This is a genomic window from Micromonospora sp. NPDC049139, from assembly GCF_055586845.1.
In genome coordinates, this window is sequence record NZ_JBVJHK010000026.1 from 1 (window position 1) to 57,671 (window position 57,671).

The 57,671-nt window shown below is 72.2% G+C and carries 42 protein-coding genes, 2 tRNA genes and 1 pseudogene (1 of these 45 running past the window's edge); 25 read left to right on the plus strand and 20 right to left on the minus strand.

All coding sequences use genetic code 11. From position 1 onward, the window contains the following. Window positions 1-193: hypothetical protein (locus tag ACZ6Q9_RS30260; protein WP_393269058.1), on the minus strand; the 193-nt coding region annotated here is incomplete at its 3' end. A gap of 737 nt (window positions 194-930) precedes the next feature. On the opposite strand from ACZ6Q9_RS30260, the gene abc-f reads away from it, so the two are divergent. The 7 genes from abc-f to ACZ6Q9_RS30295 all read left to right on the plus strand — a co-directional run bounded on the left by abc-f (window position 931) and on the right by ACZ6Q9_RS30295 (window position 9,395). Continuing rightward, window positions 931-2,568: a ribosomal protection-like ABC-F family protein gene (abc-f, locus tag ACZ6Q9_RS30265; RefSeq protein WP_396830490.1), complete on the plus strand. Its 1,638-nt coding sequence runs from the start codon at window positions 931-933 to the stop codon at window positions 2,566-2,568. A 75-nt stretch (window positions 2,569-2,643) separates the two neighbouring features. After that, window positions 2,644-4,257 (plus strand): ABC-F family ATP-binding cassette domain-containing protein, encoded by a 1,614-nt coding sequence (locus ACZ6Q9_RS30270; protein WP_396830492.1) that lies wholly within the window; start codon window positions 2,644-2,646, stop codon window positions 4,255-4,257. A 141-nt stretch (window positions 4,258-4,398) separates the two neighbouring features. Next, entirely contained in the window at window positions 4,399-5,286 is an 888-nt protein-coding gene (locus tag ACZ6Q9_RS30275) for an ABC transporter substrate-binding protein (protein ID WP_393459237.1), read from the plus strand. Next, complete coding sequence (locus ACZ6Q9_RS30280) at window positions 5,283-6,233, plus strand: amino acid ABC transporter permease (RefSeq protein ID WP_396830494.1); 951 nt, start codon at window positions 5,283-5,285, stop codon at window positions 6,231-6,233. Before ACZ6Q9_RS30275 ends, ACZ6Q9_RS30280 begins: the two co-directional genes overlap by 4 nt. After that, a complete protein-coding gene (locus ACZ6Q9_RS30285; protein WP_393459232.1) occupies window positions 6,230-6,994 on the plus strand; it encodes an amino acid ABC transporter ATP-binding protein in 765 nt (254 codons plus the stop codon). The genes ACZ6Q9_RS30280 and ACZ6Q9_RS30285 overlap by 4 nt, the downstream gene beginning before the upstream one ends. Further along, window positions 6,994-8,616 carry an amidohydrolase family protein gene (locus ACZ6Q9_RS30290; RefSeq protein WP_396830496.1) on the plus strand — a complete coding sequence of 541 codons (1,623 nt, stop codon included), beginning with the start codon at window positions 6,994-6,996 and terminating at the stop codon, window positions 8,614-8,616. Before ACZ6Q9_RS30285 ends, ACZ6Q9_RS30290 begins: the two co-directional genes overlap by 1 nt. Continuing rightward, on the plus strand, window positions 8,613-9,395 hold the full coding sequence (locus ACZ6Q9_RS30295; protein ID WP_396830498.1) for a serine hydrolase: 783 nt from the start codon (window positions 8,613-8,615) through the stop codon (window positions 9,393-9,395). The genes ACZ6Q9_RS30290 and ACZ6Q9_RS30295 overlap by 4 nt, the downstream gene beginning before the upstream one ends. Here the strand turns inward: ACZ6Q9_RS30295 and ACZ6Q9_RS30300 are convergent. Next, window positions 9,278-10,291: a LysR family transcriptional regulator gene (locus tag ACZ6Q9_RS30300; protein ID WP_393269078.1), complete on the minus strand. Its 1,014-nt coding sequence runs from the start codon at window positions 10,289-10,291 to the stop codon at window positions 9,278-9,280. The two genes, ACZ6Q9_RS30295 and ACZ6Q9_RS30300, sit on opposite strands and share 118 nt — an antisense overlap. A 450-nt stretch (window positions 10,292-10,741) precedes the next feature. Between ACZ6Q9_RS30300 and ACZ6Q9_RS30305 the strand changes: the two genes are divergently transcribed. From ACZ6Q9_RS30305 to ACZ6Q9_RS30315, 3 genes are all read left to right on the plus strand, one after another. Next, on the plus strand, window positions 10,742-11,386 hold the full coding sequence (locus tag ACZ6Q9_RS30305) for a hypothetical protein (RefSeq protein ID WP_396830500.1): 645 nt from the start codon (window positions 10,742-10,744) through the stop codon (window positions 11,384-11,386). A gap of 405 nt (window positions 11,387-11,791) precedes the next feature. Then, window positions 11,792-13,375 (plus strand): class I adenylate-forming enzyme family protein, encoded by a 1,584-nt coding sequence (locus ACZ6Q9_RS30310; RefSeq protein WP_396830501.1) that lies wholly within the window; start codon window positions 11,792-11,794, stop codon window positions 13,373-13,375. A gap of 103 nt (window positions 13,376-13,478) precedes the next feature. Then, window positions 13,479-15,632, plus strand: a complete 2,154-nt coding sequence (locus ACZ6Q9_RS30315; protein ID WP_393459220.1) for an MMPL family transporter — start codon at window positions 13,479-13,481, stop codon at window positions 15,630-15,632. A 91-nt stretch (window positions 15,633-15,723) separates the two neighbouring features. Here the strand turns inward: ACZ6Q9_RS30315 and ACZ6Q9_RS30320 are convergent, their stop codons facing one another. Together ACZ6Q9_RS30320 and ACZ6Q9_RS30325 are read right to left on the minus strand one after the other, a co-directional pair. Further along, the gene (locus tag ACZ6Q9_RS30320; protein ID WP_396830503.1) at window positions 15,724-18,108 is read right to left on the minus strand and encodes an acyl-CoA dehydrogenase family protein; all 2,385 of its coding nucleotides are present in this window, start codon (window positions 18,106-18,108) and stop codon (window positions 15,724-15,726) included. 23 nt (window positions 18,109-18,131) lie between these two features. Continuing rightward, window positions 18,132-19,775: a fatty acyl-AMP ligase gene (locus ACZ6Q9_RS30325; protein WP_393459214.1), complete on the minus strand. Its 1,644-nt coding sequence runs from the start codon at window positions 19,773-19,775 to the stop codon at window positions 18,132-18,134. 204 nt (window positions 19,776-19,979) lie between these two features. On the opposite strand from ACZ6Q9_RS30325, the pseudogene ACZ6Q9_RS30330 reads away from it, so the two are divergent. Next, window positions 19,980-25,595, plus strand: a pseudogene (locus tag ACZ6Q9_RS30330) (SDR family NAD(P)-dependent oxidoreductase); the annotation flags it as partial. A 75-nt stretch (window positions 25,596-25,670) separates the two neighbouring features. On the opposite strand, the gene ACZ6Q9_RS30335 reads toward ACZ6Q9_RS30330, so the two are convergent. Genes ACZ6Q9_RS30335 through ACZ6Q9_RS30345 form a run of 3 tightly spaced genes read right to left on the minus strand, consistent with a single transcriptional unit; the run spans window position 25,671 to window position 28,439 of the window. Beyond that, a complete protein-coding gene (locus ACZ6Q9_RS30335) occupies window positions 25,671-26,141 on the minus strand; it encodes a type II toxin-antitoxin system RatA family toxin (protein WP_393269103.1) in 471 nt (156 codons plus the stop codon). 31 nt (window positions 26,142-26,172) lie between these two features. After that, complete coding sequence (locus ACZ6Q9_RS30340; protein WP_393459208.1) at window positions 26,173-27,198, minus strand: SDR family oxidoreductase; 1,026 nt, start codon at window positions 27,196-27,198, stop codon at window positions 26,173-26,175. Further along, entirely contained in the window at window positions 27,195-28,439 is a 1,245-nt protein-coding gene (locus ACZ6Q9_RS30345) for an aspartate aminotransferase family protein (protein ID WP_393459205.1), read from the minus strand. Before ACZ6Q9_RS30345 ends, ACZ6Q9_RS30340 begins: the two co-directional genes overlap by 4 nt. A 121-nt stretch (window positions 28,440-28,560) precedes the next feature. Here ACZ6Q9_RS30345 and ACZ6Q9_RS30350 point away from each other — a divergent pair, with 121 nt between their 5' ends. Next, complete coding sequence (locus ACZ6Q9_RS30350; protein ID WP_393269108.1) at window positions 28,561-29,394, plus strand: enoyl-CoA hydratase-related protein; 834 nt, start codon at window positions 28,561-28,563, stop codon at window positions 29,392-29,394. Between the two features lie 16 nt (window positions 29,395-29,410). Further along, entirely contained in the window at window positions 29,411-29,893 is a 483-nt protein-coding gene (locus tag ACZ6Q9_RS30355) for an SRPBCC family protein (RefSeq protein WP_396830507.1), read from the plus strand. Between the two features lie 184 nt (window positions 29,894-30,077). Here the strand turns inward: ACZ6Q9_RS30355 and ACZ6Q9_RS30360 are convergent, their stop codons facing one another. After that, window positions 30,078-32,279, minus strand: coding sequence for an MMPL family transporter (locus ACZ6Q9_RS30360; protein ID WP_393269113.1), 2,202 nt, complete (start codon window positions 32,277-32,279; stop codon window positions 30,078-30,080). A 673-nt stretch (window positions 32,280-32,952) separates the two neighbouring features. Between ACZ6Q9_RS30360 and ACZ6Q9_RS30365 the strand changes: the two genes are divergently transcribed. After that, complete coding sequence (locus tag ACZ6Q9_RS30365; protein WP_393459196.1) at window positions 32,953-33,606, plus strand: hypothetical protein; 654 nt, start codon at window positions 32,953-32,955, stop codon at window positions 33,604-33,606. 91 nt (window positions 33,607-33,697) lie between these two features. After that, window positions 33,698-34,396, plus strand: coding sequence for a class F sortase (locus ACZ6Q9_RS30370; RefSeq protein ID WP_393269116.1), 699 nt, complete (start codon window positions 33,698-33,700; stop codon window positions 34,394-34,396). Window positions 34,397-34,543: 147 nt separating this feature from the next. Here the strand turns inward: ACZ6Q9_RS30370 and ACZ6Q9_RS30375 are convergent, their stop codons facing one another. After that, the gene (locus ACZ6Q9_RS30375) at window positions 34,544-35,398 is read right to left on the minus strand and encodes a phosphotransferase family protein (protein WP_393269122.1); all 855 of its coding nucleotides are present in this window, start codon (window positions 35,396-35,398) and stop codon (window positions 34,544-34,546) included. Window positions 35,399-36,043: 645 nt separating this feature from the next. Between ACZ6Q9_RS30375 and ACZ6Q9_RS30380 the strand changes: the two genes are divergently transcribed. Then, entirely contained in the window at window positions 36,044-36,520 is a 477-nt protein-coding gene (locus tag ACZ6Q9_RS30380) for a MarR family winged helix-turn-helix transcriptional regulator (RefSeq protein WP_393269125.1), read from the plus strand. A 108-nt stretch (window positions 36,521-36,628) separates the two neighbouring features. Here ACZ6Q9_RS30380 and ACZ6Q9_RS30385 read toward each other — a convergent pair whose 3' ends face one another. From ACZ6Q9_RS30385 to ACZ6Q9_RS30410, 6 genes are all read right to left on the minus strand, one after another. After that, window positions 36,629-37,045 (minus strand): nuclear transport factor 2 family protein, encoded by a 417-nt coding sequence (locus ACZ6Q9_RS30385; RefSeq protein ID WP_393269128.1) that lies wholly within the window; start codon window positions 37,043-37,045, stop codon window positions 36,629-36,631. 102 nt (window positions 37,046-37,147) lie between these two features. Then, the gene (locus ACZ6Q9_RS30390; protein WP_393459188.1) at window positions 37,148-38,134 is read right to left on the minus strand and encodes a DUF817 domain-containing protein; all 987 of its coding nucleotides are present in this window, start codon (window positions 38,132-38,134) and stop codon (window positions 37,148-37,150) included. Window positions 38,135-38,237: 103 nt separating this feature from the next. After that, complete coding sequence (locus ACZ6Q9_RS30395; RefSeq protein ID WP_396830511.1) at window positions 38,238-38,729, minus strand: hypothetical protein; 492 nt, start codon at window positions 38,727-38,729, stop codon at window positions 38,238-38,240. Between the two features lie 101 nt (window positions 38,730-38,830). After that, a tRNA-Pro gene (locus ACZ6Q9_RS30400) sits at window positions 38,831-38,902 on the minus strand. A gap of 10 nt (window positions 38,903-38,912) precedes the next feature. Next, window positions 38,913-38,985 (minus strand) — tRNA-Lys (locus ACZ6Q9_RS30405). A gap of 20 nt (window positions 38,986-39,005) precedes the next feature. Then, window positions 39,006-40,415: a hypothetical protein gene (locus ACZ6Q9_RS30410; RefSeq protein WP_396830512.1), complete on the minus strand. Its 1,410-nt coding sequence runs from the start codon at window positions 40,413-40,415 to the stop codon at window positions 39,006-39,008. Window positions 40,416-40,738: 323 nt separating this feature from the next. Here ACZ6Q9_RS30410 and argS point away from each other — a divergent pair, with 323 nt between their 5' ends. From argS to ACZ6Q9_RS30440, 6 genes are all read left to right on the plus strand, one after another. Beyond that, a complete protein-coding gene (argS, locus tag ACZ6Q9_RS30415; protein ID WP_396830514.1) occupies window positions 40,739-42,457 on the plus strand; it encodes an arginine--tRNA ligase in 1,719 nt (572 codons plus the stop codon). 89 nt (window positions 42,458-42,546) lie between these two features. Then, window positions 42,547-43,560, plus strand: a complete 1,014-nt coding sequence (gene mtnA, locus ACZ6Q9_RS30420; RefSeq protein WP_396830515.1) for an S-methyl-5-thioribose-1-phosphate isomerase — start codon at window positions 42,547-42,549, stop codon at window positions 43,558-43,560. 35 nt (window positions 43,561-43,595) lie between these two features. Then, window positions 43,596-45,554 carry a bifunctional aldolase/short-chain dehydrogenase gene (locus tag ACZ6Q9_RS30425; RefSeq protein ID WP_396830517.1) on the plus strand — a complete coding sequence of 653 codons (1,959 nt, stop codon included), beginning with the start codon at window positions 43,596-43,598 and terminating at the stop codon, window positions 45,552-45,554. Window positions 45,555-46,068: 514 nt separating this feature from the next. After that, a complete protein-coding gene (locus tag ACZ6Q9_RS30430) occupies window positions 46,069-46,968 on the plus strand; it encodes a hypothetical protein (protein ID WP_396830519.1) in 900 nt (299 codons plus the stop codon). A gap of 456 nt (window positions 46,969-47,424) precedes the next feature. Beyond that, complete coding sequence (locus ACZ6Q9_RS30435; RefSeq protein WP_393269148.1) at window positions 47,425-48,060, plus strand: hypothetical protein; 636 nt, start codon at window positions 47,425-47,427, stop codon at window positions 48,058-48,060. A 176-nt stretch (window positions 48,061-48,236) separates the two neighbouring features. Next, the gene (locus ACZ6Q9_RS30440; protein ID WP_396830521.1) at window positions 48,237-48,761 is read left to right on the plus strand and encodes a hypothetical protein; all 525 of its coding nucleotides are present in this window, start codon (window positions 48,237-48,239) and stop codon (window positions 48,759-48,761) included. Window positions 48,762-49,063: 302 nt separating this feature from the next. Here ACZ6Q9_RS30440 and ACZ6Q9_RS30445 read toward each other — a convergent pair whose 3' ends face one another. From ACZ6Q9_RS30445 to ACZ6Q9_RS30465, 5 genes are all read right to left on the minus strand, one after another. Then, the gene (locus ACZ6Q9_RS30445; protein WP_396830522.1) at window positions 49,064-50,554 is read right to left on the minus strand and encodes a mannitol dehydrogenase family protein; all 1,491 of its coding nucleotides are present in this window, start codon (window positions 50,552-50,554) and stop codon (window positions 49,064-49,066) included. Beyond that, the gene (locus ACZ6Q9_RS30450) at window positions 50,551-51,612 is read right to left on the minus strand and encodes a dihydrodipicolinate synthase family protein (RefSeq protein WP_393459158.1); all 1,062 of its coding nucleotides are present in this window, start codon (window positions 51,610-51,612) and stop codon (window positions 50,551-50,553) included. Before ACZ6Q9_RS30450 ends, ACZ6Q9_RS30445 begins: the two co-directional genes overlap by 4 nt. 72 nt (window positions 51,613-51,684) lie before the next feature. Continuing rightward, on the minus strand, window positions 51,685-52,341 hold the full coding sequence (locus ACZ6Q9_RS30455) for an SGNH/GDSL hydrolase family protein (RefSeq protein WP_393269160.1): 657 nt from the start codon (window positions 52,339-52,341) through the stop codon (window positions 51,685-51,687). Between the two features lie 15 nt (window positions 52,342-52,356). Further along, a complete protein-coding gene (locus ACZ6Q9_RS30460; RefSeq protein WP_396830524.1) occupies window positions 52,357-53,364 on the minus strand; it encodes a Gfo/Idh/MocA family protein in 1,008 nt (335 codons plus the stop codon). 14 nt (window positions 53,365-53,378) lie between these two features. Continuing rightward, window positions 53,379-54,242: a Gfo/Idh/MocA family protein gene (locus ACZ6Q9_RS30465; RefSeq protein WP_393269165.1), complete on the minus strand. Its 864-nt coding sequence runs from the start codon at window positions 54,240-54,242 to the stop codon at window positions 53,379-53,381. 217 nt (window positions 54,243-54,459) lie between these two features. Here ACZ6Q9_RS30465 and ACZ6Q9_RS30470 point away from each other — a divergent pair, with 217 nt between their 5' ends. From ACZ6Q9_RS30470 to ACZ6Q9_RS30480, 3 genes are all read left to right on the plus strand, one after another. Continuing rightward, window positions 54,460-55,419: an alpha/beta hydrolase family protein gene (locus tag ACZ6Q9_RS30470; RefSeq protein ID WP_396830526.1), complete on the plus strand. Its 960-nt coding sequence runs from the start codon at window positions 54,460-54,462 to the stop codon at window positions 55,417-55,419. Then, the gene (locus ACZ6Q9_RS30475; protein ID WP_396830528.1) at window positions 55,416-56,420 is read left to right on the plus strand and encodes a hydroxyacid dehydrogenase; all 1,005 of its coding nucleotides are present in this window, start codon (window positions 55,416-55,418) and stop codon (window positions 56,418-56,420) included. Before ACZ6Q9_RS30470 ends, ACZ6Q9_RS30475 begins: the two co-directional genes overlap by 4 nt. A 261-nt stretch (window positions 56,421-56,681) precedes the next feature. Beyond that, window positions 56,682-57,671: the 5' portion of an ABC transporter substrate-binding protein gene (locus tag ACZ6Q9_RS30480; protein ID WP_396830529.1), read on the plus strand. Its footprint extends 237 nt past the window's final position; only the first 990 of its 1,227 coding nucleotides appear in the window; it begins with the start codon at window positions 56,682-56,684; its stop codon lies off the right edge, out of view.

Consider the following 57,671-nt stretch of genomic DNA (forward strand, 5'->3'; position numbering starts at 1 on the left):
CCACAAGTTGCCGCTCACAATTCCCCGCCGTCACCTCAGCCGCCACCACCCCTTCCACCAGGTACGGCACGTTGGCCGCACGCTTCCAGGGCCAGCATCGCCCCCGAGACCCTCGACTGGCCAACCGGTCACCCAGCCGCCCGAAGGCGTCTTCGATCGCGGCGCGCTCCAACAGAGGATGGTCAAAGCTCATGCGACGTTCAACTCCTGCGCCGACACGTATACGCCACGCCGCCGGAACGCCGCCGGAGCATGCATCACGGCGTCTACCCGAGCAGCAAGCGTGGTGAAGGGGAACCAGAACCGCCGCAGCGACCGCGTCTCAGTGCACCACGCCCATCCTTGGCCGCCAGGTGCTCCGCCAACGCCGCGAGGAACTCATTCCAATGCTCGCCCCCAGTAAGAGCCGGCTCCTCCTCCAGCAGACCAGCGCGCTCTGGCCTGCTGGGCGGCGATGATGGTCAGGATGGCCAGGCAGCCTGAGTATCGGGCTCACGACCCAGCCGAGCAGCCCGGTCACTTCTGAAACAGGCCTAGAAGGGCGGGATGGTTGCCCATCCCGCCCTTCGCTCCAGCAAGCACGTCGGGTACGAGCACCACCGCATCTGAGGCACCGCTACCACTCCGTCGTCTCCTAGACGCGCTCAAGCGGGTGGCTTCGCGGATCATCGGCCCAAACCCAGGCGTTTCTCCGGCGAGGCGGTTGCCGTGCCGGTGCCACTCTGGAAGTTGTTAAGCTGGTGCTGCGCGGCGGAGACCGCGATGAGAGTGCGAGGGAGCGGACTGTGGTGACGGGGGACGACGACATCTCGGGGTGAGCGGCCCCGGCCGCCTGCCGGCCTGCGCCGGTGCGGCGTGTCTCGTCGTAGACCTGTCTGCCCGACCGGGGTGTCTGTCGCGTCCCCGGCTCTCTTCCGAGGGTGTCTCCCGATGTCTGACGTCTGCATTGTTTGTACGAACCTGTCCTTTTCCTGGCCGGACGACACTCCGGTCTTCCAGGACCTGTCCTTCACCGTGCCGCCCGGCCGTACGGGCCTGGTCGCTCCGAACGGCGCCGGCAAGACGACCCTGCTCCGGCTGATCGCGGGCGACCTCACCCCGACCGGTGGCGGCGTGACGGTCGAGGGTGTGCTCGGCTACCTGCCGCAGGACCTGCCCCTGGCCGGTGACCTGACCGTCGCGGAGGTGCTCGGGGTCGACGCGACCCTCGCGGCACTGCGCGCCATCGAGGCGGGTGACGCGGCGGAGGAGCACTTCACGGCCGTCGGGGACGACTGGGACGTGGAGGAGCGCAGCCGCACCGAACTCGACCGGCTGGGCCTCGGTGACGTGGGGTTGGACCGACGTCTGCGCACGCTCAGCGGCGGGCAGGTGGTGTCGCTCGGCCTGGCGGCGCAACTGCTCAGGCGCCCGGACGTGCTGCTGCTGGACGAGCCGACCAACAACCTCGACATCGACGCGCGGCACCGGCTGTACGAGGTGCTGGAGGGCTGGTCCGGGTGTCTGCTGGTGGTCAGCCACGACCGGGTCCTGTTGGACCGGATGGACCGCATCGCCGAGCTCGACCGTGGTGAGGTGCGCCTGTTCGGCGGGAACTTCACCGCGTACGAGGAGGCGTCGCGCGTGGCCCGCGAGGCGGCGGAGCGGACCGTGCGCAGCGCCGAGCAGGACGTGAAGCGGGAGAAGCGGGAGATGCAGCAGGCCCGGGAGCGGGCCGACCGCCGGGCCAGCAACGCCGCCCGCAACCTCGGCAACGCCGGCCTGGCCCGCATCGTCGCCGGTGGGCTCAAGCGCAGCGCCCAGGAGTCGGCCGGCCGGGCACAGCAGGCGCACGCCAACCGGGTCAGCGAGGCCCAGACCCGGCTCGACGAGGCCAGCCGGACGCTGCGCGACGACCAGGCCCTGACCCTGGACCTGCCCGACACCACCGTTCCCGCCGGCCGCACCGTGTTCGCCGGCGAGCGTATGCAGGTCCACCACGGCGACCGGGCCGTCTTCGCCGGCGACGGCGCCGACCTGACCATCCGGGGACCGGAGCGGATCGCGCTGACCGGCCCCAACGGCGCGGGGAAGTCCACCCTGCTGCGTCTGTTGCAGGGTGACCTCCACCCGGACGCCGGGCAGGTGCACCGCGCCGCCGGCCGCGTCGCGTACCTGTCGCAACGCCTGGACCTGCTGGATCTCGACCGGACGGTCGCGGAGAACTTCGCCGCGTACGCCCCCGACCGGCCGCAGGCCGAACGGATGAACCTGCTCGCCCGGTTCCTGTTCCGCGGCGCCCGAGCCCACCTCCCCGCCGCCGTGCTCTCCGGCGGCGAACGGCTGCGCGCCACCCTCGCCTGCGTCCTCTACGCCCAGCCGGCACCCCACCTGCTGCTGCTCGACGAACCCACCAACAACCTCGACCTGGTCAGCGTGGGCCAACTGGGCAGCGCCCTCACCGCCTACCGGGGTGCGTTCGTGGTGGTCAGCCACGACGAACGGTTCCTCACCGACATCGGTGTGCAGCGGTGGCTCCGCCTCGATGACGGTCACCTGCGCGAGATTCCCGCACCCGACCGCGCCTGACCGCCGACTCCGCCCTGCTCCGGGCCACGGGCCGTGCCGGCCCGTGGCCCGGGGGCACCCCGAAGGTGACCCTCCATGCCCGAAGCACTGCTCGCTCACGACCTCGTCCATACCCGCGGCAGCCGTCGCGTGCTGGACGGGGTCTCCCTCACCGCGGCCCCCGGCCGCCGGATCGGCCTGATCGGCGAGAACGGCACCGGCAAGTCCACCCTGCTCCGCGTGCTCGCCGGTGCGGACGAACCGGACGCCGGCACCGTCGTTCGCCCACCGGACCTCGGCTACCTGCCGCAGGAAGCCCCCTACGACCCGACCGCGACCGTGGCGGACGTGCGCGACGACGCCCTGCGCGAGGCCCGTGCCGTCCTCACCGACCTCGATCGGCTCGCCGACCGGCTCGCCGGCACCGCCGACGACACACCCGACCACGAACGGCTGCTCGCCGATTACGGCGATCTGCTCGACCGCGCCCAGGACATCGACGCCTGGGGCGCCGAGCGACGTGCCGGCATGGTCCTCGCGGCACTCGGTCTCGGCGATGTGGCACCGGAGCGGGCGCTCGCCGCGCTCTCCGGCGGCCAGCGTGGCCGGCTGGCGCTCGCCGCCCTGCTCATCCGCCGGCCCTCGGCGTTGCTGCTCGACGAACCCACCAACCACCTCGACGACGCCGCGGCGGCCTTTCTCGAGCAGCAGTTGCGCGACCTGCCCGGAGCCGTCGTCGTAGCCAGCCACGACCGGGCCTTCCTCGACGCGGTCTGCACCGACCTGATCGACCTCGACCCCGCTGTCGCCGGCCCGGTCCGCTTCGGCGGCACCTACCGCGACTATCTGGCTCACCAGCGCAACGAGCGGGAGCGCTGGCAGCGACGTTACGCCGAGCAGCAGGAGGAACTGGCCGAGCTACGCCGGCAGGTCGCGGTGACCGCGCACGAGGTCGCGCCGGGCCGGGACCGGCGCGACAACGAGAAGATGGGATACGGCCACACCGCCGGCAGGGTGCAGAACCAGATTGCCCGACGGGTACGGGCCGCCGGCCGTCGGCTCGACGACCTCGAACGTACCGCCGTCGCGTCACCACCCGAACCGCTGCGGTTCCGCGCCACCGCGCTCGCCACCGCCACCGCCGACGGGACCATCGTCAGCCTGCGTCACGTGCGGATACCCGGCCGACTCACCCTCGACCGTCTCGACCTCGCCGCCACCGACCGGCTGCTGGTCACCGGCGCCAACGGTGCGGGCAAGTCCACGCTCCTCGCCGTCCTCGCCGGCCGACTGGACTCGGCCGGTGACGTCCGGCGCCGCCCCGACCTGCGCATCGGCGTACTGACCCAGGACACGGTGTTCGACCGGCCCGAGCGCACCGCCGAGGAGATCTACGCCGACGTCCTGGGCCAGGTACGCGCCGACGACGTACCGCTGGACGACCTCGGTCTACTCACCGCCCACGACGCGCGCCGGCCGGTCGGCGAGCTGTCGGTCGGCCAGCGACGCCGGCTCGCCCTGGCCCTGTTGGTGGCCGACCCACCCGACCTGCTGCTGCTCGACGAGCCCACCAACCACCTCTCGCCCCGACTCTGTGACGAGCTGGAGGACGCCCTCGGCGGCAGCCCCGGCGCCGTCGTGGTCGCCAGCCACGACCGGTGGTTGCGCTCCAGGTGGCACGGCCGCGAGATCCAACTCCGCGGCACCTGAACGGGTGCCTGCCACGGCCTGCACGGCGAACGCGGGGTGAGCATCGAGTAATTCGATGCTCACCCCGCAAAGCATTCGGGCTGTTCATGCTGGCTGATCCCCGATAGGGTCCCCGCCATCGTCTCAGGCAGGAGGTTTCCGGTGGTCAGGAAGCGTGCGCTTCGCGTTGTCGTCGGTCTCGCCGCACTCTCACTCGCCGTCGCCGGCTGCGGACGGTCGACCAGCGGCCAGACGCCGCAGGCCGGTGGTTCCGCCTCGGTCGCCGCCGACGCCAAGGCTGCCGACCTGGTCCCGGCCACCCTCAAGGAGAAGGGTGTGCTCCGGGTCGCCACCGCCGAGGGCTACCCGCCGATGGAGATGTACAAGGAGGGGACCCAGGAGCTGACCGGCGTCGACCCGGACCTGGCGGCGGCGATCGCCGGGCGGCTCGGCCTGAAGCTGGAGATGACCAACGCCAGCTTTCCCGGCCTGATCCCGGGCCTGCAGGCCGACCGCTGGGACCTGGCAATGTCCTCGATGAGCGACACCGAGGAGCGCCGTAAGGCCGTCGACTTCGTCGACTACTTCCAGGCCGGCGGCGCGATCATGGTGGCGAAGGGCAACCCGGCCGGGGTGAAGGATCTGGCGGACCTGTGCGGCCGGGCCGTGGTGCTCGCCAAGGGCAGCTCCAACCTCGCCATCGGGGAGAAGCAGAACGCCTCGTGCGCCAAGAAGATGACCATCTCGCAGAGCGAGGACGCCCCGACCGGCCTGCTGCAGATCGACGCCGGGCGCGCGGTGGCCACCATCGTCGACTACCCGGTGGCCAAGATGCTCGCCGGACAGAGCGGCAAGTACGAGGTCCTGGAGGCCCAGTACGAGGCCGGCCCGTGGGGCATCGCGATCGACAAGAAGGACAGCCAGCTGCGGGACGCCGTCCAGCGGGCCCTCCAGGAGCTGATCGAGACGGGCGACTACGCCAAGATCCTCGAGAAGTGGGGCGTGCAGGGCAGCGGTGTGCAGACCGCGACGGTCAACGACCAGAAATGAGCACACCGGTGGATGCGACCGTCAAGGGCCCGGCTCCGGCCGGGCCCGCCGGCCCGGAGGTGAACCGGATCAGCCACCCGCTGCGACCGGGGCGCTGGCTGGCCGCCGGGGCGACCGTCCTGATCCTGGCCTGGCTGGCCTGGACCATCGCGATCAACCCGAACCTGCACTGGGACATCGTCGTCGAGTACCAGTTCGACTCGGTCATCCTGGAAGGGCTCTGGGTCACCGTCCAGCTCACGGCCGCCTCCATGGCGATCGGCGTGGTGCTCGGCGTCATCGTGGCGCTGATGCAGGTCTCCGACAGCCGTACCCTGCGCGCCGGCGCCATGGCATACGTCTGGTTCTTCCGCGGCACGCCGCTGCTGGTGCAGCTGATCTTCTGGTTCAACATCGCGCTGATCTTCCCCGAGATCGGGCTGGGCGTGCCGTTCGGCGGCCCGAAGTTGGTGACCTGGGAGACGAACACCCTGGTCACCGGATTCGTCGCGGCGCTGCTCGGGCTGAGCATCAACGAGGGCGCCTACATGAGCGAGATCGTCCGGGCCGGCCTGCGCTCGGTCGACCCCGGCCAGCAGGAGGCCGCGGCGGCGTTGGGCATGTCGCGCATGAAGATCATGAAGCGGGTGGTGCTGCCCCAGGCGATGCGGATCATCGTCCCGCCGACCGGCAACCAGTTCATCTCCATGCTGAAGACCACCTCGCTCGTCTCGGTGATCGCCGGCGCCGACCTGCTCACCGTCGCCCAGCGGCTCTACCTGACCAACTTCGAGGTGATCGCCCTGCTGATCGTCGCGTCCATCTGGTACCTGGTCCTGACCACCGTCGCCAGCATCGGCCAGTACTACCTGGAGCGCCGGTTCAGCCGCGGCTTCGGCGCGACCGCTGCGGGCACCTTGCGCGGGCGGATCACCCGCAACCTGCGCTTCACGGGGAGCGCGCGATGACCCCGCCGATGGTGCAGTGCCGATCCCTGCGCAAGAGCTTCGGCCGCCTGGAGGTGCTGCGCGGCATCGACCTGACCATCGAACGCGGCCGGGTGGTCTGCGTGGTCGGCCCCTCCGGATCCGGCAAATCCACCCTGCTGCGCTGCCTCAACCACCTCGAGGAGCCGCAGGCGGGTCGGGTCTACGTCGACGGCGAGCTGATCGGGTACGAGGAGCACGGTGGCCGGCTGCGACCGCTGCCGGACGCGCGACTGCGCCGGCAGCGCGAGTCGATCGGCATGGTCTTCCAGCGCTTCCACCTGTTCCCGCACCGCACGGCCCTCGAGAACGTGATGGAGGGCCTGGTCGCGGTGAAGGGCGTCCGGGCGGCCGACGCGCGACGGCGCGCCGCCGACCTGCTCGACCGGGTCGGCCTGGCCGACCGCGCCCACCACTACCCGGCACAGCTCTCCGGCGGCCAGCAGCAGCGGGTGGCCATCGCGCGGTCCCTGGCCATGTCGCCGAAGCTGATGCTCTTCGACGAGCCCACCTCGGCGCTCGACCCGGAACTGGTCGGCGAGGTGCTGGAGGTGATGAAGGACCTCGCGGCGAGCGGGATGACCATGATCGTGGTGACCCACGAGATGGGCTTCGCCCGGGAGGTCGGCGACCACCTCGTCTTCATGGACGAGGGCCTGATCGTCGAGCAGGGGCCACCCCGCGAGGTGCTCGCCGCGGCGCGGCACGACCGTACCCGCGCCTTCCTGTCCAAGGTGCTGTGATGACGCGGTTGGACCTGCTGGTCACCGGTGGGGACGTGATCGACGGCAGCGGCTCGCCGGCCCGCCCCGCCGACGTGGGCGTCCGGGACGGACGAATCGTGCTGCTGCCGCCGGGCGGTCGCGCGCCCGCCAGCGAGGTCATCGACGCGACCGGGCTGGCCGTCACCCCGGGCTTCATCGACGTGCACACCCACTCCGACCTGCTCGCCGGCGACGACGCGCAGCGGGAGGTGCTGCGCCGGGCGCCACTGCTCCAGGGCGTCACCACGGAGATCTGCGGCAACTGCGGGATCAGCCCCTTCCCGGTCCCACCCGAACGCGCTGGCCCGGTGCGGGAGCTGCTCGCCGCGACCTTCGGTCCGCCCGCGTCGGCGTACGCGTCGTTCGCCGAGTTCGCCGACGCGCAGGGCGTGGCCCGGCGCAACCACCTCGCTGCCCTCGTCGGACACGGAACGTTACGCGCCGCGGTGGTCGGCTTCGCCCAACGGCGGGCCACGCCCGAGGAGACCCGGCGGATGTGCCGGCTGCTCGACGAGGCGCTCGCCGCGGGCGCGGCCGGGTTGTCGACCGGCCTGATCTACTCCCCGGGCGTCAACGCCGGCACCGACGAGGTCATCGCGCTGGCCCGGGTCGCGGCCGCGCACGGCAAGCCGTACGTGACGCATCTCCGTGACGAGATGTCCCAGGTCGAGTCGGCCCTCGAGGAGGCCGTCGAGATCGCCACCGCGGCCGGGGCAGCGCTGCAGGTCTCGCACCACAAGACGGCCGGGCGGCGCGCCTGGGGCGCCACCGTCCGCACCCTCGCCCGACTCGAACGGGCGCGCGCCGAGGGACTCGACGTCACCTGCGACGTCTACCCGTACACCGCGGGCAGCACAGCCCTGCACGCGATGCTGCCGCCGTGGCTGATCGCCGACGGGGTGCCCGCGATGCTCACCGCCGTCGCCGATCCGACGGTCCGCGACCGGATCCGGACCGACCTGGTCGCCGGGGTGCCGGGCTGGGAGAACACCGTGGGAAACGGCGGCTGGGACCTGATCCGGGTCGCGTCCGCCGCGCGCAACACCGACGCCCAGGGGCACACGATCGCCGAGCTGGCCGCCGCGCGTGGCGTCGACCCGGTCGACTACGCCTGCGACCTGCTGGCCGCCGAACGCGGCGACGTCACCATCCTCAGCCACTCGATGCACGAGGACGACGTACGCCGGGTGCTGGCCAGCCGGCTGACGATGCTCTGCTCGGACGGCGTACCGAAGGGGGGCCGCCCGCACCCCCGGTGGGCGGGCAGCTTCGCCCGGGTCCTCGGCCACTACGTTCGTGACGTGGGACTGCTGGAGCTGGCGGAGGCGGTGCACAAGATGACGGCGATGCCCGCCCGCCGCTTCGGCCTACCAGACCGCGGGCTGCTCGCCGACGGGTACGCCGCGGACCTGGTGGTCCTCGACCCGCAGCGGGTCGCCGACGGCGCCACGTACGACGATCCGCTGGCGCCTCCGCACGGCGTGCGGTGCGTGGTGGTCGGTGGCCGGATCGTGGTGGACGGCGGCGAGGTCACCGACGCGCGGCCGGGCCGGGTGCTGGCCGTGCCGGGCCGGCGGCCCGCCCGGCCGGGGCCGCGATGAGGCCGGCGGTGCGGGTCGGGGCGATGGTGCGCCGGCTGGACGACGGCCGCACGGTCTCGGCCGACCCCGACCTTGCCCTGCCGCTGGCCAGCGTCGGCAAGGTGCTGCTCCTCGCCGAGGTGGCCCGGCGGCTCGCCGACGCCACGCTCGCGCCGGACCAGCCGGTGGAGCTGCTCGACGCCGACCGGGAGGTCGGCGGCACCGGACTGCTCGGCCGGCTGTCCCCTCGGCGATGGACGGTCGCCGACCTGGCCACGGCGGTCGCCGCGGTCAGCGACAACGCCGCCACCAACGCCCTGCTGCGGCTGGTGACCCTCGATACCGTGCAGGAGCTGGCCCGCCGTGCCGGGCTGCGGGACACCACCGTGCACGACCGGATCCGGGCCGAGCGCGGCCCCGACGTGCCGCGGACCTTCGCCACCGGCACCGCCCACGAGCTCTGCGCCTTTCTCGCGGACGTGGCGACGGGGACCTGGCAGAGCCCGCAGGCGTGTCGGCTGCTGCGCGGCTGGCTCGCCGGCAACACCGACCGCACGATGGTCGCCGACTCCGTCGACCACGACCCGTGGTCGAGTGACGGCGCCCGGGTGGAGAACAAGACCGGCACCGACACCGGGGTACGCGCCGACACCGGGATCGTGTCCGGCCGGCACACCGTCGTCTACGCCGTGATCGCCGCGTTCGAGCCCGGGGCCGAGCGAGAGGCCCTGGCCGAGCTGCGGCGCTGGGGCGCGGCGGTCGACCGGCTCGCCGGGGCCCACCGCTCGGACAGCTCCTGACTGAGCGTCGCCGCCGCGCCGGCCAGTCGCTCGACGAAGCTGCCGACCACCGGATTGGGGTTGCCGGGGCGCAGCGCCACGCCGATCTCCCGATGCAGATTCGCGTGGGCGAGCTGCCGCACCGCCACCCCGCCGGGATCGCCCAGGCCGAGCGACGGCACGAGCGCCACCCCGACACCGGCCCGCACCAGGCCCAGCACCACCTCGTAGTGGTCGCTGCGGCAGCGGACCCGCGGCGGGAAGCCCTCGGCCCGCGCCGCCAGCTCCAGCACCGAGACCTCACCCTGCACGCCGAGGGTGGTGATCCACGGTTCGGCGGCAAGGTCTGCGAGCCGCAGCCGCCGCCGTCCGGCGAGCGGGTGGTCGGCGGGGAGCACCACCAGTTGCGGGTCCACCATCAGCGGCTGGACCTTCGTGTGCGGCGACTTCTGCGCCGGGCTCAGCGGATGGTCGAAGACCACCACCAGGTCCAGCTCACCCTGGTGCAGCCGGGGCAGCAGTTCGTGCGGCTGCCCCAGGATCAGCGCCAGCTCCACCTGCGGATGGTCGCGGGTGTAGCTCGACAGGGCGCGCGGCAGCAGCTCGGTGCCGGCGGTGGCGAAGAATCCGATCCGCAGCAGTCCCTGGCGGCCCTTGCCGTGGGTGGCCAGTTCGTCCCGGGCGGCCGACATCAGATCGGCGATCTGCTGCGCGTAGTCCGCCAGGCGCTGGCCCGCGGCGGTCAGCCGCAGGCTGCGCGGCCCCCGCTCCACCAGCGCCACCCCGGCCTCCTGCTCGAGGGTGGCGAGCTGGTGGGAGACCGCGGACGGGCTCAGCCGAAGCTGCTCCGCGGCGGCGACGATGGTGCCGTGGCGGGCGATCTCGAGGACGACCTGCAGGCGTGCGGTGTTGAACATCGGCGGGCTGCCTTCCCCTGCTCTAGGGCGCTCGGTCAGCCGTCGACCGCCGCCCGGCCCACACTCTCGCACGCCGCCCAAGCCTGCTCCACGCCGACCGACGGCACCGCCGACCCGCCGAGACTACAGATCAGTCAAGTGCGGCTGTCGTTGATGTGGACGAGGGACAATGGTTGGTACAACTGGGCGGATCGTGGTGGCAGCATCAATGGTCATCCGTCGGCGAGCACCCAGGGGCGGTAACAGGTGGTGCCGACCTGATCCAGAAGACGTGGGTGTCGGGCAGTGACTGGTACGCGTGGAGCGGCCGGGGACCCGTCGGCGCACCAGCCTGCTGAGAACCGACGGTGACCGGCCCGGCTGCCGCGGTACGGCCGCGGCAGTCGGGCCGAACTGCGAACAGCCGTGTGCCGGCAGCCCAGCCCGAGCCGCCCCTGGGAGGATGGACCGGTGGACGGCGATCTGTCTGTGGCGGTGGCGGGCCTTCAGGAGGCGTTCGCCCGGTACCCGCGCAGGGCGATGCTCGAGGGCTGCCCGCATTGCCGAGGACCGGTGCCGGTCGACGATCACGACCTGTTCTCCTTGACCATCAGCCTCGGCAACACGGTCGGCAGCGGTGACGACCTGAAGAGTCTGCTGCCCCTGCTGCTGGAGCGCATGGTCAGTTCCACCGAACTCGACCCGGGGATCGTGTTGGGCAAGCTGCCTCGCGAGCAGTGGCGCACCTGGCCCGAAGCCGAGCAGGGCGCCATCGACGGCTACCTGGATGCGGTGTGGCGGTCGTTGCTTGCGGCGTACCCGTCGCAGGTCGGTTCGTTTCTCGACCCGGCCACCTTCCTGGACGCGGTCGTGGCCGGCGGGGAGAGCGCCGAGCGGTTCCTCGATGTCTGGGACGTCACGCTCAGTTCGGCGGCGGATCGCCACCTGGCCGCCACGGTGAACGGACTCGACTTCGCGGACCGGAGGTCGGCGGCGCTTGCCGCCTGGCTGCGCCGCGAGTCGGTCCGCGACCGGCTGTTTCGGGCGTTCGAGCGTGACCACGCCACGTCCTGGGGGGACGACCTGGCGCGGGCCCACGACCTCGTCCGTATGTAACGACACCCCATTTCAGATCCAGGTCCAGCGCGGGTGCCGGTGCTCGCGTCCCGCCAGGTCGCCGACGGGGCATTATGGCCGGTCGTCGGTCTGTCCACACTGGTCGGACGGCTCGGGGGCCGGATGCGTTCGGGGTCGGATTTCCGTCCACCCAGATCTGGTCTACGGCGGACAATGTCGATATCGTTACCGGCCAATTGGACGGCCGATGATCATTCGTCGTCAGCTGACCTCCCCAAGCCCCGAGAACAGGAGGACGCGCTCGTGGCCTCACCCGCCGATTCAACGGTCGCCGGCGACGACATCGAGCCGCAGCGGCCCATTCCGCGGTTCCTCACCGAGTTCACGCCCACCCGGTGGCGCCGTCGGCTGAGCCCCTTTTCGCGCGTACCGAAGCACTCCAAGATGGGCGAGACCTGGCACGTGGCGGCGAAGACCGCCCCGGACGAGCTGGTCATCGTCGACCGCCCGCCGGACATCGACCCCGACGGAGCCGAGACCCGCACCTACACCCAGTGGGCGGAACTCGTCGATCGCGCCGCGGCCTGGCTACACAAGGCGGGCGTGCGCCCGTGGGACCGGGTGGCGATCCTCAAGCAGAACCACCTGGACATCGTCATCCTCGGCTGCGCCATCGCCCGGATCGGCGCCATTCCCTGCATGTTCTCCGGCTCCTACGGGCCCGAGGCGATGATCCCGATGCTGGAGCGGCTGGAACGGCCGTTCCTGTTGACCGACCAGAAGCACCTCGACAAGTGCGGCATCACCCCGGAGGTGGTGGCGGAGCTCACCGTACGGACGATCAGCGTCGACGCGGTCGCGGACCGGCCGGACGTGCTGCACCTGGACGACTTCAAGGACGCGCCGCCGGTCCAGCCGAACATGCGCGAGTTCAAGGAGCCGGTGGTCATCACCCACACCTCCGGCACCACCGGCATACCCAAGCTGGTCATGCACTCCGCCGAGTCCATCTACGCGATGGCCATCGTGGAGACCGAGCGGTGGCCCAGGTTCGGGCTCCGGCGCAGCGACACGGTGGCGTTCTGCGATCCCTACACGCACGAGCGGCTCACCACCATGCAGCTGGCGATGGCCGCGGTCGGCCCGCGGGTGCTCTACCTGTCCGACCCGCTCTCGCCGAGGATCCGGGAGTTGCTGGCCGAGCACAAGCCGACGCTGGTGGAGGCGCTGCCGAACATCTACCTCGCCTGGGAGCCGCTGGCCCGCGACCCCGCCGGCCTGTTCAGCAACGTGCGCGAGTACGTCAACTCGTTCGACGCCATCCACACCCGTACGATCCGCACCTTCATGGCCGCCACCAAGCGCCGGTTCCCGATCTGGGTCCAGTCGTGGAGCCAGAGCGAGAACGGCGCGCTGTGCATCCGGCCGTTCTTCCGCTTCGTCGTACGCCGCAAGGGGCACCGCCCGCCGCCGACGCAGCTGATCGGCTGGCCCATCCCGTTCCACGCCAAGATGCGGGCGGTGGACCCGGAGACCGGCAAGGAGGTCCCGCGCGGCCAGGTCGGCCTGATCGAGATCGACCAGCCGGGACGGTGCCTCGCCTACGTCGGCGAGCAGGACCGGCACGACCTGAAGTGCAACGGCAGGTGGTGGAACACCGGCGACCTCGCGGTCATCAACAAGTGGGGCGCCGTGCGGATCGTGGACCGGGAGATCGACCGGATCCCCGGCGGCAGCGCGATCGAGTTCGAGGACCTCATCCTCGACCGGATCGACTACACCACCGAGGTCATCGTCCTCCCGGTCGCCGGTGACCTGCCGGTGCCCGTGGTCAGCACCGCGGACGACGTTCCGCTGGACAAGGGCGACTGGGAGCGGGCGGTCGCGGACCTGAGCCCGATGGCCCCGCCGATCCAGATAAAGTGGGACGAGTTCCCGCGAACCGGCACGTGGAAGATCCGCCGGGTCGCGCTCCGGGAGAAGCTGCTCTCCGATGCCCAGGCGATCGGCATCGGGCGCTGGACCTGATCATCACCATCCTGTGATCACATCGACGCGGCGCCGGTCCTGACTGTGCCGGCGCCGCGTCGTCGTTCTCCTGAGCACCGCGGTCGAGCGAAGGGTTGCTGCCATGTTGGATCTCCTCGGCCGGCTCGCGCACCGGGCGCGCTGGTGGGTGATCGCCGGCGCCGCGGTGTTCCTGGTCGCCGCGGGCACCTGGGGCGCCGGCGCGTTCGGCGACCTGGCCGTCGGCGGATTCACCTACGCGGCGAGCGAGAGCTCCCGCGCCGACGAGGTCGAACGCAAGGCGCTCGGACGCAACGACGCGGACGTCGTCGTGCTGTTCGGCAGCGACCGCTGGACGGTGGAGGACCCCGCGTACGCCGACGCCGCCCGGCGCGTGCTGGACAGGCTGCCGGCCGACCGGGTCGAGGGCGTGACCGACTACTGGCGGGCCAAGGTTCCCGCGCTGGTCAGCACCGACCGGCACGAGACGTTCGCGGCGGTGCAGATCGCCGGCGCCACCGAGAACGACCGCCTCACCAACTACCTCGCCATCAAGGACGGCCTGACCAGCCCGGATCTCGACGTCACCGTCGGGGGGCCGCTGGCGCTGATCGACGACGTCAACAGCCAGAGCAAGGCGGACCTGACCCGCGCCGAGGCGCTGGCGTTGCCGATCCTGTTCCTGCTGCTGGTGCTCATCTTCCGTAACCTGCTGGCGGCGCTGCTGCCGGTCGCCGTCGGGGTGCTGGCGATCGTTGGCTCGTTGGCCGGCCTGCGGCTGCTGGCGCAGTTCACCGACATCTCGATCTTCGCGGTCAACGTGGTCACGCTGCTCGGCCTCGGGCTGGCCGTGGACTACAGCCTGTTCATGGTCAGCCGGTTCCGGGAGGAACTCGGCGCGGGCCACCCCGTCCCGGCGGCGTTGCGGCGGACCATGGTCACCGCGGGCCGGACTATCGTCGTCTCCGCGGTGACCGTCGCGCTCGCGCTCGCCAGCCTGGCCGTCTTCCCGCAGGTGTTCCTCCGGTCCATCGCCGTCGGTGGGGTCGCCGCAGTGCTGCTCGCGGGGTTCTTCGCGATGACCGTGATGGCGGCGATGCTGGCCCTGTTCGGGCCGCGGCTGCGGGAGCGTCGCCGCAGGCCGGTCGACACCGACCCGAACTCCGGCGCGTGGGCGCGGATCGCGCGGACGGTGATGCGCCGACCCGTACTGGTCGGTGGCGCGGTCATCGCCGTGCTGGTGGTCCTCGGTCTGCCGTTCCTGCGCATCTCCTACGGCTGGCTGGACACCCGGGTGCTGCCCGCCTCGGCGGAGAGCCGGCAGGTCCAGGACGCCATCGAGCGGTCGTTCCCGGACAGCGTCACCCGGCCGGTCGAGGCCATCGTCACCCTGGACGGCCCGGTCACCGGTCCTCCCGCCCGGGAGGAGATCGCCGCGTACGTGGAGCGGGTGGCCGCACTGCCGGGCGTACGGCAGGCGGACGTCAGCGGGCTGGCCGGCGACACCGCGCGGGTCACCGTCCGGTTCGACGCGGAACCGATCTCCGAGCAGGGACGGGAGCTGGTCGACGCGGTGCGCGGCGTCGAACCGCCGCCCTCCGGCACGGTACTGGTCGGCGGCGACGCCGCCGGGTTCGCCGACCTGATGGACATGCTCGCGCAGCGGCTGCCGTGGATGGCGCTGCTCGTCGTGGCCACCACGTTCGTGCTGTTGTTCCTGTCCTTCGGCTCGCTGGTGCTGCCGGTCAAGGCGATCCTGATGAACGTGCTGAGCCTGACCGCGGCGTTCGGCGCGGTGGTGTGGGTCTTCCAGGACGGCCACCTCGCCGGGCTGCTGCGGTTCACCTCCACCGGCAACATCGACGTGGTGCAACCCATCCTGATCTTCGCCGTCGCGTTCGGGCTGTCGATGGACTACGAGGTGTTCCTGCTCTCGCGCATCCGCGAGCACTACGACCTCAGCGGTGACAACACCGAGGCGGTCGCGGTCGGGTTGCAGCGGTCCGGCCGGATCATCACCAGCGCGGCCCTGCTGCTGGTGGTGGTGATCGTGTCGTTCGCGACCGCGAGCGTGCTGGTCGTGAAGATCATCGGTATCGGGCTCGCCCTCGCCGTCGTCGTTGACGCCACCATCGTCCGGGCGCTGTTGATGCCGGCCACGATGCGGCTGCTCGGCCGGCTCAACTGGTGGGTGCCCGGGCCGCTGCGACCCCTCTACAGCCGGTGGGGGATCCGCGGGGAGAGCAGCCACCTGGACGCGGAGCGTACAGCCGCGTAGAGCGCGCGCCGCGGTGCCTGCGCCCAGGGAAGTCCCCGCCGTGAGGCGCGCCCGTGGCCTGGGAGCCGCCCCCAGGCCACGGGACGGAGGATCAGTAAATCAGCGCCCGGCCGAGGCCCATGTCGGTGAGGCGGGTGGAGTGCACGATGCTCGTGACCTCGACAGCCTTCTGGATGCGTTCCTCCGGCGTGGTGTCGACCAGCCGTCGCCCGTCCCACACCTCGTAGTCACCGATGGTGGCCAGGTGCGGGGCGATGCCCTCCTGGAACCAGTTCTCCCAGCGGGTGAGCTGGTCGGACACCGGCAACTGCTCCCACAGCCGCATGCCGTCGCGGATGAGCTCGACGAGGCGTTCCTTCTCGTCGGGGTGCCGCTGCACGTGCTCGCGGATGATCGACGTGCCGACGGCCAGGTGGCGCACCTCGTCGATGGCGGCGCCCTTCTCCATGTCCGCCATCCGCGGGTCGATCGGTCGCCACTTGCGCTCGCTGAGTTCGAACGACGGGGCGAGGAACCCTTCGACCAGGATCGTCAGCAGCACCACGCCGCCGACGAAGTCCTGCTGCTCGCGCACGATCGGCATGCCGTACTCCTCCAACGGGTCGAGGATGGTCGCCTTGTCGTGCGCGGTCTGCTCGGCGATGACGGCGGCGACGTCGCGCTCGTCGATGCCGAGGTTCCGCAGGTGGTTCCGGAAGATCATCGCGTGCCGGGTCTCGTCCACCAGCTGGGTGGCGTAGAACTCGGCGGTCGTGGAGTCGGGCGCGCACGCCACGATGTGACCGATCGCGCGGGCCGCCCGCTCCTCGGCCAGCGCGCGGAACGCGACCTCCTGGATCAGTGCGTCCCGCAGCGGGCCTGGCTCGTGCAGGAATTCCGGGGTCACCAGCTCCGGCGAGTAGCCCACGATGTTTCCGCGCAGTGTGCGCTGCGGGACGTTGGCGAACCAGTACCGCAGGTCGCAGTCGCGTGCGGTCAGCCGGATGCCCTCCGCGCCGTCGAACAGGGAGGACGCCTGGTCCCAGTCGGCGGCGTCGTCCGCCGTCATCCCCGACCGCTCGTCGGTGCGGGGGGCTGCGGGCTGCGGGCTGTACGTGACCACCGGCTGCGGGCGCGGGCCGGGCACGGTGACCGGTGCCGCGTCGGCGGATCGAACACGGGCCGGGCCTGGCTCGATCGTGGGGCCGGGCGCGGGTGCGGCGGCCGGCGGGACCACGGACGACTGCGCCGCCGGTGCCCGCACCGCCTGCGGGCCCGGTGGCTGCGCGGCCGGCACCGCCGGTGCCTGCACGGACGGCTGCGCCGCTGATGGCTGCGCGGCCGGTGCCGGGGCGCTGTCGTTCATGATGAACGGGCGGGTGCCGTCGAGGTAGTCGACCAGCGGCGCCGCGACGCTGGCCCGCGACGGCGGGTGGAACGCGACGCACTGGCAGGCCGCGACCAGGTAGGCCACCTCGGGGGAGCGGATGAACGACATGCCCCCGAGCATCTCGACCGCCTGGCGGGCGGCGTCGGTGATGGCGTCCTGCGTGCCGTAGCGGGCCATCAGGACGCGGGCCAGCGCGTCGTTGTCCGTCTCGCCGGCCTGCATGGCGCGGGCCGCGCCCTCCAACAGCTGCGTCGCCGTCTCCAGCCGGGTGCCCAGCGCGGCGCGGTCGGTGACCGCGCCGCGCCCGGCGGCCAACGCGCGTTCGACGAGCGCGCTGGCCATGCCCAGGTACGACGCGGTGATGAGCAGCTCGAACCAGATGAACCCGACGGTCTGCAGGTCGTCGAGCATCCCGTCCGGGCCGTTCTCGGTCGGGATGACCAGTTCCTCCTCGATGAACACGTCGGTCAGCCGGACCTCGTCGCTCTCCGCGCCGGCGAGCACGCTGCTGCCCCAGAACGGGTGCCGGGTGATGCCGCGCAGCGTGGCCGGCATGAGCAGGAAGGCCGTCTGCTGGCCGCCGCCCGGTGCGGGCACCGCCACGCTGGCCGTCAGCAGGTCCATCGAGTGGCTCAGGCTGCACGGCTTCTTCGACCCGTTGATCCGGTAGCCGCCGTCCACCGGCGTCGCCGTCATCGTGGGGGAGAGGATCCCCTGGGCCGGGCGGCCCTCGGCGAAGCCCGAGGAGACCAGCAGGTTGCGGCTGGTGATCGCCTCCAGCAGGGCCCACTCCATGCCCGAGTTCTTGATGCTCTCGGCGAAGGTGAACAGCGTCGCCACGGAGAAGTGGTGCATCGTGGTCGCGACCGCCAGCGACGGCGCGTGGGCGCCGATCGCGCGGGTGACCCGTACCGCGTCCAACGGGGACGCGCCGAGCCCGCCGTAGTCCTTCGGGATCACCAGGCTCGGGCCGCCGCTGGCCCGGAACACCGGCAGCGTGCCGCCGCCGGAGGCTTCCCGCTGCTCGAACGGGATCTTCGACATCCCGTCGAGCAGCCCCGGCAGGTACGACTCGCAGAGGGCACGGGCCTGGTCAAGGGATCGCACAGAATTCCTCCGGAGGCGGACGGTCAACGAGGGATGAGCGAGCGGGCCGCCGCGCGGCGCAGCTTGCCCGACGGGGTCTTCGGAAGGCTGCCCGGCGGCAGCACCACGACCTCCGCCGGACGGGCGTCGACGTCGGCGAGGACCCGGTTGGCGATCGCGTCGGAGAGCGCCTTCTCGGCGGCCGGGTCACCGACCAGGCGTGACTCGACCAGCACCGCGAACGACTCCCGCGCCACCCCGTCGCCGGCCATCAGCCGTACCGCCGCGACGTTGCCGTCGCGGACGCCGTCGACGCCGGCGGCCGCGCGCTCGATGTCGGTGGGATAGATGTTGCGGCCGCCCATGATGACGACGTCCTTGCGGCGGCCGCAGACCACGATCTGACCGTCGACCAGGTAGCCCTCGTCGCCGATGTCCAACCAGCCGTCGTCGTCCAGGGCCGGGGCCGGACCGTCCTCGGTGAGGTAGCTCCGGGTCACCGAGTCACCGCGCAGCTGCAACCGGCCGACCTCACGGTCGCCCAGCTCGGCGCCGGAGTCGTCGACGACCCGCACGCTCACGCTAGGGTGGGCGGCGCCGAGCATGGGCAGCCGGCGCACGGCGGTCGGGTGGTCGTCGCCCGCCGGTACCGCCCGCCGGTTCTTCTCCAGCTCCAAGGCGTCGACGGTGTCGAGGAGCATCGGATCCGACAGCGCCGACAGCGAGATGACCAGGGCGCTCTCCGCCGCGCCGTAGCAGCAGTTCACCGCCTCCGGCCGCAGGCCGAACCGGGCGCCGGCCGCGACGAACGCCTCCACCGTCGACGGGTCGATCGGCTCCGCGCCGTTGCACAGGGCCTTCAACCGGGACAGGTCGAGCGAACCGGCGTCGGCGCGGGCGAGCTGCCGGGTCAGGATCGCGTACGCGAAGTTCGGCGCGGCGGTGATCGTGCCGCCGTACCGGCTCATCAGCTCCGCCCACACCATCGGGCGACCGAGGAACTCCGCGGGCGTGACCATGACCAGGTCGATGCCGGTGAACATGGGCAGCAGCAGGCAGCCGACCATGCCCATGTCGTGGAAGAGCGGCAGCCAGCTCACCAGCACGTCGTCGTCGCCGCACTCGAGGTGGGCCGCGGTGTCGACGAGGTTGGCGTGGATGTTGCGGTGGGTGATCCGCACCGCCTTCGGCTCGGCGGTCGAGCCGCTGGTCAACTGGAGCAGCGCGGTGTCGTCCTCGGCGGCGGGCACGACGGTGAACTCCCGGTCGCTGTCCAGGTCGCCGATCATCCGGTGGGGGACGCCCTGCTCGCGCAGCACGCCGGCCATCGCCTCGAACGGGGCGCCCACCAGCACCAGACGGGCGTCGATCATGCGCAGGACACGCAGCGTGTCGTCGCGCCAGACGGCCAGGTCGGTCCGCGGGGTCGGCTGGTGCAGCATGGTCACGCTGCCGCCGGCCAGCCACGTGCCCTGGGCGACCCGCGCGACCTCCCCCGGGTCACCGGCCAGGACCGCGACGGCCTGGCGGGGGGCCAGCCCGCCCGCGACCAGTGCCGCCGCCGTACGCCGGGCCGCCTCGTGCAACTGCCCCCAGCCGCGCCGCACCGGGTTCGCGGGGGCGCCGGTGACCATGCCGCCCGACGACCGCCCGGCGGTGCCGACGACGGCATCGACGAAACGGCTCACCTCGATCTCGCCTGAATCATGCGGGACAGCGTAGACAGAGCGATCGACAAAGACCATAGATCCTTTGTGGAGTCCGTACGGGCGATTGTGTTGGGCGCCGTGACCGATAGAGGATGACCGCTGCCCGGTGGGTGACCGCGGCACCGACGTTGATGATCGCGGAAGGCGGCCGCCTGAATGGGTGACTCCAGGACGCAGTGGTGGTTGGATGTCGTACGTACCGAGGCGGCCGAGGTGCTCGGTCGGCCGCGTGGTGACGTCACTGCCGACGGTGCCTTCGCCGACCTCGGCTTCGACTCACTGACCGCGCTCGAACTGGCCGACCGGCTGTCCGAGGCGAGTGGGCTCCAACTCTCCGGCACCCTCGCCTTCGACTACCCCAACCCGTCGGCCCTGGCCGGGTACCTGGCCGAACAGGTCGGCGGCCCGGACGCGGACCCGCAGCCGGGGCACCGCGTCGCCACGCCGGCGGCCGGCGAGCCGGACGGCGCGCCGTCGGGTGCGCCCGAGCCGATCGCCATCGTGGCGATGGCCTGCCGTTTCCCCGGTGGAGCGGCCACCCCCGAGGACTTCTGGACCTTCCTGGCCGACGGCCGCGACGGCATCGGGCCGTTCCCGACCGACCGGGGCTGGGACCCGCAGGTGTTCCATCCCGACCCCGACCGTCCCGGCTCCACCTACGCCCGCCACGGGGGGTTCCTCTACGACGCCGGCGACTTCGACGCCGGGTTCTTCGGCCTGTCGCCCCGCGAGGCGTTGGCCACCGACCCGCAGCAGCGGCTGATGCTGGAGATCTCCTGGGAGGCGCTGGAACGCGCCGGCATCGACCCGCGCACGCTGCGCGGAAGCCGCACCGGCGTGTACACCGGCGTCATCGCCGGCGACTACGCCCCGCGCCTCGGCGCCATCCCGCCGGAGGTCGCCGGCTTCCTGATGGCCGGCAACGCGTCCAGCATCGTCTCCGGCCGCGTGTCGTACACGTTGGGCCTGGAGGGACCCTCGCTGTCGGTCGACACCGCCTGCTCGTCGTCGCTGGTCGCGCTGCACCTGGCGGCCCGCTCGCTGCGTACCGGCGAGTGTGACCTCGCACTGGCCGGCGGGGTCACCGTGATCGGGACGCCGTTGGTGTTCACCGAGTTCAGCCGCCAGGGCGGGCTCTCCCCGGACGGGCGGTGCCGGTCGTTCGCCGCGGCCGCCGACGGCACCGGCTGGGCCGAGGGCGCCGGTGTGCTGGTCCTCGAACGGCTCGCCGACGCACGCCGGCACGGCCGGCGCGTCCTGGCGGTCCTGCGCGGCAGCGCGGTCAACTCCGACGGGGCGTCCAACGGCCTCACCGCGCCCAACGGTCCGTCCCAGCAACGCCTGATCGCCGACGCGCTCGCCGATGCGGGCCTCGACGCACCCGACGTGGACGTGGTGGAGGCACACGGCACCGGCACCCGGCTGGGCGACCCGATCGAGGCCCAGGCGCTGACCGCCGCGTACGGCTCCGGCCGGCAGCGTCCGCTGTGGCTCGGGTCGGTCAAGTCGAACATCGGACACACCCAGGCGGCGGCCGGCGTGGCCGGGGTCATCAAGATGGTGCTGGCGCTGCGGCACGGCCGGCTGCCCCGCACGCTGCACGTCGACGAACCCACGCCGTACGTGGACTGGTCCGCCGGCCCGCTGCGGCTGCTGACCGACGAGCAGCCCTGGCCGGCCGGCACCCGGCCGCGTCGCGCGGCGGTGTCGTCGTTCGGGATCAGCGGCACCAACGCGCACGTCATCGTCGAGGAGGCGCCGCAGGACGAGCCCGTCGCCCCGACCGACAGCGCGGCCGTGCCGGTGCCGCTGGTGCTCTCCGCGCGGACCGTCCCCGCGCTGCGCGAACATGCCCGCCGCCTCGACGCCTTCCTCGACGCCCACCCCGACCTGCCGGTCCGCGCGGCGGCGGTCGCGGCAGCCCGGCGTACGGCGTTCGAACAGCGCGCCGTCGTCCTCGACCGCGACGCCCTCGCGGCGCTCGCCGCCGGGCAGGACGCCCCGGCCGTGGTCACCGGCACGGCGAGCGAGGGCGGGCTCGCCCTGGTCTTCCCCGGACAGGGATCGCAGCGCCCCGGGATGGGGCGGGAACTCGCCGCGGCCGAACCGCGGTTCGCCGCCGCCCTGGACGAGGTCTGCGCCGCACTGGACCGGCACCTGGACCGTCCCGTCCGCGCGGTCATCGACGGCGACCCGGACCTGCTGGACCAGACCGAGTACACCCAGCCGGCGCTGTTCGCCGTGGAGGTGGCGCTGTACCGGCTGCTGCGACACTGGGGCCTCCGGCCGGACTTCGTCCTCGGCCACTCGATCGGGGAGATCACCGCCGCCCACGTGGCCGGCGCGCTGTCGCTGGACGACGCCGCCCGCCTCGTCGTCGCCCGCGGACGGCTGATGCAGGCGTTGCCCGCCGGCGGCGCGATGGCCGCGATCCAGGCCACCCCGCAGGAGGTCGAGCCGCTGATCGCCGACCCCGCGGCGCAGGTCGGGCTCGCCGCCGTCAACGGCCCGACGTCGGTCGTCGTCGCCGGCCCGCAGGACGCGGTGCAGACCGTCGCCGACGCGTTCGCCGCCCGAGGCCGCAGGACCACCCGGCTACGCGTCAGCCACGCGTTCCACTCCCCGTTGATGGAGCCGATGCTCGCGGACCTCGCCAAGCTGGAGGCGGACCTCACCCACCGGGCGCCGGAGATCCCGCTGGTCTCCAACGAGACGGGCCTGCCGGTGGACATGATCACACCGGGGCACTGGAGTCGGCACGCGCGGCAACCGGTGCGGTTCGCGCAGAGCGTACGCCGGCTACGCGAGCAGGGGGTGAGCCGGTTCCTGGAGGTCGGGCCCGGCGGCGTGCTGTCGGCCATGGTCCTCGACTCCGTCGGCGACCTGGACGCCGACACGGGTGACCCGACGATCGCCGTGCCGCTGCTGCGCGGCGGGCGCGACGAACGGGACTCCGCCTGGGGCGCGGTGGCCCGCCTGTTCGCCCACGGCGTGGACGTCGACTGGCCCGCGCTGGTCGGCGGGGACGTCTCGCCCGCGGAGCTGCCCACCTATCCGTTCCAGCGCCGGCGGTACTGGTTGACCCCACCGGCCCGGCCGCTGCTCGGGGAGCCGGTCGAGACGCTGGACGCCGGAGTGCTGCTGACCGGCGAACTGTCGATCGCCGCCCAGCCGTGGCTCGCCCAGCACCGCGTGGGCGGGACGGTCGTCGTACCGGGCGCGCTGCTGGCGGAGCTGGCGGCGCGCGCGGGCGCGCACGCCGGCTGCCCCGAGGTGGTGGAGCTCCTCCTGCAGACGCCGCTGGTGCTCCCCGAGGCCGGCGCCGTCCAGACCCGGGTGGTCGTCGCCGGGACGGACGGCGACCCGACCCGCCCGCTGACCATCCACGCGCGCCCACCCGGCGGAACGTGGACGCCGCACGCGACGGGAACCGTCGCCCCGGTGCGGACCAGCGACGCCACCCGGTTGAGGCTGTGGCCGCCGCCGGGCGCGGCGCCGTTGGACACGGACCGCTTCTACGACCGCCTGCGCGCCCGTGGCTACGACTACGGCCCGGTGTTCCAGGGCGTCGGCCGGGCGTGGCAGCGGGGCGACGAGATCTTCGCCGACGTGACGCTGCCCGCCGACGCCGCCGGCGCGACCGAGGGTTTCCTGCTGCACCCGGCGCTGCTCGACGCTTCGCTGCACGCCCTCGGCCTGCTCGGCGACGCCGGCGCGGACGACGGGATCGCGCTGCCGTTCTCCTGGACGGGCCTGCAGGTGCACGCCCGAGGCGCCACGGCGCTGCGGGTCCGGCTGACCCGCGTCGGCGACGGTGTCGACGTCGTCCTCGCCGACCCGTCCGGTGCGCCGGTCGCCTCGGTCCGGCACGTCGCGCTACGGCCGATCACCCCCGACCGGCTCACCCTCGGGCCGTCCGGGGCGGGCGGCGGGTACGAGCTGCGCTGGGTGCCGGCCGCGCCGGTCCGGTCCGACCAGCCGGTGGTCTGGCTCGACGAGTTGGCGGCCGGCGACCAGGTTCCCGACCTCGTCTTCACCGAACTGCCGCCGGGCGGTGACGACCCGCACCCCACCGTCGCCGCCGCGCTCGACCTGGCGCACCGCTGGCTGGCCGACCCGCGGTACGGCGCCGCCCGGTTGGCGGTGGTGACCCGGCGGGCCGTCGGCGACCAGTCCCGGGACCTCGCGCAGGCGGCGGCGTGGGGGCTGCTGCGGTCGGCGCAGTCCGAGCACCCCGGCCGGTTCGCGCTGATCGACCTGGACGACGACCCGGCGTCGCGGCAGGCGCTCGCCGCGGCCGGCGCCGCCGGAGAACCGCAGGTCGCCGTCCGCGCCGGTGGACTGCTGGTGCCTCGGCTGCACCCGTCGGCCACCGACAGCCTCGTCCCGCAGACCGGGGCCCCCACTGATCCCGGGGCCGTCACCCACGTCGGACCACGGCCGTGGGCCCCGCAGGGCACCGTCCTCGTCACTGGCGCGACCGGCGCCATCGGCCGTCTCGTGGCACGGCACCTGGTGGAGCGGCGCGGGGTGCGGCACCTGGTGCTCACGTCCCGGCGTGGAGCCGACGCCCCCGGCGCCGCCGACCTGGTCGGCGAGCTGACCGCGCTCGGCGCGGAGTCGGTGCGCGTCGTTGCCTGCGACGTCGCCGACCCGGCGGCCCTGACCGCCCTGCTGAGGTCCGTCCCCGCCGAGCATCCGCTCACCGCCGTGCTGCACCTGGCCGGTGTGCTGGACGACGGGGTCGTCGAGTCGCAGACCCCGCAGCGGGTGGCCGGAGTGCTGCGGCCGAAGGCGGACGGCGCACGGCAGCTGCACGAGCAGACCCGCGAGTGCGACCTGGCCGCGTTCGTGCTCTTCTCCTCCGCCGCCGGCCTGCTCGGCTCGCCCGGGCAGTCGGGTTACGCCGCCGCCAACGCCTACCTCGACGCCCTCGCCGAGCAGCGGCGCGCGCAGGGGCTGCCGGGGCAGTCGCTGGCGTGGGGCCTGTGGGAGCTGCCGGACGGGATGGCCGAGCAGGTCAGTGACACGGGCCTGCGTCGCATGCGCGGGATCGGGCTGACGCCGTTGCCGCCGGGGCGCGGACTGGCCCTGCTGGAACGGGCGCTCGACTCGGACGCGGCGACGCCGGTCCTCGTCGACGTGGACAGCGCCCTGCTCGACGGGCACGACCGGCGGTCGGTGCCGCCGGTGCTGCACGACCTGATGGCCACGGACCGCCCGGCCGGCGCGGACGTCGCCGGCCTGGGGGCGCCGGCCACCGCGTCGGTCGACCCGGTAACCGGCGGCGCGCCCGGCCCGACCGGCGGCACCCGGGCGGGAGGCACGGACCTCGCCAGGACCCTGCCCGGGCTCGCTCCCGCCGACCAGGACCGGGTGCTGCGGGAGATGGTGCTCGCCGAGGCCGCCAGGGTTCTCGGCCACACCTCCGCCGCCGACCTGGACGGCACCCGGAGCCTGCCCGAGCTCGGATTCGACTCGCTGACGGCGGTCGAGCTGCGCAACCGGCTCGCCACCGCGACCGGGCTGACTCTGCCGGCGACCCTGGTGTTGGACCACCCGAACGTGCGGGAACTGGTCGGCTACCTACGCGGTGAGCTGTTGCCCGAGCAGGCGTCCACCGCGCTCGGGGTGCTGGAGGAGTTGACCCGGCTGGAGTCCAGCCTGGCCAACCTGACGATGGACGGTGTGGCGCGCAGGCGGCTCGCCGACGCCCTGAACCAGTTGCTGTCGCTGGTCGACACCGAGTCGGACAAGGTCGACGCGGCGAAGGACGACTTCTTCGACCTGCTCGACTAGGAGCCCGCCCCGGCCCGTCGGGAAAGCGGGCCGTCCTCCAGCCGATCGGGCGGCTGGAGGACGGCCCGCGGCCGCTCAGCCGAGCGGGGCGGCCTCCACCACGGTGACCTCGATGTCGGAGCCGAACAGCCCGCGCAGGATGTCCCGGATCGAGTCGCGCATCGCCGCGCACGCCACCGGGTCGATCAGGCTCGCCAGGGAGGCGATGCCCAGGTCGAATCGGCTGTCGAACTCGACCCGCACCCCCTCGTCGGCCTCGACGACCAGCCACGAGCCGGTGAACGTCGCGAAGTCGCCCTTGGTCTGTTCGAAGTCGATGCGGCGGTTGACCGGGTCGATCTGGTCGCGTTCGGTCCAGACGAGGATGCCCCGGCGGAAGTTCACCTCCCACGTCGACTCCACCTCGGTCGGGCTGACCTCGGTCACCCCGACCGTCCGTACGGTGTCGGTGAACTCCGGATACGCGGCGAAGTCGGCCAACCGGTCGAACGACTCCTTGGCGTCTGCCCTGGGCAGCAGAGCGTGCACGATGACGGAGCACTCCATCGCGGGTGGCCTCCTCAGCTCGGGTTGACGATCACTGCTGCAACCCCCGGATCAGGTGACGCAGGCTGACCCGCCACGCGTCCTCGGCCTGCGCCGGGGTCATCGCGTCCGGTCCGCCGGGAATCGTGCCGAACGATGTCGGCAGCAGTTCGGGGATGATGACCAGCCCGCAGACGGCCACCACGCCGTCCAGCCGAGCCAGGTCCTCGGGAGGAAGGACGTCCGCGAACGCCGGCCGGACCAGCCGATCCACGATGGACGGATCCGCGATCCGGCCGTCGGGTATGTCCATGCCGCACTCGCGGGCGGTTTCCGTCACCAGTTCGAGGTAACGCTCCACCGGGATGCCGGCGGGTCCGGCGGTCAGCCAGTAGTCGCCCTTGCGCAGGTCGGCGTCGAGCACCGCGCGGATTCCCTGCGCGACCATGTCCTGGGGGACGAGGTCGAAGAACGTGCCGGGATGCGCCGGGATGAACGGCAGCTTGCCGGTCACCAGGTACTCGGCGAGCTGGTGCACTCCCTGGGGCTGGCGGATGACGCCGGTACGGGAGTCGCCGATGACGATCGCCGGCCGGACGATCACCGCGTCGATGCCGCTGTCGCGGACCATCTGCTCGCCGAGGTACTTCGACGTGACGTACTCGTCGGTCCGGGCGGCCACCTTCTCGGTGCCCAGCCTGCCGCCGCCACCGGCGCGGCCGTACCGGGACACGTAGGCGGTGCTGACGTGGACCAGGGTCGCGTCCGCATCGGCGGCGAACTCGACGACCCGGCCGAGGCCCTCGATGTTGAGCCGGTCCACCTCCGCCTGGTCGGCGGAGAAGTTGACGATGGCGGCGGAGTGGACCACCGCGTCGACCTCGGCGCACAGCTCGCGGTAGGCGCGGCGGTCGAGCCCGAGCGAGGGGGCGTGCAGGTCCAGCCGGACCACCCGGTTCGAGCCGCCCGGCAGGCGTCGGTAGGCGGCGGCGATCACGTCGTACCCGGAGAGTTCCGCCAGTACGGCGGTGCCCACGACGCCGCTGGCCCCGGTGACCAGGACGGTACGTCGCGTCATGCGGGGGAGTCGCTTCCGGTGGCGGGGAAACGCGCGGCCAGGGCGGCGCAGGCCCGCTCGAATGAGGCGACCAGCCGCTCCTCCTCGTCGGGGGTCATCGTGGCGGGTGGGGTGAGCCGCAGCACCGGGTGCGCGTTCATCGAGTGGTTGACGACCACGTCGTTGTCGAGCAGGTCCATCAGGAACTCCGCGGCGTGCATTCCGGAGCGGAACTCCACTCCGATGAGCAGCCCGGCGCCGCGTACGTCGGCCACGAGGTGCCCGATCGACCGCACCGTCTCGGTGATCGCCGCAAGTAGCCGCTCGCCCAGGTCGGCCGCCCGCTCCACCAGCTTCTCCTCCCTGATCACCTCGACCGTCGCGCGGACGGCGGCCATGGCGAGGGGGTTCGCGGAGAACGTGGACGTGTGCAGGTAGGGGTCCTTGTCGAACGGGGCGAACGCCTCCTCGGTCGCCAGGGTCGCCGCGACCGGCACCAGCCCGCCGCTGAGCGCCTTGCCGACCAGCAGGACGTCCGGCCGTACGCCGTCGCGGTCCGCCGCCCACCAGGTCCCGAGCCGCCCCAGCCCGGTCATCACCTCGTCCAGGACGAGCATCGCCCCCCGATCGCGGCACAGCGCCTCGACGGCCTTGAGATAGCCGGGCTGGGGGATGATCACCCCGCCCTCGCTCTGCACCGGTTCGACGACCACGCAGACGTCACGGTCGACGACGGCGGCCAGTTCGTCCAGGTCGCCGAACCTGACGTGGGTGACCTCGGGCAGCAGCGGGCGGAACGGGTCCTGATAGAGCGACCGCGCGGTGAGCGACAGCGCGCCGACCGTCTTGCCGTGGTATCCGCTGTGCATGGAGACCAGCCGGTGCCGCCCGTTCGCCCGGGCGATCTTGATCGCGGTCTCCACCGCCTCCGCGCCCGAGTTGGAGAAGTGCACCTTGACCAGGCCCTCCGGCGCCACCGAGGTCAACGCCTCGGCGGCCCGGGCGGCGGGCTCGTTCAGCAGCACCCGGGTGGACAACGCCTGCCGTTCGAGCTGGTCGCGCACCGCCGCGAGTACGACCGGATTGCCGGCACCGACGAAGAACACGCCGTAGCCGGCGCAGTTCAGCAGTTGGCGACCGTCCGCGGTGTGCACCACGGTGCCCGTGGCGCCGACCTCCAGTGGTGTGTGGAGCATGGCGGCGACCCGCCCCAGCCCCTCGCCGAGATGGCGGCGGTAGATATCGAAGACACTGGAGGACACGGCGGAAGTCTGCCCGAACGGCAGCAACCGATCAATGGTCTACTCAGGACTGTCGTCGGTGGCCGAACAGCCGACCCGTCGAGCATTGCCGCGAGCGTTGACCTTGCTCTAGGGTGCCGGCGTGGACACGTACAGCGAGATCATCTACTCCGTTTCGGACCGGATCGCCACGGTCTCGCTCAACCGTCCCGAGGAGCGCAACGGCTACACCCTGCGGATGGCCGACGAACTCGCGCACGCGTTCGACCGCGCCGACCGCGACGACGACGTCCGGGTCGTCGTCCTCACCGGTACGGGTGAGCACTTCTGCGCCGGGTTGGACATGTCCGTGACGGAGTTCGACACCCCCGACGACCCCGAGGCCGAGTGGGCGGAACCGGCGGGGCGGTGCTCGATGCGGATCTTCGCGATGAACAAGCCGGTCATCGCCGCGATCCGGGGCGCGGCCGTCGGCGCGGGAGCCACCATCATCCTGCCGGCCGACTACCGGCTCGCCGCCACCGACGCGCGATTCGGGTACGTCTTCAGCCGGCGGGGCATCTACGCCGAAGGCGCGTCCACCTGGTTCCTCCCGCGGCTGGTCGGGATGGGCTGCGCGCTCGACTGGATGATCAGCGGGCGGGCGTTCGACGCCGCCGAGGCGCTCTCGGCCGGCCTGGTGCACAGCGTCCACGAGCCGGAGCACCTGCTCGACAAGGCGTACCAGCTCGCGCGGACCATCATCGCCAGCACCGCGCCGGTGTCCGTGGCGGTCATCCGGCAGATGCTGTACCGGACCAGCGCGCTGGACTCGCCGTACCCGGCGCACCGGCTGGACTCCCGACTCTCCGCAGAGGCTCTGACGAGCGCGGACGCGAGGGAGGGCTTCGACTCCTTCCGGCAGCGACGCGCTCCGGCCTTCCCGGGGCGGGTCAGCAGCGACCTGCCCGACCACCTCCCGTGGAGGAACGAATGACGTCTATGGTTGCGGCATGACCGCGCAGGCAGCCGGGCACGGTCCAGAAGTCGCCGAACAGATCACCGTCACGGCACCGGCGGGGACGGTCTACGCGGCCGTCGCCGACGTACGGCGGATGGCCAGGTGGAGCCCGGAGTGCGTCGCGGTCTGGGTCACCCGGCGCGACAGCGGGCAGCCGCGACGGTTCGTCGGCTGGAACCGTCGCGGCCCGTTGCTGTGGTTCACCACCTGCCGGGTTGTCACCGCGACGCCGGGCAGCGAGTTCGCCTTCGACGTCACCACCTTCGGCCAGCCGGTGGCCCGCTGGGGCTACCGGTTCAGCGAGACCGACGGCGGCACCGAGGTGACCGAGTACTGGCAGGACCGGCGCAACGGGACGGCCCGCGTTCTCGGCCGGATCTTCACCGGCAGGGCGTCGGGCGACCGCCCGACCGTGAACCGGAACGGCATGCGGGAGACCCTGCGCCGGTTGAAGCGGGAGCTGGAAGCGGCCTGACCCCGCGGCGGCCGACCGCGTCACGCCGCCCAGGCAACCGGCCGCGCCGGCGACCCCGGATCCGACCTCGGGCCCGCCGCCCGGCGTGCCGGCCCTCGGGACCGGAGGTTCGGTCACGCGCCTGACCCGACGGCGAACCCGGCCTTGACCCGAGGACGGGTAGGGCCGGGTTCGGCGGGCGGGGTCATGCCCCCGTCGTCGCCAGCGTGCGCTCCTGCTGCGGGGCCGCGGGCAGGTCGTGCGACACGCGCGGGAGCCATTCCAGCCACCGGGGCAGCCACCAGTTCTTCTCGCCGAGCAGGGCCATGACCGCCGGCAGCAGTACCGCGCGGACGATCGTCGCGTCGAGCAGCACGGCTGCGGCGAGCCCGACGCCGAGCTGCTTGGGAGCGGCCATCGGCAGCGTGGCGAATAGCGCGAACACGGCCACCATCACCGTCGCCGCGCTGGTGATGACCCCGGCCGTGCGGGTGATCCCCTCGGTGACCGCCAGCCGGGTCGGTAGTCCTCGGTCGTGGCCCTCACGGATCCGGCTGACGACGAAGACGTGGTAGTCCATCGACAGCCCGAACAGGATGACGAACAGGAACAGCGGCATCCAGTTGGTGATGCCGTCGGCGGCGCGGAAGTCGAGCAGCGACTCGAAGTGACCGTACTGGAAGACGTAGACCAGCATGCCGTAGGCCGCGGCGACGGACAGCAGGTTGAGCAGCACGCCGGTGACGGCCACGACGACGGACCGGAACGACACCAGCAGGAGCAGGAAGGCCAGGCCGAGAACGAACCCGAAGACCAGCGGCAGGGACTTCGCGAGCTGGTCGTTGAAATCCTGGGAGGTGGCGGTGGCGCCGGTGACGCCGACCCAGGCGTCGGGCAGCCGGCCGAGCGTCGCCGGCAGCACGGTTCCGCGCAGGGTCGCCAGGGCCTCCTCGGAGGTGCGGTCCCCGCCGGAGCCGGACAGCCCGACGCTGACGACGGCGACCGTGCCGGCGGGGTTGACCTCGACCGTGATCGGCTCGTGCAACCGGCCGGTCGCCAACGCCTGCTCCTTGAACGCCGCCATCGCACCGTTCCAGGCGGGCCCCGTGACCTGCGGGGCCTTGACCACGATCTCGGCCGGGGCGGCGCCGCCTGGGAACGCCGTCTGGATCGCCACGAACGCCTGCGCGATCGGCGCGCTCGGAGACAGGTCCTCGACACCCTCCCCCTTCGTACGCAGGTCCAGTGCGGGTGCGGCGAGCGCGCCGAGAGCCACGGCGGCGAGCACCGCCGAGACCAGCGGGCGGCGCAGGACGAGCCGCAGAACCGTGCCCCACACCCGGCCGTCGGAACGGGTGCGGTACAGGACGGGGATCCGGCCCGAATCGACGCGGTCGCCGAGCGCGGACAGCAGCGCCGGCAGGACCGTCAGCGAGCCGAGCACCGCGGTCGCGATGACGAGGATGGTGCCGACGGCAAAGCTGACGAAGGTGGTGTCACGGGTGAGGAACATGCCGGCCATGGCGACGATGACGGTCAGCCCGGAGATCCAGACCGACCGGCCGGAGGTCTGCGCGGCGATGACCAGCGCGCGCTGCGGATCCGCGCCGTTGCGGCGTTCGTCGCGCTCCCGGCGGATGTAGAACAGGCAGTAGTCGACGCCGACGGCCAGCCCGACGAGCAGCATGACGTGCATGGTGGTGTCGACGGTCGGCGCCAGGTGGCTGGTGAAGCCGAGCAGGCCGATCGCGGCGACGACGGCGGTGATGGCGAGCCCGACCGGCAGCAACGCGGCGGCGACCGCGCCGAAGGCGACGAACAGGATGCCGAGGGTGACCGGGATGGAGAGCATCGACAGCCTGGTCAGGCCGGCGTCGAGGTCGTCGCCGACGAGTTTGTCGCTGCTGGCGTCGCCGGCCTGCGCGATGTACAGCTGCGGGTGCGCCCGCTGGACGGCGGCGACGGCGTCGAGGACCGGCCCGACCCGGTCCTTGGCAGTCCGCGGGTCGCCGTGCATGGCGAAGGTGAGCAGCGCCGACTTCCCGTCCCCGGAGATCACCGGCGGCTCCATCGCGTCGGTGGCGCCGGTGGCCTGCACGGCGGCGGTGACCTCGGCGATGGCGGCCCGCCCCTCCGGACCGTCCACCGTCGATGTGCGCGAGCTGACGATCACCATCTCGCCGGCCTGCTCTGTGGGGAAGCCGGCCTGTTCGACGATACGGTCGGCGTGGCCGGACTCGCCGAGGCCGAAGTCGCTGTCGGTCGCCTTGACGATGCCGACCTGCCCACTCAGGACGGTGACGCCGATGACGAAGACCAGCCAGCCGAGTATGGCGAGCGTACGGTGACGGGCACTCCACACCGCGACGTGCGCCGCGACGCCGGTGACGTCTTCCCTGGATCTCATGGCTCGAACGGTATGGAGCGCGACGGGGCGGGTCGATCCCGTGAGCCTCCTGGTGGGGGTGGGGACAGCCCTACCTTGACGACCGGGGCGGGGCGGATGGACGTACCGGCCGGCTGGCACCTGCGAGTTCGCGCGCCCAAGGCAAGATCGCATTGCGTCGCCCTCGCCCTACGACGTGGGCAAGAAGATCAACGGTTCGTCATCACCGACACTTCGGGCCTGCTGGGGGTACGTCGCCGTCGCTCCGGCTGACGCTTGATCCAGCCCGCCCACTCGGGCTGCGCCGCGTGTTCGGAGGCCCGCCAGGCCGCATGTGCCAGGTGGTCCTCGACGAGCACCAACGCGTCACCGGGCAGCGGCCGGGGCGCGGAAGCGGTTCCTCAGTCGTCGCGATCAGCAGGCCGGCGGCTCCCCCGCCAGCGGTGCGTAGGTGCCACCGCGAGCCGCGCAGGTGGCAGCGCCACCGGGCAGCATCTAGCCGCTACCGGACCCAGGCGGACAGACCGGTCCTTACGCCCCAGAGAATGTGAATCAACTACTTATAGCACCTCAAGTGCTACATGTTGCGAAACCCGGAAAAGACCTCTTGTTTCACATGAATCGGCCTAACGTTCGTCATGGCTCGTCCTCCTGAGCCGACCAGAAGGGAGTGAGGAACATGTCGATGAGGTTTTTGACCAAGCTCGCCGGCGGGGTGGTGCTGGGCAGCGCCGCCCTGCTGCTCGCTGCGCCCGCCACCGCGCTCGCCGCGACCGACGAAGGTCCCAAGGAGCCCACGGCCTCGAACCAGGGGCAGGCGAAGAAGAAGTCAGACGACAAGCCGAAGACCTTCAGCCTGCACGACAAGAAGGGTAACGGGGTCACTTGCGCCACCAACAAGCAGATCAACGAGCAGAACATCACCCAGATCATCAAGGACAACACCATCACGAACAGCATCGTCACCTTCAACCTGTCCGCAGCGCAGTCAGCGTCGAACGACAACAGAACCCAGCCAAACAACATCGTCGTCTGCATCCGCGACCTCGACGTGGAGGTGGATGTCGAGACCGATCTGCTCGCCGACCTCCTCGGGATGGTCGAGGCCGGTATCGGCAAGGCTGGTTCGTCGGTGGGCCAGCCTGCCGGCGCCAGCGGCGCGTACGCGGGTCCGGACGGAGCCTGGGTGTTGCCGAAGACGGCCGGCGTCGCGGCCGGTGACGGTGGCGCGCTCTCCGGCACCAACACCGGTGCTCTGACGGCGGCCGGTGCCAGCATGATGGGCGTTGGCGTGCTCGGTGGCATCGCACTGCTGCGTCGGCGGTCCGCCAATGGCACTGTCGCCTAGGGCGGCCAGGAGCGCCAGCGGCCGCCACGGATTCCCGTGGCGGGCCGCTGGCCTCGTCCTGGTCGTCCTCATCACGCTTGCCGGAGCAGGGTTGATCACGCTCGCGGCCACGGCTCCTGATCCGGTCGGGCCGCCGCAGCCCGACCCCGCCGCCGCACCGCAGTCCCTGCTTTCACCGTTGGCGGACGAACCCACCACACCAGAGCCGACGCCGAGCGAAGCCAACGCGTCGCCGGCGACCCACGGCGAGGCGCACAGTGCTCGCGGCCGCCTCAAAGCCGATCCCGGGTCCACGGCGACCCGCCCGTCTCCCGCGCCGAAGATGGCCGGGATGCCGCGATCGCAGCCCACCCGCATCAGGATCCCGCGGATCGGCGTCGACGCGCCGACGGTTCCGCTCGGGCTGGACCGGAACCAGCAGATCGCGGTCCCACCGCTGGATCAGCCCAAGACGGCCGGATGGTACAAGCTGGGACCAAGCCCCGGCGAGGTCGGGACCGCGGTGGTGGTGGGCCACGTCGACTCACGCGCCACGGGTCGGGCGGTCTTCTTCCGCCTGGGCGCGCTGAAACCCGGAGACACCATCGAGGTGCCCCGCCAGGACGGCAAGAAGGCCCGCTTTGTCGTCGACGGGGTGGCCCGCTACCCGAAGAAAAAGCTCCCGCTGAGCCTGGTCTACGGTCACACCGGCAAGGCGCAGCTCCGCGTGATTACCTGCGGTGGCGCCTACGACAAGGCAGCGAAGTCGTACAAGGACAACATCGTGGTGTTCGCGACGCTGGCGCCCTGACCACCACCGTTCGCTGTGTTGGTGGCACGCCGGCCTCAGTGGCGGCCCGGGCGACTGCCGGGGTCGTGCGGATCCGGACGCTGCCCCGTGTCGGTCGTCAGCCATCAGTGTCCCGGTCGCGGTCCCTTCCCTCGCGGCCCTCTCACGCTACTGACGGAACAGCCATGTCATAGCCTCCAGGCTCTTGCTCACGTATGCGTTCTGCCCGGTGTCGACTCCGTACATCATGTCCTCGAACAGGGTGCATCGGGCGTAGAAGACCGCCCGGTCGTGCAGGCCCGTGCGGTCGGGCCCAGGTGCGTCGTACCTGGCTAGGGCGAGGTCGAGTGCGTGTGGGCCAAGGTCGCGACAGATCAGGCCGAAGTCGTAGGCAGGGTCGGCGATGGCGGCGTCACTCCAGTCGATGATGCCGGTGACCTCACCGTTGTCGGGGTCGACGAGGACATGTTCGATGCCGAGATCATTGTGGGTGAACACCGAAGTGTGTGGTTCTGGCGGCGGGGTGGACTGGAAGAAGGCGTCGACGGCTGGCCGATGTCGAGGTGGGATGTGCCCGGCAACAACTGAGTAGAACTCCTCGGCCTCGCGGTGCCACTCGGTCAGCGGCGTGTCGTCGATGTCGACCAACCCGGCCACGCGGTCGGCGGGGATGGCGTGAAGGGCGCGGAGAAGTTCACCCAGGGCGGTCGCGACCGACGGGATCAGCGCCGCGCGCGATGCCTCACGAATCGACAGGAGTGGGCGGCCGCGCAGTTTGGGGTACGCCAGAACACCGGTTTCGGCCGCCGCGAGCAGTGGTTGGGGCACCGGCAGAGGTGATGCGGGTGCGACCACCTGTAGTAGCTGACATTCACGGATCGCGCGGGCGGTGCGCTCGTCAGAGTCGGGGTCTTTGGAGATCCGGACCACGAGGTTGTCGTTCACCTCGTACGAAATGTTGTCCAGGCCTGCCCCGAGCGGGACCACCGACGTGACATGAATGTCGGGCAGGTGGGCGGACACCGTTCGCAGTGCGGTTTGTTGATCGTCCCACTCGGATACGGCTGGGCCGGCTTGCCCGGGCATGGAGCCTCCAGGGTGTGATGCGATGACTGACGTCGGGGATGAAAGGCTGAGGTGGTCTTGGATGTCTCCGCGTGTGCAACGGTGGCCGGTGGACGATCTATGCGCGACACCGTTGGCGTCGGCGTGGCAGGAAACCCACCACAGCGAGGCCGACAATCACGGTGACCACGCCGGCGGCCAACCAGCCGGGTGACCCACCCGTGACGGGTTGACAGTCGGCGACGCACAGGATCGGCCTTATCCGGATCAGGTCGGTCCCCTGCAGCATCCATAACAGGCCAAGCAGGACGAGGGTCATTCCGGCGACCACCCTCGCGGTCCTACGCCATCTCACAGCCACGCCCCTTCCGGTTGGGTGAGGGATGGGATGCGCCAGGGGCGTCCCGCAGTCGGTGTCGCTGTCGCAAGGCCGGCAACCGGCGCGAGTTGCCGGCCCGGTGCCACCGGTCGGGATGGGGGATGGCAGTGGTGAAGCGCTGGGTGGGCACCGCCTCGGAGGTGCCGACGAGGTGGGGCTGAGGCATGCTGCTCCGTTCGGCTAGGCTCAAGTAATCAAGCAACCTTAGAAGGCGAGATTATAAGGTGCCCGAAGGATCCACAAGTGACAAGCCGTTCCTCCCGCAGCTCATCGGTCAGGCGTTCAACCTGATCCTCGACCAACTTCACCACCACCTCGTCGAGACCGGACACGGCGACCTGCGACCCACCCACTACCTCAACGTGTTCCGGTTCATCGACTGTGACGGCACCCGGCCCACCATCCTGGCCAGGCGAGCCGGGATGACCCCTCAGGCGATGAGCGAACTCGTGGGTTACCTGGAACAACGCGACTACGTGCGGCGTGTCCCTGACCCCACCGACGGCCGCGGTCGCGTCGTCGTCTACGCCGACCGCGGCACCCGGGCCGCCGAGGTCGCCACGAGATTCTTCGCGGACCTGGAGGCCCGCTGGGGCGCCGTGGTCGGACACGACCGCCTCCAGGACGTGACGTCCGCACTCGCTCAGATCCTCGACGCCTCTCCTCGCGGAGCCGACACGTCGAGAGCCTCCGCACCATGACACCGTCGCCCCGACACTCGCCGACCAGCGGGAAGCCCCAGCTTCCACCACGACACGAGGACGGCTGGCGCCAGCGACGTGCAGCCCAGCCGTTACGGCTCGGCGCGGTCAGCCGGCCGGCGGGATCTTCCAGACCTCGTTGAAGGCGATGCTGTCGAAGAACGCCGTCCCGTCGGCCACCTTGCCGTCGCGGAAGGTCAGGAACCAGGCGACGGTGCTGTCGTGGGTGGTACCGGCGACGGTGACGCCGGTGCCGTCGAACACGGCGATGACGGTGTTCGCGTCCGGGTCCTCGTAGAGCGCCCGCACGCGCACCGGCCGGTACGGGCTCTCCGGCCTGAATCGCGCGTCGAACGGCCGCAGCGCCTGGGTGACGAAGTCGTCGACGCCGTGGTACGTGCGCGACACCGCCGAGTTGCCCACGATCTCCCACCGCACGTCGGGAGCGAGGATGTCGGAGATGGCGCCGGTGCCGGCGGACCAGTTCGCGAGGGCGCGGGAGACGATGTCCCGGTTCGTCGCCATGAGGCGGACCGCCCTTCTCCTGTCGCGCGGGCGCCGCAGCCGGGCCCGCTCGGCGGCTCGATCGTTCGTGCCGTCAGGTGTTCGGGCTCACTGTATCGACGGTCAGGTCGACCGAGGCCAGGTCGGCGGATCGCGGAAGTCGTACGGCTGCGGCCCGCTATGGTTGCGGCCGCGACGACTGCTGCGAGCACGCACCCCCGCCGGGAGGGGCCGCCGGCGCCGGTCGTCGGGCGGCTGCGGCGGCGAGATCCAGGTGACCATCACCACCGAGATGATCATGAGGAGGAACCACGACGCGAGCTTCTCCGGCGAGACCGGGTGCCAACCGCTCATCTGGCTCGGGTAGAGCCAGGCCTGCGACCAGGTGGCGATGTTCTCCGCGAGCCAGATGAAGAGGGCGACGAGGAGGAAGGCCAGCAGGAGCGGCATGCGCAAGCGGAACCGGAACACGCGGAACTGCATGACACAGCGCCCGAACACCAGCGCGACGACGGCGATGAGCACCCATCGCACGTCCAGGACGTAGTGGTTGCTGAAGAAGTTGGCATAGATCGCGGCGGCCACGACAGCCGTCACCCAGCGTTTCGGGTAACGCGCGAAACGCAGGTCGAACAGCCGGTTGACCCGGACCATGTAGGAGCCGACGGCGGCGTACATGAAGCCGCTGAAGAGGGGCACCCCGGCGAGTCGCAGGACCCCGTCGGGCGCGTAGGACCACGAGCCGATGTGGGTCTTGAACAGCTCCATGGCCGTGCCGACGAGGTGGAACAGGACCACCACTCGCAGTTCGCGCAGGGTTTCCAGGCGTCCGGCCACCATCCCGATCTGGACGGCGACCGCGGTGAGAGTCAGGAAGTCGTTGCGGGCGAGTGCCGCGTCTGCCGGGTACCAGAGGTGCGCCGCGAGGATGACCGCCAGCATCGCCGCACCGAACACGCACGCCCAGGCCTGTTTGAGCCCGAAGACCGCGAACTCGGCCAGCCAGCAGATCGGCCCACGCTCAGGCAGCCGTGCCAGGACCGCGCGGAAGCGGGCATCGATCGCGCGTTCGGCCGTGGTCAGGCCGGCTGGTCCGGACGGGGTACGCATCACCGCGACGCTATCGGCCGGCCCAGCCCGAGCCGGCGCCGGTGGGCGGTGCGCGCCTGCTCGTCATGCGGCAAGCGGGACGCGAAGCGACGAACCCCGTGTCTCAGTCCTCGTCCGCGGCCAGCACCGCGACCAGGACGCCACCGCCAGCGGCGATGACGAGGGCGTCCATGACGTGCCGGCTCACCGGGTTCCATGCTTCCAGATCGGTGTTGGTCCACCAGCGGGTGCCGTGACCCAGCAGACTGATCGTCTTCTGGAACACGTCTCGAGCCTGCCCGATCGGGTAGCGGCCCCGTGTGCGGTAGGCGAGCGTGCGTGCGGTCATCCCCACCAGCACGGCCGACGCGGCGTCCTGGTCCACCTCGCCCATGCGTGCCGACAACTCCGCGGCATCCTGTGGCGCCTGCGACGCCGTGCCGTACGGGCTGCCGGAGCCGATGACGGCAGCCTCGGTCAGGAACGCGAACGCCGCCGGGAACGGATCTTCGGCGTCGCTGGACCGGACGAGGGTCCAGAGGCGTCCGTTGCCGTACGGCCCCGGCAGCCCGGCCAGCAACCGCCGGAGCCGTACCAGTCGCTCAGCGGAGTCCACCGCAGGTCACCCCGTCTGCTCAGCCGGCCGGAACTCGTGCACCACCTTCGGGACCGACGAGGTGCCGGATTGGCTGCCCTCGGCCGGTCGGCGGGGCGGAGATCCGTTGACCGGGCTCGAACCGGCGTCCTGCCGGACCCTAGCCGGCTGCTCTACCGCTGAGCTACAGCGGATCTCCGCACGTCCCGATCGGCTGGGCTCGAACCAGCGTCCACCCGGTTAAGAGCCGGGCGCTCTACCACTGAGCTACGACGGGCCGCCGACGATGTTCTCCGATCACTGCGGGCCCTGTCCACCGCGTTCCGGCAACGCGCTGGTCACGACGCCGGCGGGTACCTGGTGCTGTGCCCGGCCGGCCTTGGCCGGCTTGCCGGAGAACACGCCGTCGGAGCGCAGCACGGATGCCCAGACCGGGTCGGCGATCGACACGCCGTGCACCAGTTCCGGCGTCGGCCGGAACACGCCGGTGTCGCCCACCGACCGCGGCCCCACCCAGCCTGATCTGGCGGGGTCGACACCGGCGTCCGCGCACGCCGCTTCCACGTCCCGGCGGGTGCAGGCTGCCGCCCCGTCGAGGACGTCCCAGGGCAGCGGCAGCCGCGTCCACACGCCCACGTCGGGGTGCAGTCCGCCGCCGGTGGAGCGGTGCCACGCGGCGAGGTCAGCGGCGATCAGCATCATCGCCTTGCCAGGGCAGGACACGTCCAGCAAGCCGGTGCTGCCCGACGCGTCCAGCGTGTTGATCCAGGCCGCTCGGGCGGTGTTGTAGGCGCCGCACAGCAGATTCCACGTGGACGAGTCGTTGCCCCGACGGACGATCATGGTGGCGCGGTCGAACTCGCTGGCCGCCCACACCCGCTTGAGTAGACCCGCGACCTGCCGCATCGTCGCCCACCACCGGCCCAGCAGCTCACCCCGCCGCGCCTCGGACAGTCGCGCGAGCACCTCCGGGCTCGGCCAGACCTGCGCGACCATCCACCAGTCGGTGCCCGGACTGTCGACGCAGCGGCGGAACAGCAGGTCGGCGATCTCGTCGTAGGGGTTCTCCCGGCCGGACAGGGTGAACTCCCGCCGTAGCTTGCGCTTTGCCGTGAGGTAGGCGACGAAGCATCCCGCCCAGGGGTCGGCGACGAACGCGCCCCGGTCGATGTCCGCCGCGAACCCGGCCCGCGCGATCATCGTCAGCTGCCGCTTACTCCACTCCGTCTCCAGTCGCCCCGCTTTCGCCGCCACCCGCTGGGTCACCCGGAAACGCCGGTTGTACTGCCGCTTCGAGATCTCGATCCCCGCCGCGGCCCGCGCCTCCCGGTTCAGCCGGTCCCGCAGGAAGTCCAACCGCCGCGCGTCGACGGCGCCGAGGGACTCGCTGAGCTGGACGCTGAAGTCCAGCAGCGAGGCCGGATCGTCCGCGTCGACATCGACACCAGGCAGCTCGAACAGCCGCAGCGCCGCGTCGACCTGTCGTCCGCCGCCAACGGGACGGGCGAAGTCGGTCGACATCGAACTCCAGCCGTTCCACCGGGACGCGGCCCGGGCCACCCGGCCCAACACCGTCCGCTCGCGTAGTCCCAGCTGGCCGCCGACAGCTTGCCACACCAGAAGCGCGACCTCCTCCGGCCGGCGCCGCTCGTCGAGCGACGCGTGCAGCGCGGTCAGCGCTTCGTCAGCGGACACCTCAACAGACATGACCGCGATCCTGACAGCGGCCGACACGTGCGGCAATCGCATTCGTACGACCGCCGAGCGCGGCGGAATCGGGGTGTCCCCGACCCGGCCGGTCCACTACGCTGCCGTGCATGACCAGCGCGACCGCTCAGTGCACCGGAACGTCGTATGACGTCCAGGTCGGTGCGCAGCGACGCCGGCGATCCGTCGCCCGCCCGCGCTGACCTGTTCCCGGCGACCGGCGGATCGAGCCGCCGGCCATCGCCGATCGTCCTCGGTCTGCCCGCATCTCCCCGTCCAACGGCCCGCATGACAGCGCGGGTCCGAGCGAGATCGGCGTACCCATGGATCTTGAAAGGCTGCTCTCCGACCGGCTGGCACCGGCGTTCGCGACCGTGGCCGGCACCCCGGTCGACCCGACGGTGCGGCGTTCGCCGCGCGCGGACTTCCAGTCCGACGCGGCGCTGGCGCTGGCCCGGCGGCTCGGCCGCTCGCCGCGCGACCTCGCCGCCGAGGTGCTGGAGCACGCGGCGCTCGACGACGTCTGCGCGTCGGCGGAGGTCTCCGGGCCGGGCTTCCTCAACCTGACCGTGGCCGACCGGACGCTGGCCGACCTGGTTTCCCGGCTGGCCGGCGACGACCGGCTCGGCGTGCCGCCGGCGGCGGTGCCGGAGACCGTGGTGGTCGACTACTCGGCGCCGAACGTGGCCAAGGAGATGCACGTCGGACACCTGCGCTCCACCGTCATCGGCGACGCGGCGGTACGGCTGCTGGACTGGCTCGGGCACCGCGTGGTGCGGGTCAACCACCTGGGCGACTGGGGCACGCCGTTCGGGATGCTGATCGAGCACCTGACCGACCTCGGCGAGGTCGAGGCGGCGCACGGGTTGTCGGTGGGTGACCTGGACTCGTTCTACAAGGCGGCCCGGGCGAAGTTCGACGCCGACGAGGCGTTCCGCGAACGGTCCCGGCGGCGGGTGGTCGCGTTGCAGGGCGGTGACGAGTCGACCCGACGTCTGTGGCGGCTGCTGGTGGAGCAGTCGGAGCGGTACTTCCTGTCCGTGTACGACCTGCTCGACGTGACGCTGACGGGGAGCGACTTCCGGGGCGAGAGCGCGTACAACGAGCTGCTCGCCGACGTCGTCGACGACCTGGACCGGCTGGGGCTGCTGGTGCCCAGTGGCGGGGCGGACTGCGCCTTCCCGCCCGGGTTCACCGGCCGAAGCGGTGAGCCACTGCCACTGATCGTGTGCAAGAGCGACGGCGGCTACGGCTACCCGGCCACCGACCTGGCCGCGCTGCGGCAGCGCACCGGGGAGCTGGCCGCGACCCGGTTGCTGTACGTGGTCGGGCTGCCCCAGCAGCAGCACTTCGCGATGGTCTTCGCCGTCGCCGGGGCGGCCGGTTGGCTGCGCCCGCCCGCCCGGGCCGAGCATCTCGGCTTCGGCTCGATCCTCGGCGCCGACGGGCGGATGCTGCGCAGCCGGACGGGCGAGTCGGTGAAGTTGGTCGGCCTGCTCGAAGAGGCGGTGGCCCGCGCCACCGACCTGGCCCGGGCCAAGAACCCCGACCTGGACGCCGCGGCCGCCGCCGAGATCGGCCGGGCCGTCGGCATCGGCGCGATCAAGTACGCCGACCTCTCCACCGACCGCGCGCGGGACTACGTCCTGGACTGGGAGCGGATGCTGTCGCTCGACGGCAACACCGCGCCCTACCTTCAGTACGCGTACTCCCGCATCCGGTCGGTGTTCCGGCGGGCCGGGACGGCCCCGCGGCCCGGCGCGCCCGTCGTGCTCGCCGAGCCGTCGGAGCGGGCGTTGGCGATCGAGCTGCTCGGCTTCGCCGGGGTCGTCGGCAAGGTGGAGCGGAGCCTGGAGTTCCACCACCTCGCCGGCCACCTGCACCGGCTCGCGACCACGTTCAGCGCGTTCTACGAACGCTGCCCGGTGTTGCGCGCCCCCGACGAACTGCGGCAGAGCCGGCTGCTGTTGGCCGACCTGACCGCCCGGACCCTGCGGCAGGGGCTGCACCTGCTCGGCATCCGAACCCTCGAACGGATGTGATCCCACGGCGTGGTCACCGACCAGCAGGCAGGTAGCGGGGGAGCGGGCGGCCACCGTAGGTTATGGGCTCCGGACAGTGAGGGGTGTGGATGCGGACCATCGACTGGCGGGACGGTCTGATCATCGCGATCGACCAGACCCGGCTGCCGCACGAGGTCAAGTTCCTGGAGATCGGGACCGTCGAGGAGTTGATCGCGGCGATCCGGTCGCTGGCGATCCGGGGCGCACCCGCGATCGGTGTCGCCGGGGCGCTCGGCGTGGCCCTCGCCGCCCGGCTGTATCCGGACGACCCGGCGGAGTTGCGGCGGGCCGTCGACGCGATCCGGGCCGCCCGCCCCACCGCCGTGAACCTCGCCTGGGGCGTCGACCGGGTACACGTCCGGCTCGAGGCCGAGGGCGCGGAGGCCGCCCTCGCCGAGGCCCTGACGGTGCTGGAGGAGGACGTCCGCTGCTGCCGTGCGCTCAGCGAGCGGGGTGCCCGCTGGCTCGTCGAGACGGTGGGGCCGCAGGTGGCGGTGCAAACCCACTGCAACGCCGGGGCCCTGGCCACCGTCGAGTGGGGCACCGCGCTGGGCGTGGTCCGTTCCCTCCAGGAGCACGGGGCGCTGGCCCACGTGTACGCCTCGGAGACCCGCCCGTTGCTGCAGGGCGCGCGGCTGACCGTGTGGGAGTTGGCCCAGATCGGCGCGCCGCACACCCTGGTGGTGGACTCGGCCGCCGCGTCGGTGCTGGCCCAGGGCCTGGTCGACGCGGTCGTGGTCGGCGCGGACCGGATCACCGCCAACGGCGACGTGATCAACAAGGTGGGCACCTACCCGCTGGCCCTGGCGGCGGCCCGCGCCGGGGTGCCGATGGTGGTCGCCGCCCCGGAGTCGACCGTCGACCTGGCCACCCCGACCGGCCGGGACGTCCACATCGAGGTACGCGCCCCCGAGGAGATCACCGCTCTCGGTGCGGCGGACCTGGCCCCGAAGGGCACCGGTACCCTCAACTACGCCTTCGACGTGACCCCGGCGGACCTGGTCACCGCCATCGTCACCGAGCGTCGGGTCATCCTGCCGGCTGCCGGCGGCCGCCCCGACGACCCCACCGCCCGGGCCTGACCAACCCCGACCTCTCCTGCGAGGAGCCGCCCCCCATGCTCGACCGCTGGTCCGCCGCCGACGCCCCGGACGCCTCCGATCCGATCGCGCGACTCGTGTACGCGTCCCGGCTGCTCGGTGCCGACACCGACCTGGTGCTGCACGGCGGGGGGAACACCTCGGTCAAGACGACGGTCACCGACCTCACCGGGGAGCCGGTGGAGGTGCTCCACGTCAAGGGCAGCGGCTCCGACCTGGCGACCATGGACGCGTCCGGCTTCACCGCGCTGCGGCTGGACCGGCTGCGGGCGCTGCTGCGGCTGGAGCGGCTCGCCGACAGCGACATGATGAACGAGCTGCGCTGCGCCCGCCTCGACGCGACCGCGCCGGACCCGAGCGTCGAGACGCTGCTGCACGCGCTGCTGCCGTACCCGGCTGTGCTGCACAGCCACGCCGACGCGCTGCTCGCCCTGACCAACCAGCCGAAGGGTGACCGGCTGGTTGAGGAGGTCTACGGCGACCGCGTCGTCGTGGTCCCGTACGTCATGCCCGGTTTCGACCTGGCCCGGCTCTGCGCGGAGCTGTACCCGGCGCGCGCCCACGCCGGCACGGTCGGCGTGGTCCTGCTCAACCACGGGCTGTTCACCTTCGGCGCGGACGCCGAGGAGGCGTACCGCCGGCACATCGAGCTGGTCACCCTGGCGGAGGAACGGATGGCCCTGCCGCGGCCCCGGGTCGCGCCCGCCAAGCCCCGTCCGGTCGACCGGCTGCGCCTGGCCCGGCTGCGTCACGAGGTCTCCACCGCGGCGGGCGCCCCGATGCTGCTCAGCCGCTACGAGGACCCGGCCGTGCGGGCGTTCCTCGACCGGCCCGACCTGGCGGCGGTCGCCACCCGCGGCCCGGTCACCCCGGACCACGTGCTGCGCACCAAGCGGATCCCGCTCGTCGGCACCGACGTGGCCGGGTACGCCGACGACTACCGCCGGTACGTCGAGCAGAACCGCTCCCGGGCCCGGACGGCGCTGACCACGCTCGACCCCGCGCCCCGGGTGATCCTCGATCCGGAGTTGGGGATGCTCACCGCCGGCCGCCGGGCGGCCGAGGCCATGATGGCCCGGGACATCTACCGGCACACCGTCGACGTGATCGAGGCGGCCGAGGCCGTCGGCGGCTACCAGGCCCTGTCGGCGCAGGACATCTTCGACCTCGAGTACTGGGAGCTGGAGCAGGCGAAGCTGCGGCGGGGCGGCCCGGTGCCGGAGTTCGCCGGCGAGGTGGCCGTGGTGACCGGGGCGGCCTCGGGCATCGGCCGGGCCTGCGCCGAGGCGCTCCTGGCCCGGGGGGCCTGCGTGGTGGCCCTGGACCGGGACCCGTCGGTCGCCGCGTCGGACGGCCCGGCCCGGCTCGGCCTGACCGTCGACGTCACCGACTCCGCAGCCGTCGACGCCGCCCTCGACACGGCGGTGGACCGGTTCGGCGGAGTCGACATCGTCGTCGCGGCCGCCGGGATCTTCCCGGCCAGCCGGGAGATCGCCGGGCTGGACCCGGCCGACTGGCAGCGCACGATGGCGGTGAACGCGGAGTCGGTCGCGTACCTGTTCTCCCGGACCCACCCGCTGCTGGCGCTCGCGCCCCGGGGCGGGCGGGTCGTCGTGGTCGCCTCGCGCAACGCCCTGGCCCCCGGGCCCGGCGCCGTCGCCTACTCCGCATCGAAGGCGGCGGTGACGCAGGTGGCCCGGGTGGCGGCGCTGGAGTGGGCGACCGACGGCATCCGGGTGAACGTGCTGCATCCCGACGCGGTCTTCGACACCGGGCTGTGGAGTGCGGAGTTGCTGGAGGCTCGGGCCCGGCGCTACGGGCTGACCGTGGCGGAGTACACGCGCCGGAACCTGCTCCGTACGGAGATCACCAGCGCCCGGGTCGGCGACCTGGCCGCCACGCTCTGCGGGGAGACGTTCGCGGCCACCACGGGCGCGCAGATCACCGTGGACGGGGGGAACGAGCGGGTGATCTGAGGCGCTGACGCCTCGGCCCCGCAGCGGCATCAGGTCCGCTCGGCATCATCCGTTCGGGTTACCGGGGGTCGGCTGTTCGGTGGCGGCGATGGTCAACCTTATGGCAGACTCCCAGCGGGTTGTTTGACACGTATGTGTCACGCGGCGAGGGGATTGAGAGGTGCGGGCGCCAGCCGGTGTAGGACGGCCGGAGCCCGCACCTCTCTTCACCGGTTGGGCGTAGCCGGAGGGGTCGAGCCCTGTTCGGGCTCGCCGTACCGCTGGTGGGGTTCAACGCCCCGGGCGGATTCGCCGACGCGAGCAGGCCCGCCTCGACCGGCCCGGGGACGTCGCCGTGGCGGCGGGTGCCGTCCGTTCGCGTGTCGGAGCGCGTCGATGCGTTCACTGTTGGCACAATCGGCGTGGTCGGGAAGAGCAGTCCCCGGAGGTGCGTATGGTGCGGGTTCGCGGCCGATTTGCCCGGACGATGCTGCGGGGGGCGCTGGTGGTCGGTGGCGTCCTCGGAGCCTGGGGTATGGCCGAGGCGACAGCGGAAGAGCCTGCCTACGCTGCCGGACCGCCTCGCCTGTGTGCGTTGGGCGACCTGCTTGACAGCGCCGGAGCCATCGCGGACGGTTCGCTGTCCTGCACTGCCTCGTCGGCCGCCGACCGTGGATCCCCGGCCATCGTCGCTGTGGGCGTCGGCCCGGCGGCGCGGGGGAAGGCGCCGGTGGGCGCGATCCCGTCCGACGGAGTGGACTCAGTCACCGAGGTGGCCGAACCGGTGACGCGTCGGGTCGTGGGCGATGCCCCGCCCGCCGTGCGGGAGGCCGCCGGGGCCGGCCCGCTCGAGCCGGTCGGCGCGGTCGTTCGTCCGGTGGTCGAGCCGGTCGGCGCGGTCGTTCGTCCGGTGGTCGAGCCGGTCGTCGAGGCCCTGGCGCCCGCCCTGGCGCCGGTGCTCGAGCTGACCCAGCCGATCGTCGGCCCACCCGTCGCGCCCCGGCCCCCGGCCGGCGATCCGGCGGATGTCGTGCCTGCGCCGGCCGAAGACGTGCCGGCCGTCACGGCACCCGCCACTGATGAGGGCCCGATGCCCGTGCGGCCGATGATTCCCAGCGTCATGCCACACATCCCGAGCAGCGCGGCAACCACGTCACCCGCGACGGGGGAGTCGACGCCCGCCGGTGCGCCGGGCGTCGGCGCAACCGAGGCGAGCCACCCGATCCGGCAGTCCTCGCCGGCCCACGTTCCCGGTGTCACGCCGGCCGCGTCTGGCAGCTCGGCGGGCAACAGCTCCGCCGGCGGGTGGACCGGCACCGCCGTCGGCACCGCGCTGGGTTCGTGGGCCCCAGAACCCGAGTCCCAGGGCTGGTGCGCCAGCCGCGGCGAGGAACTCGCGGACCGGCCGCGCCAGCCCGATACCCGACCCGCCTGAGCCCTTGCGCCCGGCCCCGGACGCATCGTCGCCGTCACCACCGGAAGTCATCGGAGGCGGAAAGACCCAACGGACGGCGTACGGGTAGCGGTTCGCCATGTCGGCAACCCGCTTCGGGCAGTGGTGGTCGCTGTCGCGATGACGAGCCGTACCGCTGGCGGCGTCGGCATCACCACGATCGCCTGGACGGTCCGCTGACGGGTCGTCGCTGTGGCCACCGGACTCGGGGGCGGGCGAACGACCAGATGCCGTGTCCGCACGACGAGGGGCGTGGGCCCGCGTCCGGGCGGGGGAGCGATGCCCTGCATCGACCCGGCGCCTTCCGTCGTACTGATCAAGCCGCCTGGACTCCCGGCACCGTTGTCGGCCGGCGCGGGCCGGGCCTGATCGAACAAGTCCATCTGCCCTGCGGCTGCTCCGTCTGTCGACCAGCCGTACCCGTGAAGAGGAGAAGTCATGAAGGAAACCCTGCCGCTCGGACGTGCCCGGTGGTGCGACATCGGCGAGGTTGTCCACCTCGTCGCCGCTGCCCTCGCCACCAGCGCCATCGGGGCATGGCTCGTACCCGACGAGTGCCGTCGACACGACGTGCTCCGCGCCGTCACCCGGATCTGGACCGAGCACGCGCTCCTCTTCGGCGAGGCCTACCTCCTCGACGACCACTCCGCCGCCGCGGTCTGGTTCCACCGGTACGGCCGGATCCCGCCACCGACCGGATACGGTGAACGGCTCGCCGTCGCCTGCGGCGACCACCTCGATCGTTTCCTCTGCCTCGACGGCGTCCTGGCCGCCCATCGGCCCACCGGCCCCCACAACCACCTGGCGTTCTTCGCTGCCACGCCGGACCGGCGAGGCGTCAACCGCGCCGGCGCCCTGCTCACCACGAGCCACGCCCGGATGGACCACGCCCTGCTGCCCGCCTACACCGAGGCAACCACCCTCACCGAACGTGACCTCTACACCCGGCACGGCTACGTCGCCCACGAGCCCTTCACGCTCCCCGACGGGAGCACCGCCTACCCGATGTGGCGCAGCCCAGGAGCGGGCGGGACGCCGGCGCAGCTCACCCGACGCGAATCTGTCGGCGGCTGACCTCTTCCCGTCACCGCCGTGCCTGTCTGCCTTCCGCTTGCGAACACCGTCAGAAGGGATCACTCCGGTGTCGAAACCAGCTACGACACGGCCGCAGCGAAGCGGTGCCGGTCATTCGCCCCGCCGTGGCGCTGGCGGGGAGTCGGTCGTCGACGCCCCGCAAGGCTCAGGCCGGCGTGGCGCACCGCATCGTCGTGGAGGCTGAGGTGCCGGCAGACCGGGTTTCTCCTCCGCGCCGCCTGAACGGCCTCCCGATCCGGGTGATCCTCGACGCCTCGGCGATCCTCGCGTTCGCCGAGGAGTCGATCGACGTGGGCGAGGTGATTGCCGAGGTGGCCGACGAGGGGTGCATGTTCGGGCTGCCGGTGGCGTGCCTTGCCGAGGCGTTTCGGCTGGCCGACGCGGACCGCCTCGACATGGTCGTCAACCATCCGGCCGCCGCGGTGCTGACGGTCGACCCCCTCAACTGGCGGGCGTGCGCCATGGCGCACCTCATGCTGGGGCGCTTCGACGCCGCGAGCGCTCTGCTCGCCGCCGTCGACAACGAGTGCCACCTGCTCACCGGACAGCCCGACCGGTATGCGCCTCTCGCCGACGGGGGGCCGATCATCCCGCTCCAGGTCGGAAGGCGGCCAACTGGTTGGCAGCACGGCTCGCCCGACTGGAGCGAGTGCCAGGTGCCGTTTCTCGAAGGGTCGTGACGCCCGATGACGTAGCCGAAGGCGCCCGTGCGACCGTCACGAACGGGCGCTGTTCGGCACGCGCGTGATGTCGTGCAGCAACACGGCGAGTGCGACGCCGTCGACGGCGGCGGCCGCGTACAGCGCGCACGCCAGGGCCAGGAGGACGCGCCGGCGGCGACACCGCGTGCGGCGGTGCGCAGTCCATGTGTGCCGCGCGCGGACCGGACCTGAAGCAGGGCGACCAGCACGGTGTGCGGCCCCGGGGCGGCTGGCTCACCGCCCCGGGGCGGCCATGCTTCCAGCGCGGCGGTCGCCGAGCCCTACGCCGGAGCGGTGGTGTCGCACCGCAGGCGGGCGACGTGGTCGACCAGGGCGGCCCGCAGACCGTCGTGGTCCCGGAGGTCAGCCCCGAAGACCTCCCGGACGTCCAGGAGGGAGCTGACCAGGCGGTGCGGATCGCTGCCGCCGGCCACCACCGCGGCGCACAGCCGGTCGGCCAACGGGTCCTCCAACGGCACCGCCCTGTCGCGGACGTCGGCGACGTACGTCATCCACGCGGCGATCGCCAGCGCGGCATGGTGGGGCACCACACCGGCGGCGAGGCGGTCCCGAACGGTGCCCACCAGCCGGACCGGCAGCTTCTGGGACCCGTCCATCGCCACCTGGGCGGTGCGGTGCCGCAGCGCCGGGTTGGCGAAGCGGGTGAGGACCTCGCGTCGGTAGCGGTCCAGATCCAGTCCCCGCGGGACGCGCAGCGTGGGAGCGACGTCCTCGGCCATCAGCGCGTCGGCGGTCGCGGCGAGGTCGTCGTCGGCGAGCGCCTGCGCGATCGTCTCGTGTCGGCGCAGCGCGCCCAGATAGGCGAGCAGGGAGTGGGTGCCGTTGAGCATGCGCAGCTTGACGGCCTCCCAGGCGGCGACGTCATCGGTGAGCACCGCTCCGGCCAGTTCCCAGGCCGGTCGGTCGGCCGCGAAGTCGTCCTCGATCACCCACTGCCGGAAGGGCTCGGCGACCACGAGGCCCTCGTCGCGCAGACCCAGGATCGCCGCGGCCTCGGCACGGTCCCGGGGGGTGGTGGCCGGGACGATCCGGTCGACCACGCAGGACGGAAAACGTGCCGCCCCGGCGATCCAGTCGGCGAGCACGTCGCCCTCGGCCGACGGCAGCGCGGCCAGGAAGTCGTGCACCAGGTGGCGCAGGACCCTGCCGTTGCCGACCAGGTTGTCGCAGGACAGGATCGTGACCGGACCGGCGTCGAGTGCCTGCCGTCGTCGCAGCCCGCGGACGAGTTGACCGACCACGGTGCGGGGCGGGCGGCCCCGCAGGTCGGCGACGACCTCCGGATCCGTCAGGTCCAACCGGCCGTCGCCGCCTCGCCGGTAGCCCTTCTCGGTGACCGTGAGGGTGATCAGCCGGACGGCGGGATCGGCGAGGCGGTCGACGACCGCCGCCGGATCGTGCGGCCCGGCGAGGACCTCCCGGACACTGCCGACCACCCGCAGGGGCGCGGCTGCCGGCCCGCGCTCCAGCACGGAGTAGAGGCCGTCCTGCGCCGTCAACTGGTCGCGTACGGCCGTGGAGCGTTGCGTCACCGCGGTGATACCCCAGTCGTCGCGGCCGGCGGCGGCCGCGGCCAGTTCGGTGAAGGCCGCCTGGTGTGCCCGGTGGAAGGCACCGATGCCGAGGTGCACCATGCCGACCCGCACCGCGCGCGGATCCACCGCCGGCCCGATCCAGCCACCGCACCCCCGCGGTGCGGCCGCGAGGCTGCCCAGCGAGAGCCGTGGCCCCGACCCTTCCGTGGCGCTCACGACAGCCAGCGGTCGAGGTGCTCGGCGACGAAGTCGTCGTCGCGCAGTTGCGGGTACGCCCGCCACACCCGGTCGATCTCCGCGAGCTGACCCGGGCTGAGCGATTCGCGCTCGTCCAGGCACCACAGCCCGGCGAGCAGCCCCTGCCGGCGCAGCACCTCGTGGATGCCGGAGAGGCAGCCGTGGAACCTGCCGGCGACGTCGAAGATGGCGGCATTGGCGTCGGTGAGGGCGAGTTCGGTGGCGAACGCCTCGCGCAGCGCGTCCGGGTCGCCGGCCTTCGCCCGCCGGGCGGTCCGGTGCAGGTGCACCGCGCGCTGCGTCCACACCGACCACTGACCGAGCAGCCCACCGACGAACTCGATTTCCCGGGAGCCGTCGACGGGGTAGCGCGAGAGCAGGTCGCCGACGATGTGGTCGTCGTTGCCGGTGTAGAGGGCGATGTCGGTGCTGCGCCCCGACGCGGCCACGCCGAGGATGACGTCGAGCGACGCGTACCGGTCGAACGGGGCGACCTTGATGCCGATGACCGACGGCAGGTCCGCCAGGCTGGTCCAGAACGACCGGGACAGAACCCGGCCGCCGACGGCCGGTTGCAGGTAGAACCCGATCACCGGCAGCACCTCGCCCACCGCCGCCGCCCGCTGGACCAGCTCGTCCTCGGTGAGGTCGCCGGCGCCGTACGGGGCGAGCAGGATCGCGTGGTAGCCGAGTTCGGCGGCCAGCTCCGCCTCGGCGACGGCGTGTCGGGTCGGCCCGCAGGCGCCGGCGACGAGGATGGTGTCGGGGGTCTCGTACTCGGCGGCGGTGGTGGCGGCCAGTTCGAGGACGGGCCGGAGCAGGCCGTGGCGGGGCTCGTGGATGGCGAACTGGGTGGTGTGTACGGCGACGGCGACGCCGCCGGCACCGGCCTCCAGGTAGTAGCGGGTGAGGGCGCGTTGGCGGCGCTCGTCGAGTTTGAGGTGGGCGTCCAGCGCCAGGGGATGCGCGGGAATCACCGTGCCGGTACGGAAGAGTGTCAGCGGGTCGGTCGTCCTGGCCTGCACCGTCGTGGTCATCGGCACCTTCCATTCCGCGTCTGGGATCGAGTGGGTCCTGCCCGGCACGCTGCTGCTGCCTTCGTCCGTGGGTCAGGGAATCGTGAGGCGGCCGGAGCGGCTCGTGGGATCCCAGGCCCCGAAGGCGTCGAGCAGGGTGCGGGCCATGGCCCGGTGACCGTGCTGGCCGGGGTGGCACCCCATGGCGTACCAGTGCTCGGGCGCCGGCCGGTCGGTGTCGGTCCACACGGCGTAGTGGTCGACCAGGGGCGCCGCGGTGTCGGTGGCGACGGCCCGGATCGCGTCGACGTAGCGGGGGAGGTGCTCGACGACGTGCTCGGGAGCCGTCGGCAGGGTGTCGTTCGGGGTCTGGGCCACGACCAGGCTGTCCGCCCCGGTGCGGAGCCGCTCGACGACCGACCGGTAGGTGGACGAGAACGCGGCCAGGCCGGCCTCGCCGTGCTTCGTGTCGTTGAGTCCGATGCCCACCACCACGACGTCCGGCCGGAAGCGCAGGGCGAGCCGGTCGAGACGCTCGTCGAGGTCGGTGACGGTGTAGCCGCTCACGGCGGTGTTGACGAACGCGTCCGCGGTCCGACCCAGCTCGCGCAGGCGTTCGGTGAACAGCTCGGGGTACGACCGGGCGCCGTAGGTGTGCCAGGTCCCGGCGGTCACGCTGTCGCCGATGAACGTCCAGGTCAGCGGCGTCTGCCGGGCGATGACGGCGGTCAGTGCGGGGTGCGGGTCCACGTTTCGCTCCTTCGGTCAGTGGATGCGTACCGGTTTCCCGGCCCGACCCGACTGGTAGACCGCCTCGATGAAGGCCACGGCCGCCCGCGCCTGGGCGGCGGTGACCAGCGGCGGGCCACCGGTGCGGGCCGCGGTGACGAAATCGGTGAGCTGGGCCAGCTGCTGGTCGGTCGGTACGCCGTCCGGGCCGGGTGGTTGCCCGCCGTGCCTCGAGGTGTAGTGGGTGAGTTGTTCCGCCTCCACCACCACCGACCCGCCGTCACCGAAGACCGCGTAGCGGATCGGGACGCTGTCGTAGGCGGCGGTGGTCGCCAGGAAGGTCAGCAGCGCGCCGCTGCGCAGCCGGGCGGTGATGGTGACGGTGTCCTCGACCTCGATGCGTTCGTGGGCGAGCAGGTCGGTGTACGCGAACACCTCGTCGACCTCGCCCAGCAGCCACAGCGCCAGGTCCACCAGGTGCACGCCCTGGTTCATCAGGGCGCCGCCGCCGTCGAGGGCCCAGGTGCCACGCCAGTCGCCGGCGTCGTAGTACTCCTGACTGCGCCAGAGCGCGACCTCGAAGGTGGCGGACGTGATCCGCCCCAGGTGACCGTCGCGGATGGCGCGGAAGACGAACTGGTTCGCCTCGGCGAACCGACGTTGGCTCACGACGCTCAGGGTCCGGCCCGACCGCTTCTCCGCGTCGAGGATCTGATCCGCGGCCTCGACCGTCACGTCGATCGGCTTCTCCAGCAGCACGTGCTTGCCCGCTTCGAGCGCGGCGACCGTGACGGCCGCGTGCAGGCCGCTCGGGATCGCCACGATCACGGCGTCGACGTCCGGGCGGGCGAGCAGCTCCGGCACCGACCGGGTGGCGTCGACGCCGAACTCGGTTGCGACGGCGTCGGCGTGTCCGGTGTTCTCGTCGGCGACCGCGACCAGCGTCGCGTCGGCGGCGCCGCTGACCAGGCGCTGGACGTGGGCCCTGCCGATGACGCCGACCCCGATGACGCCGACGCGGAGCGGACCGTGGGGTGGGGGCATGTTTCCGTCCTTTCCTAGGACCGGCTGGTCAGCGCGTCGGTGATCGCCGCCATGACCACGATCGGGGAGAGCAGGGCGCGCGGATCGACCGGTGACCGCCCCTGGTCGCAGGCGTCGACGAACCGGGCGAGCGCGGGGGCGTTGTAGTCGGGGCCGATCGTCGGGGACTCGGTCAGTACGCCGCGCGTCCCGGTGGCCACCACCTGGAACGGGACGCGGTCGTCGGTGGGCGTGACGAAGGTGAAGGTCACCACGACGTCGCCGATCCGGGTGAGGGCCACCGTGGTGTCGCCTTCGCGGACCAGGTCGACCGATGCCGACTCGGGCTCGACGTGCGGGTCGCCGAGCAGTTGGAGGGCCAGTTCGACCTGATGGATGCCGTAGAAGAACAGGCCTGCCCACTCGCTGTCGGGATCGGCCGGGCCGATGACGGCGAGCTGGCGCAGCCGACCGATCCGTTCCTGTGGGTCGGTGAGCCGGGCGACCTCGGGGACGAACCGCAGGGCCGAGCAGGACACCAGCGGCGCGTGGCCGCGCGCGGCGGCCGCGAGGATCGCCTGGGCGTCGTCGACCGATGCGGCCAGGGGCTTGTCGACCAGCACCGGCAGCCCGGCGTCCAGCAGTGGCTCGGCCTGTTTCCGGTGGTGGCGTCCGTCGCGGCTGCTGACGATCGCCGCGTCGACCCGTCCGATCAGGTCGCTCGGCTCGTCGACGACGAGTTCGATGCCGCCGGTCTCGGACAACGCCGCGTTGCGGTCGGTCGGGCCACCGGCCAGGGCCACCACCCGGTTGCCGGGGTGCCGCTGCTCGGTGTTCAGGAAGCGGATGAAGTGGTCGACGTGCGAGTTCTCGGTGCCGATGATTCCGATCCGTCTCACGCGACTGCCCTCTTCGAAGTCGACGGCCAACTGCCCCCAGCCTCGCCTGCAATCGGTTGCACGTCAAGAGCCTCCCTGGTTGTCGGACTGTCCTGCCTGGAATGGACCTGCTGCACGTTAGCCATGTCCGATGGGCTTGCCGTGCGCGGGGATCGCTCGGTCATCTCCTCGGAGCAACCGATTGCAGTCGAGCTATGCGTGGCCTTACCCTGGCCCGGTGAACCCGGATGGTGCCGCTGACGAGCATCACGAGCCGGAGCAGGGCCGGGACTGGTGGCGGCGGTGGCTGGGTGCGGTCCGCGATCCGGACGGGTCGTGGGAGATCGGCTCGGCGCGGCGGGCCGCCGACGGGACGCTGCGCTGTCCCGTCGACCTGACCTCGTACGGGACGACGATGCGGGCGGAGCTGGTCCGGCCGGCGGGTGAGGACGTCCGCCCGGCCGTGGTCGTGCCGTTCTACGAGGTGGCCACCCTGTTCGGTGAGCCGTGCGCCCGCACCGCCGGCCGCGGTGCCGCCCAACGGGGATCCCAGGCCTACGCCCGGCACCTCGTCGCGCGCGGCTTCGCGGTCCTCGCGGTGCCGTGGTGGTTCGAGTACGTGCTCGATCCGGCGACGGGAACGGCCTCGCTGAGCGAACGGTACGGACCGAGCGCCGCGTCGCACGCGGACTCGTTGGCGATCACCGGTCTGGGCCGCAGCCTGGCCGATCTGTTCCTCGCGGTGGACGCCCTCGCCTGCGTACCGTGGGTCGAGCCCCGGCGGATCGGTGCCTTCGGCCACTCGCTCGGCGGGAAGCTGGCGCTGCACCTGACCGCGTTGGACACGCGGATCGCCGCGGGAGTCGCGCACGAACCGGGCCTGGGCCTGGCGTACTCGAACTGGGCCGATCCCTGGTACCTCGGCGGCGCGGTGCCGCCCGATCGCGACCACGACGACCTGCTCGCCCTGGTCGCGCCCCGACCGTTCCTGCTCGCCGGCGGCGGCGCCTCGGACGGATGGCACAACCACCGTCTGGTCGAGCGGGCCGCCCGACGGTGGCCCGGACCGCCCGGCCTGGAGACCCTCTACCACAACACCGGACACGCCCACCCCGACCACGTCCTGGACGCCTGCTACGCGTGGTTGCGCGGGCGCCTGGCCGCTGTCGACACCCCCGAGGAGACCTGCCCGCCATGACCAAGCCGACCGTCTGCGTCGTCGTCGCCCCCGACGAGTACGACCTGCTGTTCGCGCCGGAGTCCCAGGAGCGACTCCACGACCACGCGGTCGTCGAGTTCGGCGACGGCGACCGGGGGACGGTGCTGCCGCCGGCCGCCGCCGACCGGTTCGACGTCGTCGTCACGTCGTGGAGCACGACGCCGTTCGACCCGGCTCGACTGCGTGGCGAGCGGCTGCGACTCGCCCTGCACTCGGCCGGTTCGATCCGCCGGCTGTTCCCGGCCGCGGTCCTCCGGTCCGGGCTGCGGGTCTGCCAGGCCGGCGCGGCGGCCATGGCGCCCGCCGTCGCCGAGATGGCGCTCACCCTGACCCTCGCCCTGCTGCGGAACCTGCACCGGCACGACCGCGCCCTGTGGACGGAACGTGACTGGGCGGCGGCACGGCAGCCCGTACTGGGCCGGGCGCTGGCGGCGCGCAACGTCGGGATCGTCGGTTTCGGTCGCACCGGACGGGAGTACGCGCGGATGGTGCGGGCGTTGGGCGCGTCGGCGCTGCGCGCGTACGACCCGTACGCCGACCCGGCGGTGGCCGCGGGGCACGGGGTGGAGCTGGTCGGGTTGGCGGAGCTGTTCCGGTGCAGCGACGTCGTCGCCGTGCACGCGCCGTCCACCCCGGAGACCCGGCACCTCGTCGGCCGGGGCGAACTCGCCGCGCTGCCGGACGGCGCGATCGTGGTCAACACGGCCCGCTCCTGGGTCGTCGACGAGGAGGCCCTGCTCGCGGAGCTGGTGCCGGGCCGGCTCTCGGCCGGGTTGGACGTGTTCGACACCGAGCCGCTGCCGGCGACGAGCGCGTTCCTGGGGCTGCCGAACGTCGTCGTCACGCCGCACGTCGCGGGCGGCACGGTCGAGGCGCGACAGACGCAGGGTCGGATCGTGGTCGACGAGCTGTGCCGGTTCGTGGCCGGCGCACCGCTCGGACACGAGGTGACCGTGGAGTCCTACGACCTGCTGGCGTGACCGGGCCGGCGGGCGCGTCGCGGTGAGGGCCGGGTGCGGGCCCCGGCGGGACGGTGGCCGCTCGTCGGTCGTCGACCGGCCACCCTGCACCGACGACCCCCGCTCGCCGGGAATGGTTCGGCCTATCGATGCCCTTGACCGGTGGCGGTGCCGACGCTAGGTTCTCTGCAACCGATTGCACGATAAAGAGCAGGCGGGGGCAGGCTGTTTCAGAAAAGAGGGGGCGGCATGAGCGGTAATTCCAGACTCCGATTGGGCGCCATGGTGCTGACGGTGACGCTGGCCGTCGCCGGCTGCAACGGCGGGGACAGCGCGATGCCGACGGATCCGGGTGCCGTCGAGGGTTCGGTGACCTTCTGGACCTACCCCATCGGGGACAGCGGCAAGGACAGCTACTGGGATCCGGTGGTCGAGCAGTTCAAGCAGAAGTACCCGAAGGTCGACGTCGACGTCGTGGTGCAACCGTTCACCAACCGCGAGGAAACCCTCGTCACGGCGATCGCCGGCAAGCAGGGCCCCGACGTCGTCTACTTCAACCCCGACTTCATCCCCAAGTTCGCCGTCGAGGGCGTGCTGGAGCCCGTCGAGGACGTCATCGCCGACGACCGGGACGACTTCACGCCGGCGGCGCTCGACGCGATGTCGTGGGACGGGAAGCTCTACGGTGTGCCGCTGCTGATGCAGGCGCTGATCGGCGTGTGCAACAAGCAGGTGCTCGCCGCCTCCGGGGTGGAGAAGTGCCCGGAGACCTGGGCGGACATCGAGCAGATGGCGCCGAAGGTGAAGGCGGCCGGATACGTCCCGACCGACTACGTGGCCGCCCAGACCCTCACCCTCAACCACAGCTTCTACCCCTACCTCTGGCAGGCCGGCGGTGAGGTCCTGACCGCCGACGGCAAGAAGGCGGCGTTCAACAGCCCCGAGGGGCTGCGGGCCCTGGAGTTCGTCAAGAAGCTGGTCGACAACGGGTGGACCTCGCAGCGGAGCCTGACCACGGCCGAGACGCTGGAGCAGAGCGCGCTGGGGCAGGGCAAGCAGGCCTACTCGCCCAACAACACGACTGCCAGCCTGGCGAAGCTGTTCAAGCCGGAGGAGTTGGTGGTAAGCCAGCCGCTCACCGACAAGGTGCAGGTCGCGGCCGGCTCGGTGGGTGGCCTGTCGGTGCTGGCCGGCAGCGACGCCAAGGCCGCGTCGAAGGCGTGGATCGACTTCCTGACCAGCCCGGAGCACATGCGGTCCTTCGACCAGAAG

Excerpts from the sequence above, each read along its gene's own strand:
- abc-f (WP_396830490.1), top strand. The coding sequence starts at position 931 with ATGTCTGACGTCTGCATTGTTTGTACGAACCTGTCCTTTTCCTGGCCG.
- ACZ6Q9_RS30270 (WP_396830492.1), top strand. The coding sequence starts at position 2,644 with ATGCCCGAAGCACTGCTCGCTCACGACCTCGTCCATACCCGCGGCAGC.
- ACZ6Q9_RS30280 (WP_396830494.1), top strand. The coding sequence starts at position 5,283 with ATGAGCACACCGGTGGATGCGACCGTCAAGGGCCCGGCTCCGGCCGGG.
- ACZ6Q9_RS30285 (WP_393459232.1), top strand. The coding sequence starts at position 6,230 with ATGACCCCGCCGATGGTGCAGTGCCGATCCCTGCGCAAGAGCTTCGGC.
- ACZ6Q9_RS30290 (WP_396830496.1), top strand. The coding sequence starts at position 6,994 with ATGACGCGGTTGGACCTGCTGGTCACCGGTGGGGACGTGATCGACGGC.
- ACZ6Q9_RS30295 (WP_396830498.1), top strand. The coding sequence starts at position 8,613 with ATGAGGCCGGCGGTGCGGGTCGGGGCGATGGTGCGCCGGCTGGACGAC.
- ACZ6Q9_RS30300 (WP_393269078.1), bottom strand. The coding sequence starts at position 10,291 with ATGTTCAACACCGCACGCCTGCAGGTCGTCCTCGAGATCGCCCGCCAC.
- ACZ6Q9_RS30310 (WP_396830501.1), top strand. The coding sequence starts at position 11,792 with ATGGGCGAGACCTGGCACGTGGCGGCGAAGACCGCCCCGGACGAGCTG.
- ACZ6Q9_RS30315 (WP_393459220.1), top strand. The coding sequence starts at position 13,479 with ATGTTGGATCTCCTCGGCCGGCTCGCGCACCGGGCGCGCTGGTGGGTG.
- ACZ6Q9_RS30335 (WP_393269103.1), bottom strand. The coding sequence starts at position 26,141 with ATGGAGTGCTCCGTCATCGTGCACGCTCTGCTGCCCAGGGCAGACGCC.
- ACZ6Q9_RS30340 (WP_393459208.1), bottom strand. The coding sequence starts at position 27,198 with ATGACGCGACGTACCGTCCTGGTCACCGGGGCCAGCGGCGTCGTGGGC.
- ACZ6Q9_RS30355 (WP_396830507.1), top strand. The coding sequence starts at position 29,411 with ATGACCGCGCAGGCAGCCGGGCACGGTCCAGAAGTCGCCGAACAGATC.
- ACZ6Q9_RS30360 (WP_393269113.1), bottom strand. The coding sequence starts at position 32,279 with ATGAGATCCAGGGAAGACGTCACCGGCGTCGCGGCGCACGTCGCGGTG.
- ACZ6Q9_RS30385 (WP_393269128.1), bottom strand. The coding sequence starts at position 37,045 with ATGGCGACGAACCGGGACATCGTCTCCCGCGCCCTCGCGAACTGGTCC.
- ACZ6Q9_RS30390 (WP_393459188.1), bottom strand. The coding sequence starts at position 38,134 with ATGCGTACCCCGTCCGGACCAGCCGGCCTGACCACGGCCGAACGCGCG.
- ACZ6Q9_RS30410 (WP_396830512.1), bottom strand. The coding sequence starts at position 40,415 with ATGTCTGTTGAGGTGTCCGCTGACGAAGCGCTGACCGCGCTGCACGCG.
- argS (WP_396830514.1), top strand. The coding sequence starts at position 40,739 with ATGGATCTTGAAAGGCTGCTCTCCGACCGGCTGGCACCGGCGTTCGCG.
- mtnA (WP_396830515.1), top strand. The coding sequence starts at position 42,547 with ATGCGGACCATCGACTGGCGGGACGGTCTGATCATCGCGATCGACCAG.
- ACZ6Q9_RS30425 (WP_396830517.1), top strand. The coding sequence starts at position 43,596 with ATGCTCGACCGCTGGTCCGCCGCCGACGCCCCGGACGCCTCCGATCCG.
- ACZ6Q9_RS30430 (WP_396830519.1), top strand. The coding sequence starts at position 46,069 with ATGGCCGAGGCGACAGCGGAAGAGCCTGCCTACGCTGCCGGACCGCCT.
- ACZ6Q9_RS30435 (WP_393269148.1), top strand. The coding sequence starts at position 47,425 with ATGAAGGAAACCCTGCCGCTCGGACGTGCCCGGTGGTGCGACATCGGC.
- ACZ6Q9_RS30450 (WP_393459158.1), bottom strand. The coding sequence starts at position 51,612 with ATGACCACGACGGTGCAGGCCAGGACGACCGACCCGCTGACACTCTTC.
- ACZ6Q9_RS30460 (WP_396830524.1), bottom strand. The coding sequence starts at position 53,364 with ATGCCCCCACCCCACGGTCCGCTCCGCGTCGGCGTCATCGGGGTCGGC.
- ACZ6Q9_RS30475 (WP_396830528.1), top strand. The coding sequence starts at position 55,416 with ATGACCAAGCCGACCGTCTGCGTCGTCGTCGCCCCCGACGAGTACGAC.